Annotated in this window: 55 protein-coding genes and 2 pseudogenes; 20 read left to right on the forward strand and 37 right to left on the reverse strand. The window is 51.0% G+C overall.

What is annotated here, in order from left to right:
* The 4 genes and pseudogenes from AOY24_RS13665 to AOY24_RS13675 all read right to left on the reverse strand — a co-directional run.
* On the reverse strand, window positions 1-443 hold a 443-nt coding region (locus AOY24_RS13665; protein WP_054176817.1), incomplete at its 3' end, for a DUF1349 domain-containing protein.
* A 134-nt stretch (window positions 444-577) separates the two neighbouring features.
* The gene (locus tag AOY24_RS25655) at window positions 578-679 is read right to left on the reverse strand and encodes a hypothetical protein (RefSeq protein ID WP_333494260.1); all 102 of its coding nucleotides are present in this window, start codon (window positions 677-679) and stop codon (window positions 578-580) included.
* A 121-nt stretch (window positions 680-800) separates the two neighbouring features.
* Window positions 801-1,235, reverse strand: a complete 435-nt coding sequence (locus tag AOY24_RS13670; protein ID WP_042999400.1) for a VOC family protein — start codon at window positions 1,233-1,235, stop codon at window positions 801-803.
* Window positions 1,236-2,039: 804 nt separating this feature from the next.
* Window positions 2,040-2,261, reverse strand: a pseudogene (locus AOY24_RS13675) (DDE-type integrase/transposase/recombinase); the annotation flags it as partial.
* A 143-nt stretch (window positions 2,262-2,404) separates the two neighbouring features.
* Between AOY24_RS13675 and AOY24_RS13680 the strand changes: the two are divergent.
* Entirely contained in the window at window positions 2,405-3,439 is a 1,035-nt protein-coding gene (locus AOY24_RS13680) for a LacI family DNA-binding transcriptional regulator (protein ID WP_042999402.1), read from the forward strand.
* Between the two features lie 40 nt (window positions 3,440-3,479).
* Here the strand turns inward: AOY24_RS13680 and AOY24_RS13685 are convergent, their stop codons facing one another.
* The 4 genes from AOY24_RS13685 to AOY24_RS13700 all read right to left on the reverse strand — a co-directional run bounded on the left by AOY24_RS13685 (window position 3,480) and on the right by AOY24_RS13700 (window position 7,819).
* Window positions 3,480-3,899: an RbsD/FucU family protein gene (locus AOY24_RS13685; RefSeq protein WP_044254078.1), complete on the reverse strand. Its 420-nt coding sequence runs from the start codon at window positions 3,897-3,899 to the stop codon at window positions 3,480-3,482.
* 46 nt (window positions 3,900-3,945) lie between these two features.
* Window positions 3,946-4,710 carry an SDR family NAD(P)-dependent oxidoreductase gene (locus tag AOY24_RS13690; RefSeq protein WP_054176822.1) on the reverse strand — a complete coding sequence of 255 codons (765 nt, stop codon included), beginning with the start codon at window positions 4,708-4,710 and terminating at the stop codon, window positions 3,946-3,948.
* Between the two features lie 117 nt (window positions 4,711-4,827).
* The gene (locus AOY24_RS13695) at window positions 4,828-6,702 is read right to left on the reverse strand and encodes a TRAP transporter large permease subunit (RefSeq protein ID WP_052443876.1); all 1,875 of its coding nucleotides are present in this window, start codon (window positions 6,700-6,702) and stop codon (window positions 4,828-4,830) included.
* 73 nt (window positions 6,703-6,775) lie between these two features.
* Window positions 6,776-7,819 (reverse strand): TRAP transporter substrate-binding protein, encoded by a 1,044-nt coding sequence (locus tag AOY24_RS13700; protein WP_051642301.1) that lies wholly within the window; start codon window positions 7,817-7,819, stop codon window positions 6,776-6,778.
* Between the two features lie 450 nt (window positions 7,820-8,269).
* On the opposite strand from AOY24_RS13700, the gene AOY24_RS13705 reads away from it, so the two are divergent.
* The gene (locus AOY24_RS13705; RefSeq protein ID WP_042999407.1) at window positions 8,270-9,004 is read left to right on the forward strand and encodes an aspartate/glutamate racemase family protein; all 735 of its coding nucleotides are present in this window, start codon (window positions 8,270-8,272) and stop codon (window positions 9,002-9,004) included.
* 7 nt (window positions 9,005-9,011) lie between these two features.
* Here the strand turns inward: AOY24_RS13705 and hypT are convergent, their stop codons facing one another.
* The 6 genes from hypT to AOY24_RS13735 all read right to left on the reverse strand — a co-directional run bounded on the left by hypT (window position 9,012) and on the right by AOY24_RS13735 (window position 15,536).
* Window positions 9,012-9,920: a hypochlorite stress DNA-binding transcriptional regulator HypT gene (gene hypT / locus AOY24_RS13710; RefSeq protein ID WP_042999408.1), complete on the reverse strand. Its 909-nt coding sequence runs from the start codon at window positions 9,918-9,920 to the stop codon at window positions 9,012-9,014.
* 70 nt (window positions 9,921-9,990) lie between these two features.
* Window positions 9,991-11,157, reverse strand: coding sequence for a beta-aspartyl-peptidase (iadA, locus tag AOY24_RS13715; RefSeq protein ID WP_054176823.1), 1,167 nt, complete (start codon window positions 11,155-11,157; stop codon window positions 9,991-9,993).
* A 13-nt stretch (window positions 11,158-11,170) separates the two neighbouring features.
* Complete coding sequence (locus AOY24_RS13720) at window positions 11,171-11,632, reverse strand: YjiG family protein (protein ID WP_042999410.1); 462 nt, start codon at window positions 11,630-11,632, stop codon at window positions 11,171-11,173.
* The gene (locus tag AOY24_RS13725) at window positions 11,629-12,315 is read right to left on the reverse strand and encodes a nucleoside recognition domain-containing protein (RefSeq protein WP_042999411.1); all 687 of its coding nucleotides are present in this window, start codon (window positions 12,313-12,315) and stop codon (window positions 11,629-11,631) included. Before AOY24_RS13725 ends, AOY24_RS13720 begins: the two co-directional genes overlap by 4 nt.
* A 380-nt stretch (window positions 12,316-12,695) precedes the next feature.
* A complete protein-coding gene (locus tag AOY24_RS13730) occupies window positions 12,696-13,994 on the reverse strand; it encodes an anaerobic C4-dicarboxylate transporter (RefSeq protein ID WP_054176824.1) in 1,299 nt (432 codons plus the stop codon).
* A gap of 111 nt (window positions 13,995-14,105) precedes the next feature.
* Window positions 14,106-15,536: an aspartate ammonia-lyase gene (locus AOY24_RS13735; RefSeq protein ID WP_054176825.1), complete on the reverse strand. Its 1,431-nt coding sequence runs from the start codon at window positions 15,534-15,536 to the stop codon at window positions 14,106-14,108.
* 138 nt (window positions 15,537-15,674) lie between these two features.
* Here AOY24_RS13735 and AOY24_RS13740 point away from each other — a divergent pair, with 138 nt between their 5' ends.
* From AOY24_RS13740 to AOY24_RS13750, 3 genes are all read left to right on the forward strand, one after another.
* Entirely contained in the window at window positions 15,675-16,610 is a 936-nt protein-coding gene (locus tag AOY24_RS13740) for a LysR family transcriptional regulator (protein ID WP_054176826.1), read from the forward strand.
* 88 nt (window positions 16,611-16,698) lie between these two features.
* On the forward strand, window positions 16,699-17,004 hold the full coding sequence (locus tag AOY24_RS13745) for an antibiotic biosynthesis monooxygenase (RefSeq protein ID WP_042999419.1): 306 nt from the start codon (window positions 16,699-16,701) through the stop codon (window positions 17,002-17,004).
* A 489-nt stretch (window positions 17,005-17,493) separates the two neighbouring features.
* A complete protein-coding gene (locus AOY24_RS13750; RefSeq protein ID WP_042999420.1) occupies window positions 17,494-18,129 on the forward strand; it encodes an acyl-homoserine-lactone synthase in 636 nt (211 codons plus the stop codon).
* Between the two features lie 13 nt (window positions 18,130-18,142).
* Here the strand turns inward: AOY24_RS13750 and AOY24_RS13755 are convergent, their stop codons facing one another.
* Entirely contained in the window at window positions 18,143-18,913 is a 771-nt protein-coding gene (locus AOY24_RS13755; protein ID WP_229745304.1) for a LuxR family transcriptional regulator, read from the reverse strand.
* Window positions 18,914-19,342: 429 nt separating this feature from the next.
* Between AOY24_RS13755 and AOY24_RS13760 the strand changes: the two genes are divergently transcribed.
* From AOY24_RS13760 to AOY24_RS13770, 3 genes are all read left to right on the forward strand, one after another.
* Window positions 19,343-20,761, forward strand: a complete 1,419-nt coding sequence (locus AOY24_RS13760) for an MFS transporter (RefSeq protein ID WP_054176827.1) — start codon at window positions 19,343-19,345, stop codon at window positions 20,759-20,761.
* A 1-nt stretch (window position 20,762) separates the two neighbouring features.
* Entirely contained in the window at window positions 20,763-22,526 is a 1,764-nt protein-coding gene (locus AOY24_RS13765; RefSeq protein WP_044327021.1) for a sulfatase, read from the forward strand.
* Between the two features lie 109 nt (window positions 22,527-22,635).
* On the forward strand, window positions 22,636-23,547 hold the full coding sequence (locus tag AOY24_RS13770; RefSeq protein ID WP_044327020.1) for a LysR family transcriptional regulator: 912 nt from the start codon (window positions 22,636-22,638) through the stop codon (window positions 23,545-23,547).
* On the opposite strand, the gene AOY24_RS13775 is transcribed toward AOY24_RS13770, so the two are convergent.
* The 10 genes and pseudogenes from AOY24_RS13775 to AOY24_RS13820 all read right to left on the reverse strand — a co-directional run bounded on the left by AOY24_RS13775 (window position 23,532) and on the right by AOY24_RS13820 (window position 33,708).
* Window positions 23,532-24,953 carry an EAL domain-containing protein gene (locus AOY24_RS13775; protein WP_054176828.1) on the reverse strand — a complete coding sequence of 474 codons (1,422 nt, stop codon included), beginning with the start codon at window positions 24,951-24,953 and terminating at the stop codon, window positions 23,532-23,534. The two genes, AOY24_RS13770 and AOY24_RS13775, sit on opposite strands and share 16 nt — an antisense overlap.
* Before the next feature lie 16 nt (window positions 24,954-24,969).
* Window positions 24,970-25,875, reverse strand: coding sequence for a fimbrial protein (locus AOY24_RS13780; RefSeq protein WP_054176871.1), 906 nt, complete (start codon window positions 25,873-25,875; stop codon window positions 24,970-24,972).
* 16 nt (window positions 25,876-25,891) lie between these two features.
* Window positions 25,892-26,392, reverse strand: a complete 501-nt coding sequence (locus AOY24_RS13785) for a fimbrial protein (RefSeq protein ID WP_044254116.1) — start codon at window positions 26,390-26,392, stop codon at window positions 25,892-25,894.
* A gap of 12 nt (window positions 26,393-26,404) precedes the next feature.
* Window positions 26,405-26,932: a fimbrial protein gene (locus AOY24_RS13790; RefSeq protein ID WP_054176829.1), complete on the reverse strand. Its 528-nt coding sequence runs from the start codon at window positions 26,930-26,932 to the stop codon at window positions 26,405-26,407.
* 10 nt (window positions 26,933-26,942) lie between these two features.
* Window positions 26,943-29,564, reverse strand: a complete 2,622-nt coding sequence (locus tag AOY24_RS13795) for a fimbrial biogenesis usher protein (RefSeq protein WP_054176830.1) — start codon at window positions 29,562-29,564, stop codon at window positions 26,943-26,945.
* Window positions 29,565-29,636: 72 nt separating this feature from the next.
* Complete coding sequence (locus AOY24_RS13800; RefSeq protein ID WP_042999431.1) at window positions 29,637-30,341, reverse strand: fimbria/pilus periplasmic chaperone; 705 nt, start codon at window positions 30,339-30,341, stop codon at window positions 29,637-29,639.
* 56 nt (window positions 30,342-30,397) lie between these two features.
* Entirely contained in the window at window positions 30,398-30,937 is a 540-nt protein-coding gene (locus AOY24_RS13805) for a fimbrial protein (RefSeq protein ID WP_042999432.1), read from the reverse strand.
* Window positions 30,938-31,005: 68 nt separating this feature from the next.
* A complete protein-coding gene (gene fimA, locus AOY24_RS13810) occupies window positions 31,006-31,554 on the reverse strand; it encodes a type 1 fimbrial major subunit FimA (RefSeq protein WP_042999433.1) in 549 nt (182 codons plus the stop codon).
* A gap of 481 nt (window positions 31,555-32,035) precedes the next feature.
* Window positions 32,036-32,645, reverse strand: a pseudogene (locus AOY24_RS13815) (tyrosine-type DNA invertase).
* Between the two features lie 457 nt (window positions 32,646-33,102).
* The gene (locus AOY24_RS13820) at window positions 33,103-33,708 is read right to left on the reverse strand and encodes a tyrosine-type DNA invertase (RefSeq protein WP_042999435.1); all 606 of its coding nucleotides are present in this window, start codon (window positions 33,706-33,708) and stop codon (window positions 33,103-33,105) included.
* Between the two features lie 788 nt (window positions 33,709-34,496).
* Between AOY24_RS13820 and AOY24_RS13825 the strand changes: the two genes are divergently transcribed.
* The 6 genes from AOY24_RS13825 (at window position 34,497) to AOY24_RS13850 (ending at window position 41,195) form a co-directional block, all read left to right on the forward strand.
* On the forward strand, window positions 34,497-35,072 hold the full coding sequence (locus AOY24_RS13825; RefSeq protein WP_044254122.1) for a TIGR00730 family Rossman fold protein: 576 nt from the start codon (window positions 34,497-34,499) through the stop codon (window positions 35,070-35,072).
* A gap of 571 nt (window positions 35,073-35,643) precedes the next feature.
* Window positions 35,644-36,186, forward strand: a complete 543-nt coding sequence (locus AOY24_RS13830) for a fimbrial protein (RefSeq protein WP_042999437.1) — start codon at window positions 35,644-35,646, stop codon at window positions 36,184-36,186.
* A 67-nt stretch (window positions 36,187-36,253) separates the two neighbouring features.
* Window positions 36,254-36,919, forward strand: coding sequence for a molecular chaperone (locus AOY24_RS13835; protein ID WP_044254128.1), 666 nt, complete (start codon window positions 36,254-36,256; stop codon window positions 36,917-36,919).
* 59 nt (window positions 36,920-36,978) lie between these two features.
* Window positions 36,979-39,438, forward strand: coding sequence for a fimbria/pilus outer membrane usher protein (locus tag AOY24_RS13840; protein WP_235507530.1), 2,460 nt, complete (start codon window positions 36,979-36,981; stop codon window positions 39,436-39,438).
* A 17-nt stretch (window positions 39,439-39,455) separates the two neighbouring features.
* Window positions 39,456-40,547: a fimbrial protein gene (locus AOY24_RS13845; protein ID WP_043001827.1), complete on the forward strand. Its 1,092-nt coding sequence runs from the start codon at window positions 39,456-39,458 to the stop codon at window positions 40,545-40,547.
* Window positions 40,548-40,670: 123 nt separating this feature from the next.
* The gene (locus AOY24_RS13850) at window positions 40,671-41,195 is read left to right on the forward strand and encodes a hypothetical protein (protein WP_054176832.1); all 525 of its coding nucleotides are present in this window, start codon (window positions 40,671-40,673) and stop codon (window positions 41,193-41,195) included.
* Here AOY24_RS13850 and AOY24_RS13855 read toward each other — a convergent pair.
* Entirely contained in the window at window positions 41,192-41,815 is a 624-nt protein-coding gene (locus AOY24_RS13855) for a hypothetical protein (RefSeq protein WP_042999441.1), read from the reverse strand. The genes AOY24_RS13850 and AOY24_RS13855 overlap by 4 nt on opposite strands.
* Window positions 41,816-42,092: 277 nt before the next feature.
* Between AOY24_RS13855 and AOY24_RS13860 the strand changes: the two genes are divergently transcribed.
* Window positions 42,093-42,644: a hypothetical protein gene (locus AOY24_RS13860; RefSeq protein WP_044264319.1), complete on the forward strand. Its 552-nt coding sequence runs from the start codon at window positions 42,093-42,095 to the stop codon at window positions 42,642-42,644.
* Between the two features lie 45 nt (window positions 42,645-42,689).
* On the opposite strand, the gene AOY24_RS13865 is transcribed toward AOY24_RS13860, so the two are convergent.
* Complete coding sequence (locus AOY24_RS13865; RefSeq protein ID WP_224267557.1) at window positions 42,690-43,058, reverse strand: hypothetical protein; 369 nt, start codon at window positions 43,056-43,058, stop codon at window positions 42,690-42,692.
* A gap of 106 nt (window positions 43,059-43,164) precedes the next feature.
* Window positions 43,165-44,013, reverse strand: a complete 849-nt coding sequence (locus tag AOY24_RS13870) for a transcriptional regulator (protein ID WP_054176833.1) — start codon at window positions 44,011-44,013, stop codon at window positions 43,165-43,167.
* Between the two features lie 616 nt (window positions 44,014-44,629).
* Here AOY24_RS13870 and yjdI point away from each other — a divergent pair.
* Both yjdI and AOY24_RS13880 read left to right on the forward strand, forming a co-directional pair.
* Window positions 44,630-44,860, forward strand: coding sequence for a 4Fe-4S mono-cluster protein YjdI (yjdI, locus tag AOY24_RS13875; RefSeq protein WP_042999445.1), 231 nt, complete (start codon window positions 44,630-44,632; stop codon window positions 44,858-44,860).
* Between the two features lie 11 nt (window positions 44,861-44,871).
* The gene (locus AOY24_RS13880) at window positions 44,872-45,144 is read left to right on the forward strand and encodes a GNAT family N-acetyltransferase (protein WP_042999446.1); all 273 of its coding nucleotides are present in this window, start codon (window positions 44,872-44,874) and stop codon (window positions 45,142-45,144) included.
* Window positions 45,145-45,175: 31 nt separating this feature from the next.
* Here AOY24_RS13880 and AOY24_RS13885 read toward each other — a convergent pair whose 3' ends face one another.
* The 6 genes from AOY24_RS13885 to AOY24_RS13910 all read right to left on the reverse strand — a co-directional run bounded on the left by AOY24_RS13885 (window position 45,176) and on the right by AOY24_RS13910 (window position 52,807).
* On the reverse strand, window positions 45,176-45,901 hold the full coding sequence (locus tag AOY24_RS13885) for a fimbria/pilus periplasmic chaperone (RefSeq protein WP_054176834.1): 726 nt from the start codon (window positions 45,899-45,901) through the stop codon (window positions 45,176-45,178).
* A complete protein-coding gene (stbD, locus tag AOY24_RS13890) occupies window positions 45,867-47,207 on the reverse strand; it encodes a fimbrial usher protein StbD (RefSeq protein ID WP_042999447.1) in 1,341 nt (446 codons plus the stop codon). Before stbD ends, AOY24_RS13885 begins: the two co-directional genes overlap by 35 nt.
* Before the next feature lie 6 nt (window positions 47,208-47,213).
* The gene (locus AOY24_RS13895) at window positions 47,214-49,769 is read right to left on the reverse strand and encodes a fimbrial outer membrane usher protein (protein WP_054176835.1); all 2,556 of its coding nucleotides are present in this window, start codon (window positions 49,767-49,769) and stop codon (window positions 47,214-47,216) included.
* Complete coding sequence (locus tag AOY24_RS13900) at window positions 49,750-50,502, reverse strand: fimbria/pilus periplasmic chaperone (RefSeq protein WP_054176836.1); 753 nt, start codon at window positions 50,500-50,502, stop codon at window positions 49,750-49,752. Before AOY24_RS13900 ends, AOY24_RS13895 begins: the two co-directional genes overlap by 20 nt.
* A 52-nt stretch (window positions 50,503-50,554) precedes the next feature.
* Entirely contained in the window at window positions 50,555-51,088 is a 534-nt protein-coding gene (locus AOY24_RS13905; protein ID WP_043001829.1) for a fimbrial protein, read from the reverse strand.
* 834 nt (window positions 51,089-51,922) lie between these two features.
* Window positions 51,923-52,807 carry a nickel/cobalt efflux protein RcnA gene (locus AOY24_RS13910; RefSeq protein ID WP_042999450.1) on the reverse strand — a complete coding sequence of 295 codons (885 nt, stop codon included), beginning with the start codon at window positions 52,805-52,807 and terminating at the stop codon, window positions 51,923-51,925.
* 120 nt (window positions 52,808-52,927) lie between these two features.
* Here AOY24_RS13910 and rcnR point away from each other — a divergent pair, with 120 nt between their 5' ends.
* The gene (rcnR, locus tag AOY24_RS13915; protein WP_042999451.1) at window positions 52,928-53,200 is read left to right on the forward strand and encodes a Ni(II)/Co(II)-binding transcriptional repressor RcnR; all 273 of its coding nucleotides are present in this window, start codon (window positions 52,928-52,930) and stop codon (window positions 53,198-53,200) included.
* 27 nt (window positions 53,201-53,227) lie between these two features.
* Here the strand turns inward: rcnR and AOY24_RS13920 are convergent, their stop codons facing one another.
* Complete coding sequence (locus AOY24_RS13920; protein WP_042999452.1) at window positions 53,228-53,539, reverse strand: hypothetical protein; 312 nt, start codon at window positions 53,537-53,539, stop codon at window positions 53,228-53,230.
* 20 nt (window positions 53,540-53,559) lie between these two features.
* Window positions 53,560-54,261 (reverse strand): hypothetical protein, encoded by a 702-nt coding sequence (locus AOY24_RS13925; RefSeq protein ID WP_043001830.1) that lies wholly within the window; start codon window positions 54,259-54,261, stop codon window positions 53,560-53,562.
* Between the two features lie 602 nt (window positions 54,262-54,863).
* Here AOY24_RS13925 and AOY24_RS13930 point away from each other — a divergent pair.
* Entirely contained in the window at window positions 54,864-55,658 is a 795-nt protein-coding gene (locus AOY24_RS13930) for a winged helix-turn-helix domain-containing protein (protein WP_054176837.1), read from the forward strand.
* Window positions 55,645-56,115, forward strand: coding sequence for a hypothetical protein (locus tag AOY24_RS13935; protein WP_044254160.1), 471 nt, complete (start codon window positions 55,645-55,647; stop codon window positions 56,113-56,115). Before AOY24_RS13930 ends, AOY24_RS13935 begins: the two co-directional genes overlap by 14 nt.
* A gap of 29 nt (window positions 56,116-56,144) precedes the next feature.
* Here AOY24_RS13935 and AOY24_RS13940 read toward each other — a convergent pair whose 3' ends face one another.
* Complete coding sequence (locus AOY24_RS13940) at window positions 56,145-57,374, reverse strand: amino acid permease (protein ID WP_042999455.1); 1,230 nt, start codon at window positions 57,372-57,374, stop codon at window positions 56,145-56,147.
* Window positions 57,375-57,481 lie beyond the last annotated feature (107 nt).

The following is a 57,481-nucleotide window of genomic DNA, read 5'->3' on the forward strand; positions in this document are numbered from 1 at the left end:
CATAAGCGAAGTAATGGCCAGTGCTGTCCATCTGAGGAGTACTGCAATCGTAACGCATCTTTCTTACGGGTCAGACGCAGCCAGAACTCCTTCGGATCCCCTGGAAAGAGTCCTGTAGCCCAGTCGGAATTTCCCAGCGTGAGTACACTCCCGATTGCAGGTGCTCCATCGTTAAATTCGATGCCAGCTTTGAGCCAGTGCTGTTCGTCAGAGAGCATCATAATTCCGGCCTGGTCATAAAGTGTGGTGAAGTCTGCGCGGATCCTGACCTGAAAAGTAAAATCTCCTGTTACGTCAGTAGCGTAGATGTGACCGGTAAAACGCTCAAACCCGTACCAGGTACGACGCCAGAAATCGGTATGATCATCTGTGATTACCGACAGGGCGTTATTTTCGTAGCGCCATATGGCGGGCTCATTGATCCATTCAAACTTGCAACTCATCATTATTCTCCTGTCATCCGGAATGCAGCATAACGATAGTTTAAAATGTCAGTTCCATCTCAAACTGGCATAACGGTTCAGCCTGATAACCCGCCGCAGTAAATAATGGTGCCAGCATTTCTGGCATAGATACATCAGCATTGTTTTGCCAGTCCCTGGCTCCGGTACTCGGGCAGCACACCAAATTCGGTCAGATGCGCTTTGTCCATTCTGTGGGTTACGATGGCTATTGCCACCGGGTTATCATTGATCAGTCAGACAAACGAGTCTTTAGCTGATACCGGAATAACGGTCATAGATAAAGCTCTACATTGCGGTTTTCGGGAGCTACAGGGGGAAAATATGCTCCCTGTTTTCTCAGACAGTGAAGCTGATTTCTACAGAGCGGGCACTGCGATCGCCCTCACCATGGTAAACAGCTTCAATATTGTTACCGTCCGGATCCAGAACAAAAGCGGCATAGTATCCGGGATGGTAGGTTCGTTCGGCGGGGGCGCCGTTATCACGTCCGCCATGATTTAGCGCTGCGCGGTAAAATGCGTCCACCGATTCACGGTCTGTGGCCTGAAAGGCCAGATGGTGCCGTCCTGTAGGCACCCCTCCAGCCCCCGAACTTTTTACCGATGAAATGACCAGTTCGTCAGCCCAGATATAATCGTCATCTGTGATAACCAGGGGGATCTTAAGTTCCGCCAGCACAGCAGTGTAAAATGCTTTGCTTGCGTCAAAGTTGTTTACCACGAGCTGGATATGGTCGATAAGTCTGCCACGATGAAGCGTATAGTTTTCCACGGCTCATTTCCTTATTCACACTCTGTCAGTCAGGCCTGTATCTGTGAAATTGAACAAAGGTACAACCCTACGTATAACTTATATTGCTGAAAAAATACGTTAATATTTGTGCTCTGTACCCGACAGGTATCAGAAAATCATTCCAGATTGAGTCTTTGGACAGGAATTACTATTCTGCTATTCGCTTAAGAGCAGGCTCTCAATTGCCAGTTGTAAAATAAATAGCAGAGATGAGATGAGAGCAAGCCATTTTAGGGGGCGCAGTTTACGTTCAGGTATAGAGAGCGTATGGAGTATGGCATGACGCTTCATTTTATTGAGTGGCATGCTACCTCCTTGAAAAAGAGCCGCCTGCGCAGGCGGCTAAGCAATGAAAACAAGAGTTATTCCACAAACCAGGTCACTGTGAGCAAGGCCAGTTGTCATGGGGCTAACATAACGGTTGGGACGGTAGGAAAAAAGGCCACGGGTGGCCAAAAGTTTTCCATTTCGAGTCGACAGCTTCCTCCAGGAGTGCTGTTCGTTTGTTAGCCAGAACAGCTTAACGGATAAAAGCAGTATCTCCATGTTAAATGAGTGGTTGTTTAGCGTTTATTTAAACAATGCCGATCAAATAATACGTACTCAAATAATAAACCGAGCAGGACTATCCAGTCCTGCTAATTGATATGCGTTCATGAGAACTGGAGAAATAATTCCTTCTGATGTGCCACAATGCAATCACACCCCGGTCAGGAGATTCCCGGGTTTAAGTAGCGTGATTAACCGGCACTGTATCTGAAAGTTATCACTTAACGAATAACGGCGTTCTTTTTTCAGCGAACTGAAGAACGATTTGACCACCGCAGTATCCCAGCAGTTACTACGTCGGCTCATACTGGAGGCCAGGTTATTGGTCCAACAGAACCGCCGCCAGTCGCCACTGTCGTACTGGCTGCCCTGGTCTGAGTGCACGATAACCTCGTCGTCAGGTTTATGTCGCCAGACTGCAATCAGCAGCGCATCCAGTGCTAGCGAGTGGTTCACTTGCTTAATTATGCCTGATACATTGCATTGACAGCTCCGTCTGTAACGTTACACTAAACCGTTGTAGTTCATAATTCCTGAGAAGATGGCGATGCCGGGTATGTGTGTCTTCCGCCATTCATCGATTGCCGCAAAGGAGATGTATGGCGAATATTCGTGATGTCGCAAAGCATGCTGGCGTTTCCGTCAGTACGGTATCCAATGTGCTCAACGGTCGGACCGATCAAATGCGGGCTGAAACCCTGGCGCGTATCCAGCAGAGCATGCAGACGCTGAATTACTTTCCAAACCGGGTGGCGCAACAGCTCAAGACCGGTCAGGCCAAAATGATTGGTTTGCTGGTGCCGTCCATTGTGAATCCCAGCTTTGCTGCCCTGGCCCGTGAAGTCGATCTGGCCGCCAAAAAGCGCCAACTGCGGGTGCTGATTGGAAATACCTACCGACAAATTGAAGAAGAAGAAGCCTTTCTGGACGACATGTTTTCCCACGGCGTCCGCGGGATTATCGTTGCCGCCTGCGATATTGAAAAAGCGCATTTTGCGCAAGCGGCCGAGCAGGGCATGGTGATGGTGAACTATGATGGCCGTATGCCTGTGCGTGCTCAGTCGGGTCATTTTGCGCTGGACAGTGTATCAATGGATAACATTGAGGCCGGGCGAATGGCAGCAGAACACCTGATTGCACAGGGGTGCCGTCGCCTCGCGTTTGCCACGGTGGAAGGGATGACCCCCAGCCGTGCGCACAAAATTGAGGGCTTTCTCCGCGCGGTGCAAGACCACGGGCTTTATCGGGAAGGAATGATCGTTGAAGGCCAGGCCATGGCGGCCTATGGCGACACAGAAATGACAGAACTCGGGCGGGCGCTGGCGTTAAAAATCAGCCAGCAGCCGGTGTTCCCGGATGGTATTGTCGCGATCAACGATGCGTTGGGCATTGGGCTGATGGCTGGTCTGCATCAGGCCGGGATCCATGTGCCGGAACAGATCTCTATTGTGGGCATCGACAATATTCCGCTCTCCGGACTGGTTTTCCCTGGCCTGACGTCCATCATGCCGCCGCTTCGGGAGATGGCAGAAGTGATGGTGGAGCGGTTGATCGAGCGGACTGAAAATCCGGCCATTCCGCCAGAGGAGTTTCTGTTCCCTCCGTCGCTGGTTTCCCGACAATCGGTACAGTAGCGGCGAGGCACGAGAAGAACGATACGTTCTTCTCGCTCTGTCATACCAGCGTTGGGGCTACGGTCAGCAGAATATTGGCGAAGCGGCGGGTTTCGCCGGAGGCGATGACCAGGAGCGTGTCAGACGATTTGGCCAGCGAATAAAACGCGTTACGTTCAACATGTTCAACTTCGATCGCCTCAGAAAGCATGCCACGGTATTCACGCTCGACCGTATTATCAAAATCCGCCGGGCTTGCCATTAACGTGGCTTTTTCCACATTAATATAGCCAAGGATTTTCTCCAGAATGACGACGCTCCCGATCATCCCTGGAGTGAAATTAAGCCAGATAATCCGTGCCTGCGCAGAAGTATTGGTTAGAAAAGAGTAATTGGCATCGGTGATTAAAATATTCGCCTTGTGTCCGCACTGTGCCAGCGCCTGTAATAAATCAGGATGAATAATATCTGACTTGATCATATGTCATACCTTTTAAAACTGGCGGGCATTATCGCCCGCCGCATTTTTATGCCCGGTAAATACCGCCGTTAATATCGATGGTGGCACCGGAAACGAAGCCATCATATTCAGAAGCGAGGAAACAGATGACCCTTGCCACATCTTCCGGGGTGCCCGCGCGTCCCAGAGGAATGGCCTGGATTGTCTGCTCGGCAGAGGCCTGCGTAGTATGCTGATTATGAAAACGCGTGCCGAGAATCAGTCCCGGCGCAACGGCATTGACGCGGATGCCGTGTTCACCGAGCTCCGCGGCAAGCGAGCGAGTCCAGGTCAGCACCGCGCCTTTGGTGGTGGAGTAGACCAGAGAACCCGCATGGCCGCCAGAGCGCCCGGCCAGGGAGGCCAGGTTAACAATACTGGCGCCGTCTGGCGCGGCCTTCAGCCACGGTAATGCCTGCTGAGTGACATTCAGCATCGTCGTCATATTGACGTCGATCACCGTGCGCCAGAAATGTGGCTCAATCTCACCCAGCCATTTGCGGGCAATAATGCCGCCAACGTTATTGATCAGAATATCGATACCGCCGAGGAATTCCGCTGCCTGTGCCACACAGCGGGCTGCATCTTCTTCATCGGTTAAATCGGCGAAACCACAGGCCGCGCGACAGCCTTGCTGTTCGGCGAGCGCCATTAATTCCCGTGGGCCTTCTTCGCCACTGAAATAATGAATATAAATATCGCATCCCGCCTCAATCAGTTTTTTCGCGCTCTCTTTACCAATGCCTTGTTCTGCACCTGTAATAAACGCTTTTTTACCCGTTAATAATCCCATTTCATACTCCCATTATTCATATTTAAACGGCATCAGGTAATGACGTGACATCGTTTTACCGTTTTTTGTGCGTGGATATCCCTGCCACCTGAGCGTGGCAAATACAGGACTTCATTATCAGTAGCCGGCCAGTCCGGGCAGCCAGGTGGTTAATGGTGGCGCCATGGCGACAATAATGATGCCGACAAAAACCACCGCCAGATATTTCGCCATCGGTTTGATGACGTGCTTCATCTCCACGCCACAAATGGCGCAGGTGGTATAGAGACCCAGGCCGATCGGCGGTGAGAACAGACCAAAGCCCATCGCCATGATCATCACAATGCCAAAGTGCAGCGGGTTAAAGCCAAGCTGAATGGCTATTGGCACCAGAATCGGGGCGAAAATGATCAGCGCAGGCGCACCTTCAAGAACCGCGCCAAAGATGATCAGAATAACAATGGTCAATATCAGGAACAGCCAGGCCCCTTGCTCCATGCCAATGCCAACCAGCAGTTCAGCGATCTGTTGTGGGATCATTTGAATGGTCAGGGCATAAGAAAGGCTGGTCGCACAGGCCACGATGAACAGCAAGACGCCGGACATTGCCGCAATATCAACGAACATTTTCACTGTGGCTTTCAGCGTCAGCTCACCAAACGCCAGGCGACCCACCACAATGGCGTAGATCACTGCGAAGGCGGAAATTTCCGTGGAGGTGGCGATCCCCATCATGACCCCGCGGCCAATCATGAAGATCATGACCAGACCGACAGCGGCACCGAGGTAAAGCTGAGTCCGCGGGCGTAATACCGGATAGGCTTCGCTGACGTTAATTTTCCCGCCGAAACGGTTGGCGGCGACCATTAACAGCACCAACAGGCAAGCTGCAGGGATGAGGCCTGCGATAAACAACGCGCCGATGGAAATATTGGCGACAAAGCCCATCACGATCAGGTTCACGCAGGGTGGAATGGTTTCCGCCATTACCGCGGAGGCGGCAAATACCCCGGCGGCTTCTTCGCTGTCCTGCTTCGCGCGACGTACCGCAGGCATTAACACTCCGCCGACGGCGGCCACATCCGCCAGTTTGGAACCGGAGATGCCTGAGAAAAAGGCCATCGACAGTACGGTGGTCATGTTCAGACCGCCGCGAAAGCGTCCCATACCACGCACAATCAGTTCGACCAGACGCGTGGACATGCCGTTGATTTCCATTGCCGCTCCGGCGAGCAAGAAGAACGGAATCGCCAACAGAACAAAGTGGTCAACGCCCGCCGCTACCTGCTGGGAGAAAAAGACAAACGGCAGGGAAGGGTCGCAGATAAAAAAGACCATTGCCGACATGCCGAGTGTGAAGGCGATTGGCACACCGGCCAGAATGCCAAGCACGAAGCAAATCAGCATCAGGCCCGCCGCCGCGCTGGCCGGATCGGCCATCAGCGACAGTTTCAGATAACCCAGCGCCGCCAGCACAATGATCCCTGCGCCGCTAAGCAACACCACTTTTGTGCGTTCATGCAGCGCATGTTCCAGCGCAGCCACCATCATCACCACGGAACCGATTAATACCGGAATCACGTAAATGGTCTGCGGCAGGCCCGTCTCGGTGGTTTGCAGTCGCGCGGCCTGCACCAGATCGTAACTGGAAACGACCAGTCCAACGGAGACCAGAAACAGGATCCAGCGGCTGGCATGAACAACGTAAGGGCGAACGCTTTCAGGCAGGAAGCGTAAGAACAGATCGACGCCAATGTGTCCGCCTCGGCCGGTTGAGGTGGCGACGCCAAAAAAGACCAGCGCAATCATCAACGCTCGCGCCACCTCTTCCGCCCAGTGGATCGGTGAATGCAGGGCGTAGCGCCAGATCACCGAAGCAAATACCACCAGCACGTTGATAAACAACACCAGCGCTCCGGCCCAGGACGTTAACGTGGTCAGAAATCGACTCAGCCGCCCCAACAGCGTCAACAAAGACTTTTCATCCTTTGTTTTCATCGGGATATCAGCCATGATGAACTCCTTTCATGGTTTGTGTGGGCAACATCGCCGACCCGCTAAACGCCACAGGCCGACGATGCTCGGCTTATGGTTTGTCGCTCGGCGCGGCGGCGCTGATCTCGTCCACCATCGGTTTCAGATCCGGGTATTTATCCAGGAAGGCTTTCCAGACAGGCTGTACGGCCTGTGCGAAGAACGCGCGATCGGTTTCCCGGAAAGTGACGCCTTTCGCCTCCAGGTTTTTAATCGCTTCCAGTTCTTTCTGGCTGGCCTGCTGGCGTTCGTATTCCGTGGCCTCTTTCGCTGCGGCCAGCACGTCGGCACGTAATGACTCTGGGATCTGCTCGAAGCTCTTCTTGTTCATGGCAATCATCAGCGGGTTATAGCTATGGCGGGTCAGCGTGCCATTTTTGATGATTTCATAATATTTGCTGGCATAGATGGTGGGCGCATCATGCTCGACGCCATCGATCACGCCCATTTGCAGGCTGGAATAGACTTCTCCGCCCGGCATGGGAATGGCCACCGCCCCCATGTGATTCAGCGTGGCGATAAAGTTAGGCACCGGCAGTACGCGGATTTTCAGATTCTTTAAATCCTCCGGCTTTTCAATTGCCTTTTTGGTGTACACGTTGCGCGCGCCAAGGTTATAGCCATAGCCCAGCACCATTACGTTTGCTTTATCCATCATCAGTTTAGAAAGCTGCTCACCGGCTTTGCCGTCCAGCGCTTTCCCGACCTGGTCATAGTCTTTAAACAGATATCCCAGATCCAGCACACCGACTTCCGGCACCAGCGTGGCCCAGATTGAGGTCCCTGAAATCATCATGTTAATGGCGCCGATACGGACCTGCTGTGTTGCATCGGCTTCTTTTCCCAGCATGGCGTTGGCAAAGTAATTAAGCTTAATCTGTCCTTTTAACTTCTCGTTTTTATTAAGGTTTTCCTGGAAGCGGTTGAACCAAATATAGTGCGCAGAGGAGTCATCTCCTGGCAGAGACGAGTAAACACGAAAATTGATTGCTGCCTGTGCTGAAGTGCTCAGCACACTGCCTGCAATCAGGGCGCTACTGAGGCAAGCGAGTGCCAGAAAACGTCTGGCTGAACGAAACGGGGTTGTTTTCATCATGATTATCCTTTCTCACAGTGTAGAGGTCGTGATAACGCCATCTGGCAAGGTGGACGCAGCCAGCTGGTTTAACGAAAAAGTCGCTGATTCTGTTTTCTGTAACGTTTTAGTGTAACGTTACAGACGCTATCCGACTCACTGTGCAAATGCAATATGCTTCCTTTCATCAAGATGAGTGATATGTGAATTTTGTGGCGGGTATCGCTAATTTCCGGGCGCGTGTTACAAAACCGAAACGGGGTGTTCGCTGTTTAGTCACTGTTTAGTGAGACAGGCTACAGAAACCGGTACGTCGTTGGTGCCCGGGAGCGCAGACAGCAGTCTGTGTAAACCGATTCGCGTCTGTCAGGTGATAACTTTTACGCATAGCTGCTTAGAAAATGGCATTTTTTACATAAGCATCAAGGTGATAGTGTCAATTGAAATGACAGAGAAAGCACGGTGCAGATGATGAAACATACCATTGGGATTCTGGGCGGCATGGGGCCCGCAGCAACGGCGGACATGCTGGAAAAATTTGTTGAATTGCGCAGCGCCAACTGCGATCAGCAACATATCCCGCTCATCGTTAGCTCAATCCCGGACATTCCCGATCGTACAGCCTGTCTGCTTTCTGGCGGCCCCTCTCCCTTGCACTATCTGGAGCGTTATCTGCATATGCTGGAAGATGCAGGGGCTGAGTGTATCGTCATACCCTGTAACACCGCACACTACTGGTTTGATGATTTACGGGCAGTGGCAAAGGCGGAAATGATCAGCATTCTGGATGCCACGCTGAGTGAAATTCCTCCCGGCGTGACTCGCGTCGGCCTGCTGGCAACAAACGCCACGCTTGCGACAGGGTTATACCAGAAAAAAATGACTGCGCAGGGGCTCTCACTGATTCAGCCGGAAGAGGCGGGGCAGGCGCAGGTGATGCAGGCAATTTACGCATTGAAAAGCGGAGATAAAGCCACCGCGCAAAGGTTGCTGTTTCCACAAATTGAGCGACTGATTTCCCATGGTGCGCAGATCATTATTATGGGCTGCACCGAGATCCCGTTAATTGTGGCCGGGCATGAGAGCAATTTTGGGTGCCGGTTTATTGACTCAACCGCGTCTCTGGTACACGCCGCCATTCGCTGGTATGAGTCATGGCCAGATACGCAGATGGATGAGCCTGTGCAGCAGGTTGCCTGCGTTTGAATTGCGCTCAGGGGACAGTATGCAGATGGTGCAGTTCTTTCCAGAACCGCTCCGCCAGGGGCGTCATCCGCGTATCCATCCGGTAAGCATAAGCCTGAATAGGAATAATCAGCTCGTCCTGGTTCAGCACAATGAGCTGTCGATTACGAATCTCCTGACGAATCGCATACTCCGGGAGCCAGGCGATTCCACAACCGTCCAGCGCAACCTGCTTAAGCAATTCACTCATCGAAGAGACAAAAAATGTACTGAAACTCAGCTCGGTATAGCGGGTTAACGTTCGGTTGATAAGCCGCCCCATATAGGAGTTCTGGCTATAGTTGAGCAACGGGAACGCGGGTTGGTCGAGTGTGTATCGCGGTTTTCCGTTTTCATCGCTTGCACAGACGGGAAACAGTTGTGACTCAAACAAGTGAATATTGGCAAACGGTGGCTGGAGCAGGTTTTCGTCATAATAAGAGAAGATAAAGTCGCTTTGCCCCTCCCGCAACATATCGACCGCCTGATCGACATCGATCGCCTCAACCGACCAGGTAAACTGGGTTGGCATCTGGCTGACGATACCGGGTAACAGCCCCAGTGAAAGGGAGTGCGCAGCGGCAATCTTAATTTTACGCAGTGTGAAATCGCTGCCGCCACGGAGTTCAGCCAGGTTACTTTCCAGCTGTTGTAGCAGATGACGTATCTGAGAGTGAAAGATTTTGCCCTGTTCGGAGAGTTGCAGTGGCGAGACCTGACGATTGAACAATTCAACCCCGACCGCGTTTTCCAGGGCGCGAATACGACGGCTGAAGGCGGGTTGCGAGACATTACGAATAATCGCGGCCTGGGAGAAGTTTCGGCACTTTTCCAGCGTCAGAAAGTCATAAAGCCATTTCGTTTCAATGTTATACAAACCTGCACCACTCACATCCATTTATCATCACCTGTCAGCCGTCTGTCTGCGCCATTTTACGGGCATTCACACGGCTGACAACCGATTGCGCTTACTCGAAAGACCCCTTCACGCAGGCTTTCCCGTCAACCACCATGCGTTTGCCGTGAGCATAAACCTGCTCAATACACAATTCCGGCGTCATCACCAGCAGGTCGGCATCCTTACCGGGGGCGATTTCGCCTTTAGTGGACAGGTTAAGAAAGGTAGCCACACTGGTCGTCAACGGACGCAGTGCGTCGGTCAGAGTAAATCCGTAATCGTTGATTAGCGATTGCACGGTTTCAAGCAAGCTCTCGAAGCCCGCCACGCCAATTCCGGTGAGTTTTCCGGCATCATCAAACAACGGCTGACTACCATTACCATCAGAACTGACCGTTATCCGGGCAAGCGGTACACCGGCTTTGACTGCGCGAGCAACCCCCTCAGCCGGTGCAACCGGATCGGGGATACCGCTGGTGATGTCGATGGTGCCGCCCTTGAGCGCAAAGGCCAGTGCTTCTTCGAACAACGCCTCATTGCGGTTTACGTGGGTGGGAAGCAGCTTACTCATCGGCACATCGCTATTTTCGAGAATGTCGTACAGCGGTTTGAGCCCCTTTTTACTGTCGCCCATATGGAACACGCTGACACCCGGTTTGCCGCCCAGCAGGCCACCCACACGAGATTCTGCTGCCATGTTTGCCAGTTGATAATCGCCAGGCGCGGCAGAGCGGTGGTCAGAGACGGCGCATTTTACGCCGATAACGCGATCGATCAGCGCCACATCTTTTTCGACGGAACCGGTGATCGTCGGTGAAGGGACATGATAAGCGCCGGTTAGCATCCAGGCGGTGATCCCTTCTTCATTCAGCGCTCGGGTTTTCGCCAGCAGTGATTCCGGATGACGGGTTACGGAGTCGGTGCCGAGCAAACCAATGACGGTCGTGACCCCGGCTTCGGTCAGTCTGCTCAGTCTGACTTCTGGTGTTCGGGTCGTGGGGCCCGCTTCACCACCGCCGCCAATCAGGTGTACATGCTGATCGATAAAGCCAGGACACAGGATCCGTCCCTGGAGATTGATAACCTTACAATCCGGCACAATGTGAGGCGAGATATCGCGTGCAACGGCAATAATCTTGCCGTTGGCGAGAAACACGTCGCAAATCCCCTGATCTTCAGGGGTATAAAGGTGCGCACCTTGCAGTAACGTAAATTCTGCGAAGGATAAATCAGGCATGATAATTCCCTTTTTAAACAATAAGCTGCATAACCCAGATCGACAGTAATGCGTTGATGGCACATACCGCAATGATGTGGGGGTAATATTTGGCGTTCACTTCGGCGGTACCGAGGCAGCGACCCACGTTTTGTACCGGGTTACCCATCAGGTATATCGCCGGGAGCAGAACCGTGACGTCGTGACCATTTAATGCTCCTGCAGTGAGCAAACTGGCGGAAACGCCTACCGCGCCGCCCATACTCATCAGCGACGCTAACAGCACGGTGGCGGCTTCACCAGGAAGTCCCCAAAGTGCCATGACGGGCTGACAAATGTGTCCAACCCAGTCAAGTAAACCGGTGATTTTCAGCGCCTGAATAATGACGAACGCCATCACCACGTTTGGCAGCAGGTTAGTGGTGGCAATTGTAAAGCCGCGGCGGGCACCGTCGATAAACATGTCCATGACATTTTTGCGTACCTGAGTGGTCATGCTTGTGCTCCTTGCGTTGGGTTACGGCGTTCTTCAAAGTTGATCCAGATACGTAGCAGGTTGGCGCCGACAAATTTAAACACCAGAATCACGGCCAGCGGGACGATAACAGACGTTCCCAGAAACGCGAAGACGGCAACGCCAGAGGAAAAATAGTTGGTAATAATCGCGCTGCCGCTGGTCTGGTATGCGGCAAAAATGACTTTATCGCGCTCGGTGATTTCACCATCCTGCGCCAGTTCTTTCGTCATACCTGCAGCCGCATCGGTATTTTGTAAGTTAGCGATAAGCGCCAGCGAGCAGATGCCCGGAATGCCCAACAGCGGCTTCAGGATCGGCGTCATCAGTTGTTGCGCCGCACGCAATCCGCCAAGACCGTCGGTGATAGAAATAATGCCCAGTGACAAAATGACTGACGGCGCAAGTTCCAGCGCGAAAAGAAAACCATCTTTTGCGCCCGTACCGCCCGCGCCCCGGAAGGTGACGGTCGTTTGTGCCGCGCCATTCGCGATCTGGCCAAACGAACCGTTCAGCACGCTAAAATCAAAAACACGCCACCAACCTTCCGTTCCGGAAAATACGCCGGAAAAGAAAATGATGGTCAGAAAAAATGCCAGATATCCCTTAAGTCCGACCTTTTCTGTTGCAAGCGGCAGCGCCGCCTGTTCCCCTTGTTGCGCCATAGCGAACCCCGTTTTTTTTTTGATAATGTGTGTTTGTTGCGACAGGCCAGAAGTGGCCCGAACTCAATGACCTTACCAGCCATAGGGATATGGGGAAAATGCCAGAATGTTTCGCGCTATGCGTTTCTTGCATAGGGTGTATAAAGCATCACGTTCTTTGGTTGAGGGAATTATAAATGGAATGCATTCCTGCACTAAACGATCGTTTCTCTGGCAAGCGCTGCGCACAGGCGGGGGCGAACGCGTTTATCAGTAAAAAGCAGAACAGATTAACCTCAACCTGTTCTGCTGTTCATCACGACATATTTAATACGGTTACGTTGGTGATGTCGTGGGGGATAGAGAAAGCCGCCAACGGCAGGTCTGTTCTGTCTTCGCCATTACAAAATCATCTGTGCCAGTAAAAAGCCAAATGGTACCGAGAAGATAATCGATAAACATCCCGGCAGGAAGAAGGGGTGATTAACGATCTTTGAGCCATTCCAGCGCGAACTGAGAAATGAACCCGTATCATCAGTGGCTATCGCAAACGCGGTTGTCGGGTAAATATTCGTGATATAAAGTGCGCTGACCGCGACAAAGCTGGCTAATATTGCCTCCGGGCTAATTCCGATGGAGGCGGCGATAGGCATCAGCAATGCGCTGGTTGCCCCCTGGCTAAACAGCATGGCGCTGGTACAGAAAAATACCGCCGCCAGTAAGAACGGCCAGGCGCGTAATATGTCGCTGGCTTCCATTTTGATCTCATCGATATGGGCACCGATCAGCGTGCTGCTCAGCCAGACAATCCCTAATACAACCACCAGTGATTCAGCGCCGGATTTAAATATCGGTGAGTTCTTCAGCTCTTTCATGTCCAGCTTGCAGGTGAAAATAATGATCGTGGACACGACAAACATCGTAATAATGATTAAGTCGCGGGAATTAATGGTATGCCCAATCAGGGATTTAAACAGCAGCATACAGACCACGAAGACCACTCCCACCAGGAATATGGCGACTGAGGATTTTGCTCCGGCGGGAATAGGGCGGCTGGCCTGTTTATTCAGCACAATTTTATTTTCCTGCATGATTTTTTGACACACAGGATCGTCGGCCAGTTTGGCACCTTGTCTGCTGGCAATGTACGCCGCGATCAGCATGGCAAATAACGCGGTGGGCAGGATAATCAGCATTGCGTCGCCGAAGCTCACGCCCATCACCTCAACGGTGCCGTACATAATCGCCGTGGCGGCAGAGATCGGGGAGGCGGTAATCCCGAGTTGCGAAGCCACAACCGCAGAGCTTAACGGCTGGCTGGGTCGGATACCGTTGTCTTTCGCCACTTCCTGAATCACGTTCATCACCGACATGGCGGTATAACCAGTACCGGACAGTACCGTCAGAATAAACGTTACGGTGGGGGCAAGAATATTAAGATAGCCGGGATTATGGCGCAGTAATTTTTCGGTCAGGGTGACGAGATAATCCATTCCGCCGGCCTGTTGCATGGCTGAGAGCGCCACAATGGTAGACAGAATAATCAGCATTACGTCGACAGGTGGAGAACCTGCCGGAACGCCAAAAATAAATACCGAAATCGCTAATCCGATCCCGCCGGCAAACCCGACGCCAATTCCGCCCCAGCGGGCGGCAAGCATGATGGTTCCCAGTAATAAAACGACATGTAATATCACCATATAATTAACCTGCTCTTTGTTATATTTTATTTATCGGCAACGAGAGGGTGAGGTAATGAATAGGGAATATTCATTACCTACAGTTAACGCTTATTTCTCGATAACAGATTATTACGACATATTCATTTCTGTTTGATAACGTTTAATCGCTGCCGTACTCTTTTGCGGATCGGTCATATTCATCGGATCAAGCAGATAATCCGCCTGTTCCGGTGTCAGCAGTTTTTCTGCCAGCACGACCTGCTTTACGCTGCACTGCTGTTGATACGCGGTTTTTGCAATTCGCGATCCCATCTGATAGCCAAACAGGGTTGCCACGACGGTGGCCAGCGCCGTACTCTCCTCTGCGTAGCGAGCACTCACTTCTTCATTTATCGCGATATCTTTCAGACATTTATCGATGAACAGCGGTATCCCCCGGCTCAGTAACGAGCAGGATTCGAAGAGCGCCTTTAGCAACACCGGTTCCCACACGTTCAGGTCAAGCTCGCCGCCCTCAACCGCCATGGTTACCGTGACGTCATTACCGATAACCTGATACGCAATTTGATTCATCAGTTCGGGCATGACCGGGTTAATTTTGCCCGGCATGATGGACGAACCCGGTTGCACGGCAGGGACAATAATTTCATTAAAACCGGCGCGCGGCCCTGAACCCTGAATACGAAAATCGGTCGCCATTTTAGAGAGAAAGGCGGCGATTTTCTTGAGCTGTGCGGAGAATTCAATATAGAAGTCACCGTGTTGCAGACCATCGAAAAAATCCGCTTCCGGGCGATACTGCTCGCCAGTGAGGGTCTCCAGCCATTGATACACCGCCGGAAGATATCCCTCATGGGTGGACAACCCCGTACCAATCGCCGTCGCTCCCAGGGGTAAATACAGCGCCTCCTCGTTGACCTCGGCCAGTTTTTCCCTAAGCCGGTTGACCTGTGTGCGATAGGCGCCAAACTGTTGGCCAAACGTCATTGGCACCGCATCCTGTAAGCAGGTGCGGCCTAATTTCACTTTGTCGGCAAACTCACGGCTTTTAGCCGCCAGTACGGCTTCCAGTTTTTCCAATTGCACCAGCAAATGCCTGATATTCGTGCGACTGGTCATTTTCATCGCCGCAGGAATGACGTCGTTGGTCGACTGTCCCATATTAACGTGCGTATTTGGGTGAATCGCATCATATCCCCGTACGCCGGTGAGCAGTTCATTCGCGCGGTTAGCCACCACTTCATTCATGTTCATATTGGTCGAGGTGCCGCCGCCGCCCTGAAAAATATCAATCGGGAAATGGGCGTCAAAATCGCCGTTCATCACCTCCTGCGACGCCGTCACGATGACGGCGGCTTTCTGCTGATCCAACGCGCCAATTTGCGCGTTGGCCTGAGCAGCCGCCTGTTTTATCGCGGCGATTGACCACAGGAAATGCGGAATGTCCCCGGCCGTTTTCCCCGAAACTGAAAAATTCAGTACCGCCCGTTGCGTTTGAATACCGTAGTAGGCTTCCTCCGGCACCATTAACGTTCCTAATAGATCCTTTTCTTCACGCATCGTTATGTCTCTTCCTGTATTAAGGTGTATCGCTACCTTAATTGGCTGGCAGTACAGATAATTTGAAGTGGTTCAAAGAAAAAAAAGCATTGAAAAGATAAATACTCATTATTAAAAAATGTAATAGTAGAGGCGGTAATGAAGGATATTAACTTCGATTTTAAGCAGTTACAGGCGTTTTTAGCAGTCATTGAGACGGGGTCATTTACCGCTGCGGCAAAGAAACTCAACCTGACTCAATCCTCGATTTCTCAGCAGATCGCGAATCTGGAAAATGGCTTAAAGACTGAAGTGATTAACCGTTCACAGCGACCCATTCAGATGACGATAGCCGGGCAGGCGCTGTACCCGCTGGGAAAAAAGATTATCGATAGCGGTGTTTATCTGCAGGAACATATCAACGCGATCAGTCACGGGCATATTTCACATTTGAAAATCGGCTTTGTGGATTCGATCGGTAAATCTATCGGCCTGGATATCCTGACCTTCCTGCAACCGCAGGTGAAACATATTTTCCAGGTTACCGGTACAGCATCGGGGCTGCTTTCTGCGCTGAATACGGGCAGAATTAACCTGGCCATCACGATGCTGCATACCGAGATGCCGCCTAATGTCAGAATGTACCCGCTGATTGAAGAGGAGTTTCTGTGCGTTTGTCCCAAAGCCTGGCCGGAAACGCGGCTGGAAGAGTTGTGTAAAAACAGGGACTACATCGCCTATACCCGCAATACGCCGACCGGCATCCAGACGCTCAACTGGCTGAAATGGAATAACCTGTCTCCGTCTATCCAGTTTGAAATGGATAATGCTGATGACATTCTGAAATTAATTTCCTGCGGCTACGGATGGACGCTGACCACGCCGCTGTTTATTACCACACTTCCCGCCTTTACTGACTCGCTGAAGATCATCCGGATCAACAATCGCAAAGAACGCCGCAAAATTGTCCTGCTCTGTAAGGATGATGAACTGTCTGAGTTCTATAAAAACCTGGCGATTGAGGTCCAGTCAATACTGGAAACGAAACTGGAACAGGGGTTCTACAGTAAGCTCAATGCGGATGTGCCGTCATGATCCCTAACCAGGCATGATTCGGTCTTCAGCGAAGTATTGCCCGGTACTTACCGCTAAAGTAGCGGAAATGCTAACCCAGGAGATTGTTATGATAGCGGTGATTTTTGAAGCGGATGCAGTACCGACTCAGCAGGAGCGATATTTACAGCTTGCCGCTGAACTCAGGAACGAACTTGTTAATATTGAGGGCTTCATTTCGATTGAGCGTTTCAAAAGCCTGAGTACGGAAGGGAAGATTTTATCGCTTTCCTGGTGGGAGAGTGAAGACGCCGTCGCGGTGTGGAAGAGCAACATGAAACACCGGGCAGCGCAAAGGGAAGGCCGGGAGTCGATATTCTCTTTTTACCGCATCCGCGTTGCGCACGTTCTGCGAGATTATTCATCGGAAGGATAAAATTCGACCATCTTACGGAAGCGTAACTTCCGCTGATCTCACGCAATCTTTGCAAACAGGACTATTTTCTTACAAGAGAGAAATAAGGATGGAGGTAGAGGGACAGAAAGAGAAAATGGCGCGTGATGTAAAAGGATGTGATCGAGCGAGGAACAGCATTGAGCTTAATAGTTAACTCAACCTTAAATATTACCCCTTGAAAATACAAGGGGCAATATAATAAGGTAAAATATTTGATATTTGTCGTGTTTTAATAGTTTTTTATTGATTAAGTGCTTATTGCATTCTGTACCCGGGAGTCTAAATGTTAGATAATCTCGGGTGGATTTATCCCTGGTGTTACGTTGGTCTTTGACCGCCTGACTAGTATGTGCCGCGAGCGCTATTAGTCAGGTATTTTTTAAGTATAAGGAAGACCCGACCTGAAAAAAAGCTGTCCTAAAAGACAGGGGATAATAATTTCGGAATGTTATTATCAGGAATGAATAAATGAACTCTTTTGTTGAGTTTTTTTTGCTTGATCGCGATGAGTTGCCGTCAGGTTTTGCCACTGAACTCTACCGCCTGAGAAACCGAACATTTCGTGAGCGGCTCAACTGGAAAGTAGAATGTACTGATGGCCTGGAAAAGGATCAATTTGATAACGAAAACACGACTTACCTGTTAGGGATGCATGAGGGAGAAATCCTGTGCGGCGCCCGATTTATCGATGCCACGCAACCGACGATGATCAGCGAAATATTCCATGAGTACTTCGATAATATTACGCTCCCTACGGATATTCCCTGCTGTGAAGTGAGCCGCCTGTTTTTAGATAAAGAGAGACGTGATTGCGGAAACCTTCGCGGGATGCCCGCCAGTAAGGCACTGTTTCTGGCAATGATCGTCTATTGCATGAAGAAACAGTATCGGGGCATGTTCGCCGTTGCCAGTCGCGGTATGTATGCCATTTTCCGTCATGCGAACTGGAAAATTGACGTGATTCAGAAAGGACTTTCTGAGAAAGGTGAAACTATCTACTATATTTTTATGCCGGCGAGTGAAAGCGCAATTGAGAGCATCATCAGCAAAGATAAGGCCAGCCACTGGCTCCGCGAGATACTTCAACAACTTCGCCGTCTGTAATCCCGCACGGAGTTCAGTTATCCAGTAATCTGAGCTCCATTCCAAGTTTTACCGCATGCCTGGCGTTGTTTACGCCCAGCTTTTTCATTGCATTGCTCATATGAAATTTCACGGTTCGCTCTGCAATTGACAATATAACCGAGACTTCGGCATAGGTTTTACCCGCACTGACCCACTTCAAAATTTGTCGTTCGCGCGGTGACAAAAAAACGTTCTTTTTCTGATGCACTTTACTGTAGAGATTAAGGGTCTTTTGATGTAACTGAATGAGAAAATGCATGAAGTGCGCGCGGCAGGCTTCCATCTCTATCCCCGAATCCTTCTGGCTGATGATGGATAATACGACAAGATTATTCAGATAGTCATGCAGGGGAAACGTCTGACCCTGATAAATATTGTGTTCAGAACTTTCACTGAAAATGCGCGTCAGGTTATAACCGTTCGCCAGCAGCACCTTGTTCTCCCAGAAAAAATCTTCAACACTGCTTAAAGCCCTAATAATAACAGGGTCAATAAACTGGTATTTTCTTTCAAGATAGATGTTAAACCACTCAGGATTATTATTGATAATCTGCATTTGCGAGGGATCTTTCTTGTTCATAATCGCATATGCGTAGATCGTATTTTTGTAGTCCTTAATGAACGCATTCAGTTCATTCTGGATTAACGCATTGATCCCTTCATCGTTGTAATACATATCCTTCACGCCAGTTGCTGCCTCTGAGATGAGTGTTGAAAGAGTATAGCCTGCCTCGTTACCTGACAAAATGGACTTACCCCACAACAGTCGATATTTCCTGTCCTTATGTCAAATTGTGTATAAAAACGCCAGGACTGAGGTTCATGGCATGACCGTCAAGTTGGCCCCGAAGGTTTGTTGAGCCGGGCGGCACAATCGGATGCCAGACATCACGAACAGAGGAGCGTAAAGACAGAGTGTGGGCCAATGTCAGGCCATTGCGCCACCCGTACTGTCGGTGGCGGAAATTGAACCAGGGTCACAAATATGAATATTGTCCAGCGGCGCGTTTAATCAATGCCGGTTACGGCTGAGGAATAAAAACTGAATAATTACAAAATATTATTTACCCACGCGATGCGCAGGCGCGGGGGATTATAGGTTTTTACTATAGGTTCAGGATGCAAACAATTGTCGTCCCGAGTCTCTCTTTTTTAACAATAAGGAGGCCATACAAAATACAAGGACAATAAAATGGAACGTCTGACGGTCTCTGACAAACTCTGCTACGCGATGGGGGGAGGATTTGCCTCCAACCTCAGTTTTTACGCGATGCTGGTTTTCTTTATTACCTATGCTTCTGATGTCTATGGTGTGAATCCGGCCACGGTGGGCGCCATCACGCTTGCCGCACGGGGGATTGATGCGTTTATCGATCCGGTGATGGGCGCGATGGGTGACAGAACCCGGACGCGACTAGGTAAATACCGCTTCTGGATAATCACATCGGCGCCGGTACTGGGTTTTACAACCTGGATGGTTTTCGCCTCCCCGGATTTCTCCACGACGGGCAGAATAGTTTATATCGCCTGCGTTTATATGCTCTACTCCCTTGTCTCTACCGTGTCGAATATCCCGTACCACTCATTAACGGCCTACATTACAGACAAGGTCAATGAACGCAGTAATATTGTGTTATTCAAGCAATTTACCGGGATTATCGCCCAGTTTATCGTCAGCGCGGGCGGCATTTATATTTTATCTGCATTCAGCCAGACCCGGGATGCGACGGGCAATGTGGTGGTTGATTTTCATAGCTATCACTACCTCGGCATTTTATTTGGGGTCGTGACCACGCTGGGATTCTGGATTTGCGCTTACGGCGCCCGTAGACAGGATAACTGGCAACGTATTGTGCACGATGAAAAGGGATTACAGACCGACCCGGCGGGTGAACAGCAGAATATTGTGGTGGCCGTTTTCAAACAGCTGTCGCTGGCTTTTCGTAGTCGTTCACTGGGATGCCTGGCGTTGGCCTCTTCGGCGAACACGCTGTCCTTAGCGATTACCGCCGGGGTGACCGTTCAGTTTTATACGTGGGTTCTCCACAATACAAAGCTGGTTGCGACGGGAGCATTACTGAATATGCTGTTTGGCGCATCAATATATCTGCTGGTTAAGTGGTTAGTATCTCGCTATGGAAATAAAACGGCATTTGTGATCATCTGTTTTATTGCCATGGTTCCCTCGCTGATACTCTGGCTCACCTTCTCGCCTGAAAATGTCACCTTTACTTTGATACTTCTCGCCTGCGTGATGGCGTTTTGTCAGGGCGGGTCGCTGATTACCTGGATGATGGTCACTGATTGCGCGGATGAATTACGCTGGAAAACGAAAAAGAATGCCGCCGGAATTGCCTCCTCCACATTAACGTTCTCCAACAAATTTGGTTCTGCGCTGGGTGCCTTTGTGCTGGGCGGCGTCCTTGATCTTATTGGTTATCTACCCGGCGCGCAGGCGCAAACGGCGGGAACATTACATGGATTGCTTATTTTGATGGTCCTGACGCCGGTTTGCGGGCAACTCCTGTCACTGTTTTCGATGATTTTTTATACCCTGAACAAAAAAAAACATCAGGCGATCTGCATGAAACTGCTCGGGGATGGAGAGTAATATGAAAGTTGTTATGCTGATGTTTGATACCCTGCGTCGTAATAAGCTCCCGGCTTATCAGGCCGACGCATTTCCTCTGCCTAATTTTAAACGACTGGAGGGGAAAACCGTTCGTTTTGATAATTTCTATGTTGGCTCAATGCCCTGCATGCCAGCCCGACGCGATTTGCATACCGGACGGCTGAATTTCCTGCATCGCAGTTGGGGGCCGCTGGAACCCTTTGATGACTCTATTTTTGAAATCATTAAAAAGCACGGCGTATATTGCCATTTAATTACCGACCATCAGCACTACTGGGAAGATGGCGGGGCGACCTACCATAATCGCTACAGCAGTTATGAGTTTATGCGCGGGCAGGAGGGGGATCTCTGGAAAGCGAAGATTGGCTTCGACGGCGCCCGTGAACTGGATTCATGGAAAAACGCCGAACCGCTGCGCCGTAATATGATCGAGCACGATCAGATTAACCGCAGTTATATGCGTGAAGAGAAAGATTTCCCGCAGGCGCGCTGTTATCAGGCCGGGCTGGCTTTCCTGGCGGAAAACTATCAGCAGGATAACTGGTTATTGCAAATAGAGAGTTTTGATCCGCATGAGCCCTTTTATGTGCCGGATCGCTTCAAGCGCATGGTCGATCCTGAACTGGTCAATAACCCTGACGACTGGCCGGAATACAGTTCGACAGAGAGGATCAATAATCCGCAGAAAGTGGTGAACGGTGAAAAGCATTATCAGGCGCTGATGTTGATGTGCGATGAATATCTTGGCCAGGTGCTGGACTTTTTCGACGCACATCATCTGTGGCAGGACACAATGCTTATTGTGAATACCGACCACGGTTTTATGTTTGGTGAAAAAGAGTGGTCGGGGAAAAGCGTTATGCCGGTGTATAACGAGATTGCGCATGTCCCCTTCTTTATTTGGGATCCCAGAAGTCGACGGGCTGGCGAGTCGCGAACCCAACTGGCGCAGATGCACGATCTGGCGGTGACGTTGCTGGAGGCGTTTGGCATTGAGAAAACGCACAACATGACAGGCAAGGCATTGTCTCCGGTCATAGCGCGACAAATGCCGATTAAATCAGAGGCTATTTTTGGCTATTTCGGCGCGCATGTGTCGATCACCGATGGTCGCTATGTCTATATGAGAGGGAGCCAGTCGCCGGAAAATACCCCGCTATACGAGTACACGCTGATGCCGATGCGCATGCGCAGGATGTTTAATCTCGCTGAATTGCAGGAAGCCACTCTGCATCCTGGTTTTGTCTTCACCCACCAGACGCCGGTGCTGAAAATCCCGGGTTCCGCCGGTTTTTACAGTTCTTATGCGCACGGCAATTTGCTGTTCGATTTAGCTCACGATGCGAAGCAGGAGCATCCGCTCTGCGATCCTGAACGTGAAGCGCTGTTTATCCGCAAACTGTCGCAGGCAATGCGTGAGGCGCAGGCTCCGGAAGATGAATGGCGGCGTCTGGGGATCCCCGTCGACGACGCGCGTATTGACGCGGAGTTCGTGCGACAGGAACATGAAATGCGCAAACGGGTGATGCAGCAGTATTTAGGCTCTCTTGCCTGCCTTGATATGCATCCGGATACCCGGGCATTGCTCCTTGAGATAGCGGCCTGCCCCGGAGGGGATAAATTCCTTCAGGATCTGGCAACGATCTCCGGGCAGCGCAGCATCACCAAGCAGGCGGTGAAAGCGCTGTATGACAGCGGTGATTATGAGTCGGCACTTTACGGACTGTTCAATAAACCCTACTGAGTCTGCATGCCTCACTCATCCGGGAGCCCGATTTTGCCGGAGCTCCCGTCTATCTTCATCGCTACGCATCAGGCAGGCATCATCAATCCCGGAAACCGTGGTGAGGCGAATGTATTTACACAAATTAATTTTTCAGTTCAAAGTGCTGGTAGATAAAAAGACCTTTACCTCGGCGGCGGAAAGTCTGTTTATCTCTCAACCGACCCTAACCCAAAATATGCAACGACTCGAGTCGGAGCTTGGGATCCCTTTGTTGTTCCGTGAGGGGAAAAAGATTTCCTTAACGGTTTATGGCGAAAGCCTGTATCAGCATGCCTGCCTGCTGGATCGCAATTACCAGCAGGCTTTACTCAGTATTGATGCGATAAAGCATAGCCACAGACAGCAACTGGTGATCGAGTGCGGGCACGCGTGGAGTCATGGCGTCTTATTTCATCTGATGAAGGACTATGTGAGGCTGTATCCGCAAATCCGGATGGTGATCAAAAACAGTAATACAGCACTGGGGCAACAGCATTTACTGAAAGGCGAATGCGATCTTGCGTTAGGGGCGATACCCGCTGCGGAAAACAGAATTGCGGCAATAAATTACCTTCCGATCTTCACGACCCGGTTTGTCCTGTATTGCGCGAGCGATCATCCGCTTGCGTATGTGCCGCAGATTACCGAAGCGCAGCTTAATCACTGTGAGTGGGTCATTCTTAAGCATGAATCGGAAAACGAAGAGTTTAACGATCCTTTGCTTTGTCCTATTTCGCCAGAAAAGGTCAGATTTGAAGTCTGTTCGGTATCGAATGCTATTGCGCTGGCGAAACAGACGCAATGCATTCTGGCGCTTTCCATACATCTGGAAGCCGAAGCGCGTCACCGTGGTCTGCGTCGCCTCAATCTGGCGAAGAACATTCCCTCTTTTGATACCGGCATCATGTACATAGACGATGTGCTGAAGTATGACCATAAGAAAAAATTTATTGAGACCATCATTTCGTCAAAAAGCATGTTTGATCAGAATGATATGTAGCGGTCCACAAACCGTTCAAGCATATTCCCGCCTACCGGCGGGGAGATGAGATATCCCTGAAAGCGATCGATACCTAATGCTTTCAATATCGTAAATTTCTCTTCACTGTCGACCCCTTCGGCAACGCAGCGACTACCGGTCAGCATACAGTAATAGTTCAGGCTTTTTATCAGCGCCAGCGCGTGTGGATCGCGTTGCATCTCATTGATAATACACATATCCAGCTTATATTCGTTAAACTGGATCTGCCTGACCGGAAACATCACGCTACCTTGTGAGAAACAGTCATCGAGCATAATCCGAAAGCCGAGCCGTTTTAATTTGTCGATGTTCGCGGCGGTTTTTCCCCTTTGACTGAACTCGATGGTCTCAGCAAATTCCAGCACCAGTCTGTCCGTTTGCTGTGGCGACACCAGTTGCTGTTTCGCCGCTTCCAGCATTCGTGGAAGGCATTCATGGCTGGCGAGGGCGGCAGGGATATTAAGTGAGAAATAAAACTCCCCGGGATGCTGGTTGATTTTCTGTATCGCTTCCTGCAAAACAAATGCGGTCAGCACCTGCCAGGCGTATTCAGCACGTATTTGTGGCAAAAATGCGCCGGGTTGCAGGACCGTACCCTCGCGCCGCCAGCGTGAGAGTATTTCCATCCCTTGTAAACGGTGGTGGCTATCCACAATCGGTTGAAACACCGGAAAGAGTTGCCGGCAACGGATGGCATGGACGAATTCACGTTCGAAGGCGGATAACGCATCGCTACCGCTTCTGTTCAGCCGCGTTTCTGGGTTGCCGGGAAAGTGTGTCGCCAGTTGCGGGAAATGTTCCGCCATTTTTTTAAGTCCTGAAGTTCTCTGATTATAAAGGGTTTTTTGGCTTATGCCTCGCTGTTGCGCCCGTTCAGGGATGTTGTATCCGTGCAGCAAATCCACAATGGCGTTGAGCTCTGGTTTGCTGAGGCCGATTGTCGGCTTGCCATAAATCAACGTCTGGTTATCTGCGCATTGGCCCAAAGGAGGGACATCCTGCAACCCGTGCCCGCGCAATAGCGCGGCAATGCAGCGTGTCGGTAAATCCGAGGCGACGGCCCGGATTTCCGTCAGCAGACGGCGACGCGTCACAAGATGCTCCAGCGTGTGCCACAACCAACGGTCAGGACAGCGGCTGAGGATAAGCATCGGCAGGGGGACAGCGGCCTGTTCCAGCAGAAGCGCCGCCTGCTGCAACGTGGTGAGCAGCCAAAGGGGATCGTCAGGAAGAAACACCACGATCCGGCGTGCTGACGCCAGTGCAGGAAGCGTTGAGATATCCAGCGACAGCGAATTAAGCAGCACCAGACGCTGGCGGTCTGGCGTCATCATCCTCGCGAGACCTTCGGCGGCACAGGGGCAGGGGGACAAAATGTAGTCCATCCCCGGCTTTCCCACATCACTGATAAACAAACGTCACCCCAATGATTGACTGAACATTGCCTGCCGTCACTTGTCCGCTGGTTCGCGCGTAGTTAGCCGTTAAGCCGAGGCTCATGGCAGAGGTGCCGACCGTGCCTAATGACACGGTGCTGTTAGCGGGGACGATGGTACCGTTGCGCGTGAGCTGAACACCGATGCCCTTCGCGGGCGAAGACGACGCGGTATTGGTAAAGATCGAATTGGCGGAATCTGCGGTGGTGCCGGAGAGGTAATACGTCAGATTTTGGCTCTGCGCGCAGTAGACCGTCAGCGGAACGGGGGCGGAGCCCGGATAGTCCGGCAGCGTAACCGTGACGTTGCGGGAGGAGACATCGCAGCCGCCAGTCGGAATGACCACACTATTGTTCGCATAAATGCTCCAGACGAACTGAAAGTCATCGCTGTTTTTGTTGTTGGTCTGGCGGAGAATGAGTTTAGCAATAAGCGTTCCTGCACTGATTGCGACGCCGCCCGCAGAACTGATTGGCGTCAGATACAGGACGGTCGGCCACGGCTTATCGACTCTCGAGTCATAGATCATCCGTGCGGTTTCGCTGGTGGTCGGAAACGGGTAGCTGGAGCCGTTGTATCTTACGGAGCCGGAAAAACTCGATAACACGCCGCCGTAAGCGGACCCCTGCTGAAGGGTGACATAGTCAGTGATGGTTTCGGGATAATCGTTATGACAAAAAATCTGCGTTGAGAGGTCGACCACCAGGTTTTGCCCGACGTTAACCGCAGGCGAGAGATCAACGTAGACGTTCGCGCTACCACCGCCAATGGGAATAGTCGCGCCGCTGGCGGTTTTGCACGCAAAGGACCAGGCATTGATTGACCAGCCCATCAGCAACAGTGTCGTCAACAGGGTTACGACTCTTTTCATCAACATACTCTCCTGGTCATGCATAGGTATAGGTCACGTTAATCACCGCCTGGATCGTTCCCTGGGTTGCGCCGCCGTTGACCGACAACGCCCTGACCTGCAAAGGAAAACGGGCGGATTGCGAGGCGTCATCCACCACCACTGATTTTGTCGCGCCGGTGTTCAGTCTGTTACCGCTGTCATCCTGGAGTTCAAGCTGGATATTTCCGGCAGTCCCCTGGTTTTTGTAGTAGCCCGTGCTGTCGGCGGTACCGCTGAAGCTGGCGGTGACGCGCGAGGTGCCCACCGGACAATTGCTTAGCTCAAGCGCCACGCTGTGCCACGCGGAGGAGGAACCGGCATTGACCAGACTGAAGGTGTAGAGATCGCCCAGTTCGACGGTGGCAGTGGTGGTCGACACCGTGCACGGTTTGGCGACCACTTTCCCGTTCACGGTAATGGTCACGTCAGCCGCCTGCACAACAGCAGAAGCGGCAAGGATGACTGTCAGTAGCCACCGGGGTTGAAACCATTTCATCAAAGCCTCCGCTTACTGAAATTCAAGAGTGAATGTCGCTGTTGCATTGACGTGTCCCGGCGTGACAGGGAGCTGCGTTGCCATCAGGCGGGCATAAAAGTTAAGCGTATTGGTCTGACCGGGCGTCAGGGTCGTCCACGAAAGGGTGGCGGACCCGGCATTCAGCGGCAGTGTCGTTTGCTGGCCGTTGAGGATCTCGATTCCCATCCCTGCCGCCGCCGATGTTCCGCTGTCGAGTTTCAATAAGCGGGTGTTATCGTTGTCGGCAATACCGATAAAACCGACTTTTACCGCCGTGACCGACGTGCCGCAGGGAGAAAGCACAATACGAAACGGGACGACAGGCGTGGTGGCGCCGATATGGCTGAACTGTTTAGCGGCGTTATCCAGCAAATCGACGGTAAAATCTTTCGATTCGCCCGCCACGGCGCAGGCGTTATCCCTGACGTATCCGCTGATCGTGATTGTGCTGTCGGCGGCGAACGCACTGGCGCTGACTAGCGAGAAGACGGCACCCAGCAGATAAAGACGTTTGTTCATCATCTTGTCCTTAGCGGCATTGCGCCGTGAGCTGGCTGAGCAACTGTTGTTGGTTTTCTGCGGATAAGCGGTAATCCGCCACACAGCTGGCGTTTGCGCCGTCACCCCATTTCACCCGAACCTTGCCTGCCAGCGGCATACCGCTCAGATAAACCTGACCGTTATCGGCGACGATGCTGCTGTTTTGGCTGCTGTCGGCGGTTACCATTGCGCCGAATGGCACCGGCTTGCCGTTATGGATGAGCGTCATCAGCAGTTTCATCCCGACGTGGGCGTTAAATTCCGCCCGGACGATCGCGCCGTGCGTGGGGACGACGTTGACCACTGCCTCATCCAGATCAACGTTATCGGCGAGCGTATTGGTATCCAGCGCCACCCGGTTTTCCCGGTACTCGGTGGCGTAAGGCAGCACCGCATAGCCACGCCAGTCAGTGCGTACTCCGGTCTGGTTTTCCACTTTCGCGCCCTCAGCGCCGGGAGCCTTAATCAGCACAACCGTGTCATTGAGTGGTTGACTCAGCGTGACGCCATTAGCATGTGCCAGCACGCCGCCGCTCATCCCGTAATAGAACTGTTTGAGTCCGTCGCTACGGCTGTAACCGACGTTGGCATTGCCAGAACCGCCGCGATAGTTCAGCGTGGCATAGCCAGTGCTGCTGCTGTTACCTTCACCACCGCCCGCATAGCCGGTTTGCACGCTGTAGCTGAGGTTATTGTCTTCCAGCACGGTGCCATACAGCCCCGCCAGGTTGGTCATTCGACCGTTGAGGTCATTCGACATGCTGTAGCTGGCGCTGGCGTGTCGCCAGACGGACTGACTGTCCGAGCGCAGCCAGTGGCTGAAAGGAATATTGACGTTAATAGCCAGCATCTGGTCGCGACCATCCTGCCAGGCGTTTTTGGTCAGGCTGTAGCTCAGCGTCCAGTTGATATCGCCGATGGCGGTATTCAGACCGGCCTGCAATTGTTCATCAGCGCTGTCGGTGCCCCAGTAAGTCTGGTGACTTCCGCTCAGATAGAGCGTGGCGGTGCGGCCTAACTGCTGGGTCAGGCTCACCTGCACTTTGCCGCGCTTGTTATAGGCGAGGTTGTAGTAGTCCGTGAATTTCGGCTGAACCTGAATCACGCCATCCTGCGTTTCGACGTCATGGCCGCTCATCCGACGGTAAGTGGTATCGGCAAAGCTAAAATATCCGCGTGTGGAGTAGCGATAGCCCACCAGTTGGATATTCGTGCCAACGTCGCTGAGTGATTTGTTATAGAGGAAACGCACCGATTGTCCCTGATGTTTGCTGTCATCGGGCAGAGTGGCATTGGCCTGAGTGATGTCCACCGACAGCGCCCCCAGCACCCCCATGTTTTTCCCCACCCCCAGATTGAAGGCGCGGTAGCGGTCTGCCAGTTGTGTACCGCCGTACAAGGTCCAGCCAGCCGGGAGGCCGTGGAGTATGGTGCTCTGAAAAAAGGTCGGTTCTTCCTGCTGATCGTTACCGCTACGGTACTCTCCGGCGGTGACGGCATAGCGGGTATGGCCTTCACGTTGCAATACCGGGACTGAGGAGTAAGGAACGGTGAAGTTCTGGCTGCTCCCGTCGGCTTCCTTGATGGTAACCTGCAGATCGCCGCCGTTACCCGCGGCATACAGGTCGCTAATGCTGAAGGGGCCAGGCGGTACCGTGCTGTGATAGATCTCATAGCCATTCTGTTTGATGGAGACCTGTGCCGTCCCGCGCGCAATCCCATGGATCACCGGGGCAAAGCCTTTCTGGCTGTCCGGCAGCATATTGTCATCAGATGCGAGCTGCGCGCCGCGGAAGTTAATACCGTCAAAGACATCGCCGTTGGTATAGCTGTCGCCGAGTGTCAGGCGTGAGCGCAACGGCGTGATGTCTCTTTCCAGCCAGGTATTAACGTGCTGCCATTTGTTTTCATTGCTCGAGGCACTCCCGCCGCTGCTGTAGCTCCAGGTGGTATTGTCGCGCAGACGCCACGCGCCCAGATTAAGGCCACTTTGCAGGTTTAAGTAGGCGTAGTTGCTGCTGCCGCCGACGTCGTTCTGGACATTGTTGCCGGTGAAGTTGTAATTCAGTAGCCCGGCGGTAATCCCATGATCCCAGCGTTCCGGCGGGATATAACCGCGAGCCTGATTTCCCATAAAGGCCTGAGGAATCGTCAAATGCAACCGCTGCTGACCCACATCTAAACGGGTGGTGGCGTCAGGGATCATTTCCGTTAACGGGACACAGGCATCCGCTGCCAACACGTTCATTCCACTGACGGCAGCGGTGTTCAGCCCCATTGCGGCGAGCTGTTCACGCGTCAGGCACGGGGTCAGTTCGCGGTGGTTGTCGCTGGCATGAAAAGTGACGTCGCGGGTGGTCATAAACCCCTCGTTCAGATAAATATCGACGCGATACGTGCCGGGGGGGAGCTCATGTCCCTTTTCAAAACCGGAAAGATCCGCGACGGCAGCCGGATCGTCCGCCAGAAAGCGCGGGTTAAAATAGAGTTCTGCCTGCGCGGAAAATGTGTGTGAGGCAAGCAAAAAGGCAAAGGGGATCTGCGCCATTGCGCCTGACAAAAGTGGTGCATAACGCCGCCTGTGGACGAGTCCAGGTTTCAGATATGACATAGTCCCTCCGGTTCAAAATCGCCCGGCTGTCAGTTCTTTTTTTATTCAGGGATCACGCGGATTCCCTGTTCGTTATCGCAGTGCGCCTTTCATGCGCGGCGTGAGTGCGCCATAGTCATTAATGGTTTTATAAGTAATCTCGCTGCCCGCATCGGCTGGCAACTTCACGCGGGCTTCGCCCAGGGGAGGCACAAGGGCATTTTCCAGTACCCGGGTGCCGGCATTGAGTTCGGTCACCGTCAGGTAGTACGGCGTTGGGTTGATCAATGTGAGCGTGCCTGCGCTGCGGCGGAAAGTGAGTTTTTCTGCGGCCTGATCTGGCGGCAGCGCGAGACCGGCTGGACGGTAATACAGCTTGATACGGCTGATAATGGCCAGTTGCAGGGTGTTATCGCTGAGCCTGGATTTGTCCATCGACGGAATGGCTTTGACGTTCATCCAGAACAGACTCTCGCGGTCCTGTGGTAACTGATTGTTGGTTGCATCAAGGATGCGTAAGGTGTTCTCCTTTTTTCCCTGCATGGCAAACAGCGGTGGTGTGACCACAAAACGTCCGTCTTTGACGCCCTCGGCATTTTCTACCCAGGACTGGATCAGATACGTGCTGCTGTCATCATTATTGGTGACCGCCAGTTGCACCTGTTTTTGACCCGCCGGATAAATCACCCGTGTTGCCCCCAGCGCAACGCCAGCTTCAGCCGGTGTGAATAATCCCATGACGGCTATCATCAGCATCCCGCCCAGCAGGTTGCGCATCATGGTGCGTGTTTTTTTCATGTTTATCCTTGCTGTATTCACCGTCGTTTCCTGTATTTGCTATCTCTGCGGGGTTGTTACTGGTAGGTCAAAGAGAACCAGGCTTGTGCATTCGCGACCCCACCGGTGACCTGACGTCCGGTAGAACGGTATTTCGCAACGAAATGCAGTGTGGTTGGCCCGGAGTAAAGCCGTGCCCAGCTCGTCGGTGGGCCGTTAAGTGGGAGTTGGCTACCCTCTTTATCAAATAACGCTATCCCAATACCGCTGGCGATCCCCGGACCTTCTCCTACGGAGAGAACGTCAGGGTTTTTACCATCCGCGACGCCATGAAATGCCACGCCGACGCGTTGACTTACGGCGGTACTGCATTCCTGAAGGTGAATATCGAAAGAAACAGGGTTGATATCCTCCCCTGGCGCATGAAATCGATTGCTGCTGATCTGCCCCATTTGCACGGTCATCTGGCGATCGCCAGCTTCAACGCGGCAAGATTCGGCAATAATGACCCCCTGGAAACGCATGTTTCCGCCAGGTAACGTCACGTTCCACTTGTTGCCGGCCAGCGCGCAGGCGGGAAGTAAAAGCATCAGCAGACCTGATTTCATCCTTTGCATCGTTATCACCTCAGTCCCATTGCGGATAACAGGCCTTCCTGGCCCCAGGTGCATCCTTGCGTGATGAATTACTCGTATTGAACTTTGAAGGTGGCGTCTGCGTTAGCGGTACCGGCAGTTGCGGCGCCCGTGGCGTAGTAACGTGCCTGGAACGGGATGATATTCGTGCCATCGTTCAGGGTTGTTGCTGCGCTAAAGGTTGCGCCGTCCAGCGCCAGTGGGGTGCCTTTGTTGTCGAGGATCTGGACGCCAACGTTAGTGGCGCTACCGGCAGCAGAGCCCTGCAGTGCCAGTACGGTGTTGTTGGTGGTATCAACGGCCGTGCCAGAAAACGCGACAGAGGCTTTGGTTGACACGCTGGTATCACAATCATCAAGCTGAATGTTGAAACCGACCGCAGAACTGGTGCTGCCCGCAGTAGCCAGTTTTGCCGAACGAACCTGACCAAGCTGAACGGTTTGTTCGACTGAACCGGCGTCGACGGCGCAGGCTGCGTTAACGACTTCTCCTTTAAAATGCACTGTACCGCCGTTTACCGTGGTGGTATCGGCCAGAGCCGCCGCGGAGGTCAGGGACAGGGCTGACATAGCAACGATAGCCAGTGTTTTAATTTTCATGCTGTTTTCCTTTAAACAATGTCGATATCACGAACCGAAATGGCCAGTCGTTGTGCCTTCCAGGCATTCCATATTTCAGCCGAATGGGGCGACTGCCGGTTCTGCACAGTTTTTACCCAATGAATGAGTCAATTGGGGCCATTTTGACTCGTTGGTATAAACGGCTTTAAATGGCATATTATTTCTTTCTTATTGGTTTTTTGTTTTTTATGGTTACAATTTTTTGATATAAAAAACTGAAAAATAGTTTTATGTAGATGACTGAAATGGTGCAGGAGTCAGGTGGAGAAATGGTGAAAGCGCGTAAACGGCGGTGGTAAATGTGAAAAAATGTTGGAGGTAATACTATTCTAATCAATGAGATAAAGAGTGTTTATCGATAATTCCTAACTTGTTAGTTGCAAAGCTTTACTAATTCTTTTTATGATATAAACAGTTTGGCCCCAATTGACCTGTTCAGGTAAAGACTTTCCTTTTTATATCAATCAGTTAGCTTATTTCTTTTTCTCCTGCGAAATGACCTCTAACAGGCTGCTTCTCTCCCATAATCCGGCGAAACGTGCGGCGTTGCTGGCGGTATAACGGACGGTATGACGAATATTTCGATGGCCAAGATAATCCTGAATCAGTCGCGTATCGGCCCCCCGTTCGGCAAGTTCATAACCGCAGGCGTGACGGAGCATATGGGGGTGAGTATGGGTAACGGTTCCAGCATCAACCCCCGCAGCCCGAATAATGCGATATGCCTGCTGGCGAGAAAGCGGTGTCCCCCGGCGGGAGATAAACACGGCGTCAGTGCGGCCTGCGCCTCTCCAGCCTGCGCGTTCCTGACTCCAGCGTTCAACGGCCTCACGCTCATCAAAACGCAGTGGATGAATGGTGGAAAACCCGTTTTTCAGTCGACGGACATTGATTCGTCCCTCGTTGAGATCGAGGTCGCGATAATGCAAATCGAGGAGTTCACTGATGCGCATGCCGTGACGGAACGCCAGCAAAATAAGACAATAATCTCGCTCTCCGGTTGCGCCATGTCGGGCAGCCTGCATCATGGCTTGTACTTCTTTGCCAGTAAGATAACGACGTCGATTCACAATGCATTACTCCTGAAATATGTTTCTGTTAATGAACACCTGTAGAAAACATCATGCGATTAAAAAATAATCCACGATGTTAAAGGCATATTATATTTGAGGGATTAATCACCGTTGGTGATTACATCACTTTTACATACGTAGCTATTATTACCACGTGATAAGTCTTATTTTTATTGATTTTATCAGGTGCGACAATAGCGGCTGTTGTAGACAAAGTCAGGTGTATAAATTTAAACGAAAAATAGTTACAGAGGGTGAGAAGGTGGCGAAGGTTTGTTTGACGAAAAGGTCATGTTGAAAAAAGTATCCTGATTCATTACATGGATATAATAAAACTGTTTAATTCTGCTGCAAATAAGGATGGAAGTGAACAATAAGCATAATAAATATATGGTTAAATATTATTAATGCTTTGTTTATCGTGGTTTTAACACCATCCATGGTGTTGTATCTGTCACAGTGAAATAGCATTATGCTGTTTGAGTTTAGCGTCATCCCAGATACCGTAAAATCGACCAGCGTTACTGGCGGTGTACCAGACGGTATGGCGAATGTTACGGTGTCCCAGGTAATCCTGGATGAGACGGGTGTCGATCCCCATATTGGCTAATGCAAAACCGCATGAGTGACGAAGCATATGCGGATGAATTTCAAGCGGGAGCCCAGCGTGATCGCCCGAGGCTGAAATGATTTGATAAAACTGTTGGCGAGAAAGAGGGTTTCCTTTTCTTGATAAAAATAGCCACTCACTGTTGGCATGAGGATAGTCAGTTCGTATAGTCAGCCAGTTTTTTAACGCCTGAATTTCTTCTCTTAATAATGGATGTGTTGTCGAAAAACCTTTTTTCAGGCGGTGAATGTAAATACATCGAGATTTAATATCAATATCTGATATTTGCAGGCGACAGATTTCACTGGCACGAAATCCATGAATAAAACACAATAAGGTCAGACAGTAATTGCGGGCAGCGTGTGGTCCCGTGTTTGCTGCTTTGAGAAGTGACTCTATTTCATTTTGAGTCAGGAAATTCCTCTTCTTATTATCGGCGTTATTTTTCATTAGGTTCCCTTTTGATTGCAGGTGCGCAAGCGTTCTGCTGATTTCCATTAATCCAATGGTCTTATCCGGTTTTAACTCATGATTTATTTGTACTGCACGGTAGGCGCTAATCGTATGCAACGTTGCTTCGCTACAGAAGGACGTGAGCGGATAATGAAAATGGCTGTATGTTGTTTCGTCATAACGTCGTGACATTATCGACTGGGTGCCTCCTCTGGTCTTGTGTTTTTGCTTATCTTACTGAATCAATAAACGTTATTGCTGTTCTACGATCGAGCCCATTCTGGAATACCCCGAATGATGAGCAAAAGGCTTTGCTAAGGACGAAAAACGACATGGCAACCTCGCTAGCATTCACTGTAGAACTACAACAATGAGTAAACAATACTGCAAAAAACACGGTGAGAATAGCAATAATAAGTCATATAACCGCTTTAGAGGCGGGATCTGGTATTTAGCCGTTAGCAGATTGATTCCCGTTAACCCGCAGAAATTGCATTAGTACGGGTATATTTGGCGGATGAGGGCGTGTGGCTGAAATTAGCCTGTCTTTATGTGATGAAATGTTTTGCGACAAATAAAATGCGAGCGAGGGAATAATAACGCCTGAAACTACTCTTATTCATCTAAGGCGTTTATGCGTATCGTTCTGGTAATTACTGGAAATCGCCTGGTCAGTACTTTCATCTGGCCGATCTCACATAGTGTATTGAGCCCCGTTGCATTATGCTGTTTCGACATTGAGTGAATGAAGATTTACGGATTAAGTAATTCCCAAAGGAAATTATATGAAGTCTATCGGCATTTTTTGCGGTTCATCTGAAGGCCATTCTTCGGTTTATATGCAGGCCGCGCGCGAAGCCGGAACCTATCTGGCTCAGGCCGGGCTGGGCATTGTTTATGGCGGTGGCCGGGTCGGATTGATGGGGGCCGTGGCGGATTCCGCCCTGCAACACGGCGGGCACGTGACGGGGGTGATGCCCGTGTCTTTGGTTGAACGTGAAATTGCGCATACCGGGCTGACTGATTTGCAGGTCGTTGAGAACATGCACCAGCGTAAAGATCGCATGGCGGCATTGTCTTCTGCTTTCATCGCCTTACCCGGCGGGGCAGGCACGTTGGAAGAGATTTTTGAGCAGTGGACGTGGGGACAATTAGGCATCCACCACAAGCCCTGTGCGTTTTATAACATGAACAATTTTTATCAACCGCTGCAGGTCATGGTACAGAAAATGGCCGATGAAGGTTTTATGAAGCAGAGCTACGTGGATATGCTGTTTTTCTCCGATTCGTTGCCGGAAATTGTTGAATATTTTTCGACATATACGCCGCCGACCTCCAAGTGGACCGTGACCCAGAAATAAGACGACTCATTGTGCTCCTGAAGAGCAGAGGATGACACCTGTCACTAACATGCCCCCGCCCAGGCTATGGCCTTCCGGGGGCATTTTTACGCCGGATTCATATCGATGGTTAAAAGGGCACCTTCCCCCCCCCCAGGAATATTCTTAATTTCACTTAGGCCAGATGCCCGTCGGGCAAAAAAAAAGCCCAGAAAATGATCTCTTTTCTCTCTATATGTTGCCATTATGTTTATTTTAACCGTTGCACCAGGGGATGTTGATACAGTTAATAAAAAAATGGTTGCGAATATTAATGTAGACTTTTATCTTACGGTGTTGCAGAAAATTCAGTGGTATTGCAATTGGTAACATAGAAAAATATTATTTTAATCACGGCTAACATGGCAACGATGCAAGTTTTTATTAAAAGGCCATGTTTTGTCTTTGCCGCATTACCACAGCAAGTAAAGCCTCGTATTATCACGACGGGATTGTGAATATTATCAGCAGGAGCATGCGAAGGGAGAAACGCCAGAACAATTTTTGTATTGGCGAAAGTAAACATTAATAATACGTTTAAATGAGCGAAATAATGAAGAGTCAAATTCGTATAGCCGCGTTTCTGGTCAGCGCAATGGCGTCTGGTGTCGCGCTGTCAGCGGTTTCTGGGGTGCAGGGGACCGGTGGTACAGTGGAATTTTCCGGTGAGATTGTCGACAGTTCCTGTAATGTCACTACGGGGTCAAAACATCCCACCGTGGATTTAGGTCGATGGGCAAAAACCTTTTTTACCGGTACAGGGGTGGAAACCACGAAAACGCCTTTTACCATCAGCGTAGATAATTGTCCGGCGTCGGTGAAAACGGTGGCCGTGTTATTTACGGGGGTGACAGATGCGAATAATCCCGCACTGCTGGCATTGAATTCCAGCTCCATCGCAACAGGTGTCGGTATCAAATTATATAACGCCGGTAGCGCGCCTACGCCAATTACGCTGGGCTCAGTGTCTGCCGCTGCGAATGTGGTATCAAATAAAGCCGACCTGAAATTTATGGCCGATTATGTTTCCACGACCACGAATGTGACAGCGGGCAGCGCTAACGGCACTGCTGACTTCCTGATGGTATACAACTGATCGACACTCTGAGCAGGCTTCCGGTCTGCTCAACGCTTTTTTCTTCTTTTCCTGATGGTCACACTTCATGAAACAGTTTATCGCCGCAATGACGGCATCGTTAATTCTGCTGAGCGCTACCGCGCAGGCAGGCATTGTCATGGGTGGAACCCGTGTTGTTTATCAGGAAGGGAAGCGCGAAGCCACCATGACGGTGACGAATGCCGACACGCAGACGCCGTATCTGGTGCAATCATGGGTGGAAAACGCGAACGCAGAGGATAAGCGGGCAGTGCCGTTCGTGGTCACGCCGCCGCTGTTTCGTCTTGAGCCGGAACAGCAAAACGTCCTGCGTATTACGTTTACGGGGGGCGCATTGCCTGCCGATCGGGAGTCCATGTTCTGGCTGAACATTAAAAGTATCGCCCCGACGCAAAAAGAGGACGCCAATAAACTGCAGATTAACGTGAAGTCTCGCTTCAAACTTTTTTATCGCCCGCAGGGGCTGAAAGGCGAGGCAAAAGACGCCTGGACGCAGTTGACCTTTACCGTGCAGGGAAACCAACTGGTGGCGAACAACCCGACGCCGTATCACATCTCCTTGTTCTCCCTGACCGTGGGCGGCAAAGCGCTTGCCGAGCCGGGGATGATCGCCCCGCTGAGCACGCGTCGCTGGACGATCAACGGCAGCGGCCCGGTGACATGGCGGGCAATCAATGATTTTGGCGGCGTGACCGACTCCGCGCAACAGTGATGTCAGGCAACCTTCCCGTGAAAAAGAGAACCGTCCTGTTATCGGCGGACAGCGCGACGCTGCTGCTGACGATCATCCCTGGCGTTTTACTGCTGTTTTGCGATCAGCGTCAGGCGTGGGCGGATGACTATTTTGATCCTGCCGCGCTGGAATTACGCGATCCGCAACAGAAACTGGCGGACCTGCGCTATTTTGCCAAAGCGGGCGGACAGCAGCCCGGAACGTACCCGGTCAGTGTCTGGCTCAACGAACAGGAGGTCGCACAGCAGAATGTGACGTTTGTCGAGGAGAATGGGCAACTGAAACCGGTGCTCACCCCTTCGCAACTGGCGGAATACGGGGTTAACGTTAGCGCGTTTACCGCCTTCAGTCAGTTGCCTGATGGAGGCACTTTCACCGATATCGAACGCTACATTCCCGATGCCCGCAGCCAGTTTGATTTCTCCACTCAGCGTCTGAACCTGAGCATTCCACAGGCGGCGATGAACGTGCAAAGCCACGGTTATGTCGATCCCGCGCGTTGGGATGACGGCATTCCGGCCGCCTTCGTCGATTACACTTTTTCCGGCTCGCAGACCCGGCAGTCAACGGATGACGGGCGTTCCAGTTATCTGAACCTGCGCAGTGGCGTTAACCTCGGCGCATGGCGCCTGCGTAACATCTCGTCGATGCAGTACGATAAAACCCGACGCTGGGACTCGCAAAGTACTTACCTGCAGCGCGATATTGTCTCACTGAAAAGTCAGCTGCGGATGGGGGATACTTACACCCGTGGCGACGTCTTTGACAGCGTGCAATTTCGCGGTGTGCAGCTGATGTCTGATGACGAAATGCAACCGGACAGCATGAACGGCTTTGCTCCGATTGTGCGCGGCGTGGCGCACAGTAATGCGAAAGTAACCATCGCGCAGCACGGCTATGTGATTTATGAAACCTACGTGTCGCCGGGGGCATTTGCCATTCAGGATCTCTATCCCACCGCCCAGAGCGGCGACCTGGAGGTCACTGTTAAAGAGAGCGATGGTTCTGAGCGGCGCTGGACACAGCCGTTTGCTGCGGTTCCATTTATGCTGCGTGAAGGACGCGCCAGATTCAGCCTAAGCGCCGGGCGCTACCACTCGACCTCGCAACGCAGTCGTTCGCCGACGTTTATGCAGGGAACGCTTTTTTATGGTCTGCCCGCTGAGTTCACCTTCTATGGCGGTTCGCAGCTGGCTGAAGATTATCATGCCGTCGCGGCAGGGCTGGGGCGTGGTTTTGGCCTGCTGGGCGCGCTGGGGTTGGATACGACCTGGGCGGCGACCACGACGCCTTCAGGTAAGCGTTATACCGGTCATTCGCTGCGCGCGCAGTACCAGAAAAGCGTTGCGCAAACGGGGACCTCGTTCAGTCTGGCCAGCTATCGTTACTCTTCCAGCGGATATTACGATTTTAGCGAATCCGCGATGCTGGAAAGCCGCTACGGTCAGACATGGAGCAAACGCAGTCGCGAAGAGATTTCCGTTAATCAGGCGCTGGGAGGGGTGGGTACGCTTTCGCTGTCAGCGTATTCGCAGGACTACTGGCATAACGCGGATCGCGATCAAACCCTGCACGCCGGATTTTACAGTACCTGGAAGCGTGTTGCCTGGAGCGTCGGCTATTTCTACACCAAAACGACAGGACACAGCGCGCCGGATCGCTCATGGTCATTGAACGTCACGCTGCCGCTGGGCGGCGCGTGGTCAGACAGCACCGTAAGCTACAACACCTCTTCCGATAATCACGGCTACACCTCGCAACAGGTGGGGATATACGGTGCGCTGCCGCAGAACCAAAACCTCTACTATTCGGTACAGCAGGGGATTGCAAATCAGGGGCAGGGTAGCAACAGCAGCGCATCGCTGGACTATCACGGTGGATATGGGACGACGCAACTGGGGTATCGCCGCGATCGCGACAGCAGCCAGATGACCTGGGGGGCGTCTGGCGCTCTGGTGGTACATCCGCACGGCATCACGCTCGGACAGAACGTCGGTGACAGCTTCGCCATTGTTCGCGCGCCGGGCGCGGCAAACGTCGCGATTCAGAACGCAAACAATGTTCATACCGACTGGCGTGGTTATGCCGTGGTGCCCACGCTTACGCCCTATCACAAAAACGTGATCGCGCTGGATGCCCAAACGTTACCGGATGATGCGGATGTCGAGTTGCAGGGGGCGACGGTGATCCCTGGCGGCGGCGCAGTGGTGGAAGCACATTACCAGACGCATATCGGCAACCGCGTACTGTTCACGCTTCGCCGCAATCAGGATGTGGTGCCTTTTGGTGCCAGCGCCCGGCTGGTCGGTGATGGCGGTACCGCCAGCGCGATGGTGGCCGAACGCGGGCAGGTCTACCTGAGCGGGGTGCCGACGGCAGGCACTCTTGCGGTGAAATGGGACGACGCGGGCGTGAGCCGCCAGTGCGTACTGCATTTCCGGATAGCGGATGCACAGGACCGGAACCCGGTGAAAGAGGTGGCGGGACAATGTTTATGAATCATGAGGAACTGACGATGTCAGGGGTTTTTCGTCTTATTTGCGGGTTAATGCTGCTGGTAGCGAGCCTGTTTAGCCAGTACGTTCAGGCCGAAACCTGTCAGGGTAATACCGGACAAATGACCCTGAACTTTCAAAACATCAAATATCTGCCGACGCTGCGGGTCAATACTCAGATGAGCAGTATTATGCCGGTGAACGGTGGGGGGATTCGCTTTACCTGCGATCGGCAAGGGACGACATCGTCGTGGAAAAAAATCGTCTATCAGCAGTTGAATACCCAGGGTGGGCAGATAATTGACGGACATGCGGTGTTCAATTCGGCCTTGCCCGGGATCGGTTACTCACTCAGTTTCCAGTGCGACGGGGGGCCGATCCATTTCCTGGAGTCAGTGGGCAGTCGGTCGGTTACGGTTTGCGACAGCACAGAGAGCCCGTCGATGCTGACGCAACGGGAAGTGGAGGTGAAAGCGTGGGTGACCTTCTATAAAACCGCTGATATTCAACTGGTAAGTAATAACCATGCTTTCGCCAACACGCTGGCAAATGTCGGGAACCTGTCGATGACGTACCCGAATGCGGGGGGAAATGGCGATCAGGTCAGCAGGCCGGTGATTCTCGATCTTGCGGCGATGAACGTGGACATCGGCAGTCGCGGTAGCTGTAGCGTCACCCGCGCCAGTATTTTTGTCGATCTGGGCAAAGCGAACCGGAGCGATTTCAAAGGTCCGGGTACCTCTGGCGGTTCGGCAGTGCCGTTTAGCATCCCCGTGTATTGCGCTACGCCCACGGATATCCGTATTGGCTTCTTCGCGACCCCGGCGACGACCGGGGCGACGGATACGCTGGATATTACGCACTTTCCCGGTGGTGCGGACGGCGTCGGGATCCGGATCCGCTATGGCGATAATGGTGGTAACGGGCCGGTAAAGGGAACATCGGTGACGCTGAATGAGCCCGCAAATCTGCCAGTGGTACAGAAAGTTCCCGCTTCCAGCGCCGCAACGGCAGTGCCGGTCAATTTTATGGCACAGATGGTGCAGACAGGATCGACGGTCACCGCGGGACGGGCAAATGGCACTGCCACCTTTGTGCTGGAATATAACTAAGAAGCCATAAAAGCGTGCGGTAAGGGGTGAAAAATATTTACGTAGTGAATATAAAAACGTAGTTTCTTTATGGCTACCCAGGCGCCCGACGTGGGCAAGAACGGCAAGGAAGCAGGAGAACGGATGAAATTTATCGCCACCATTACCGGGCAACACATTGATTACGCTGATATTCGACCGGAGCATATTGTGATTGAAGATATCGCGGTCGCCCTTTCGCATCTCTGTCGCTTTGCCGGACATGTGCCTGAATTTTACAGTGTCGCCCAACACGGGGTTCTGTGCAGCCAGTTAACGCCACCTGAGTTCGCGCTTGAAGCGCTGCTGCACGATGCCGCTGAGGCCTATTGTCTGGATCTTCCCTCACCGTTAAAGCGCTTGCTTCCCGCGTACAAAGAGATTGAAGCACGGCTGGATAACGCCATTCGTCAGCGTTTCGATCTTCCTCTCACCCCGAGCAAGGTGATTAAACAGGTGGACCTGATGATGCTGGCAACCGAGCGGCGCGATCTCAATCTGGATCCCGGTAATGACTGGCCGATGCTGGCAGGGGTCTCGCCCACGACGCGGTTGACCGTCATCCCACTGATGCCACGAGAGGCGCGCGCGCTTTTTTTATCCCGCTTTCAGGAACTGACAACCGGTTAAAGATGGTATGCCGTCACGGTACGACGCGTGCCGGTCAGTGAATCGAACACCTCGACATCTGACGCCAGAATCGGCATGCCTGACGCGCGGAGTCGCTGAATATCGGCGGCAATACGCTGGATCCCCAGCCAGAACAGTCCATCCAGGGCGTTAACCTGCAAACCACTCTCCAGTGCCAGGCGAAGCCGTTCCTCGGGATGCTTTGTCTGACTGGCAACCTGCTGATAGGGCGCCGTGGTAATGGTTTCCTCATCCATACGGCGGATACGCGACGACAGACGATAGCGAAAGGCATCGGGGACGCGACTGAGATCGGCATTGATGCTGTAAACCTGGCCACGGCGTTTATCATTAATCAGCACATTTTTCTGGGTGAGGGCAAATTCTTTCCGCAGCTTGTCGATCAGTTGCGGAGTACGGGTGAGGAGCAAACGGAAGGGCAGTTCAAAGCTGGTTACGTAATCGACATTAAGCAGTGCAATACGCAGTCGTTCTTCAACACCGGCATTCTCTTGTTGGCACTCCGCCAGAACCTCTTTCCATTGGCTGGCAATGCGCGGCGACTCGTTGATTTCAGTGAAATGATATTTTTCAATCAGGTAATCGATACGCCTGGTCATTTTTTTCCATCCCATCCGCCCGTTCGCTAATGGCACAACATAACATAGAGAAAGAGACAGAATACAGAGACAAACGAATAATTGTCTACTTAAGAGTGTTTAAGAAATTTAATTAAAATGCACATTATCAATAAGTTATAAATGTCACACCAGTTAAGACTATTTAATTGTATTATTCGTAAGCTTATCAATATAATTTTTTACATGTCTCGCTAAAGCTGGATATAGAAGAACGGAAACGACCTGTGAGTTAAATTATTAATACGGAAATAAAGCGATGGCAATATATATTATAAGTAATGATAACTATTTGCAGGAGGGTATTGTCTTATTGGCAAAAGAGGCCAACTTGGAAATCGTGAAAGAAACCATGCCTCATTTACCTGTTGAAAGACTCACATTCGACGATACCGTGATTTTGCATCTTAATTTGTTCAACAAATGTTGTGCTAAAGAAATCTCCAGACTCAACAAAAAATGTAAGTTGCTGGTTATACTGGACTCAGAGCGGAGTGCATTGGTCCTGGATGCCGATGTGATTGTCAGCGCACAACAGTCTCTGCTATCGCTGATAATGATCATTACGCGTCTGGTCGGTATGGAAAAACGCCAGGCTATCAGGAATCATGTTCTCAATCGTGTTGAAAAAAGGATTATTTGTGAATCGCTGTTGGGTAAAGATATTAACCTGATTGCCGAATCATTGGCGCTACCGCCGAAACGGGTATACACCTATCGCAACCTTGCGTGTAAGAAATTAGGTGGGCACCGGGTTCACGATCTACTGCTGATCAAAGAGAATTTACTCGAAGAGAGTATGTTTCTTTAAAACGCGTCAGCCCTGTTGAGCACAGAGCTGACGGTTTTCTCCCGTTTATCGGGCGCAATAGAGCAGGGGACGTTTCCCGATGGTGAACAGGAACCCGTGAACGCCCTGATTGAGAATGGAGTAACTCACATCTTTATCGGGGTAGACGTAAAAATCAGGCAGAATATCGGCTAACAGATCATCCGGCAACGTTTCGATAATTTCGAACTTGTTGATTCTGCTTGAGTGTAAGTGATACGAATCCTGATTTTCTGTCCAGTTATAGGCCACATCTCGTCTGATGCGCCCTTTCAGTTTGTTATCTTCAATATAGGTTCCGCTGACGGCCACGATGCCGTTCTGGTTTTTCAGCGAATACATGTAGTTCAGCGTGATATTTGCGCGGGCGTTTTTATGAAACACCACCAGCGACATCGAACATTCCTGTTTATCGTAATGTTTTGACATTAAAAAATTGTATAACGCGCTGATGAGCACACCCGCGAGTAAAAATATGGCACTCATCGTTATGACTGTTCTTTTACTCACTTCCTACTCCACGAAAAGAGAGTGTAATACAACCTGGAATGGCTGATTTCAGGTAGTTCTGGCGGCAGACAAGAACCGCTAAGCCTGGCGACGTTTGTGATAGCGGGAAGTACACCCAGGGGTACTTTTCGCAATCGAGTCCAGAACCAAGAATCAGCGCCTTAAAGTGTGCAAAGCTGTTTTTGTTATCGTGGCTGTCATCTTTGGTATAGAAACGACAGCCTTTGTCTTGCTCGACGAAGGTGTAATCAGCGAAGAATGGCTTCGTATCGCTAAAGTGCCAGAAATAGTTCATGCCGATAGCGCCAATAAAAAATGCCGCTACCATGGCGAGAATGCCAACGAAGAGCGGCAATCTGCTGCTCTTACTTACCGTCATCTCACGGGCAGGAGGGGCGATTTCTTCTGGCGTAAGCGCGGGATCCGCCTCAGTGCGGTACTCCACATCCAGTTCATCTTCACCCTGCAGAGAATCAGGGGCCACTTCAGCCTCCTGAACCGCAGCAACGCGAGTAATTTTAACGCTTTTGTCGATTTGGAAACCTTTGCGCGGGACTGTGGCGACGAGGATCCGGTCAGTCTCGCCAACGGCGCGTAAGCCTCGACGGACAATAGAAATATTTTGGTAAAGGGTGTTGGCAGGCACCAGCATGCCTTCATCTTCCCATACCTTTTTAAAAAATTCCTGCTGAGTGACGACGTCCGGTGAAGCGTCAAGCAGCAAAAGCAGACAACGACTGGCAGGCGTTGTCAAAACCACGTTAATTTCTGGGTTAGTGACAGAAATTAACTTTTTACTGTCTGGTCTGAATTCAATATTATCGTTAATAATCCAGTACATATGGGTTCACGGTGTTCGAAAGTTATAAACAGTAGAGACTTAATTGTAGAAAATTCTGAACATACTATTACGTATAGTATAAATGAGTTCAGTAAGTCGTTTAATTTATGAAACTAATGTTTTTGTTCTGAAGTTTCACATAAGTGCATATAAAACAAAGCAATTTATTAACAAGGTCGGTGGATTCTGCCGCAATGAATAATCAGCTACTGTAATCATTTAAACATCCCAATGCCGCATTCCGGAGAAATTATGGCCTGATTATCAACAAAGTGGCGTTGAAATCTGTTTCAACGTCGTGATTTAAGATTCGGTATCAGACAGGTATACTTTTCTGTAACTCACTATTTTTAATGAGTATTCTTGAATAAAAACAGATTTTTTTAATGAGTCATTTGAAAGATTTATTATGCCGACCTGATGTTAAATAGTCAATTAGAGCGAATAACCTTAAATATCATTAAATGCATAATATAAAATCTTAAATGCCACTATAATTGGTTTTTTATGCTTAAACATAAGGAACAGATGAGTATTTACTCATCTAACATTAAAGTGGTGGCGGGTGATATTCACGCGCTATGCTTAAGGGATAAACAAAAAATGAGGCAATGTCATGGATAAGCAACTTGAGGATGCGGGTTATCGCGTCTATACCGGTGAGAAAATCGATGTCTACTTCAATACAGCAATTTGTCAGCACTCTGGGAATTGTGTACGCGGTAGCGCCAGACTTTTCAATCTGAAACGTAAGCCGTGGATTATGCCTGATGAAGTGGATGTCTCAACGGTGATCAACGTTATCGATACTTGCCCAAGCGGGGCGCTACAATATCGTCGTAAATAAGCGAGGGGAAAATGGAAATACTGGAAGGTCACAATAAATTCTATGTCAATAATGATCAGGGGAATCAGGTCGCTGAAATTGTTTTTGTTCCAACCGGTGAGCATTTAAGCATTATTGAGCATACCGATGTCGATGCCAGCCTGAAAGGTCAGGGGGTGGGAAAACAGCTGGTGGCGAAAGTCGTGGAGAAAATGCGCCGCGAAAAACGCAAAGTTATTCCTCTTTGCCCGTTTGCCAAACACGAGTTTGATAAAACTCGCGAGTATGACGATATTCGGGCCTGAAATATGCCGGGCAAGGTGCGTAAGCCGTCCGCTACGGGAGACGCGAGACGGCTTTATTGTAATGCCACATGGTACCCTGGTCGTTAATGATGTCATAGCGGACCGATGAACATGGTGCTCCTTGTCCCTGTAGCGGGACCGATACCGTCGTCAGCGGCGCAATCATGATGCCGCTTGCACTGCCGGACTCACAGCTTATTCCGGCCAGCGTGATATGCCACGGGGTGGGGTTGGTTAACTGCAACTGATTTTGCGCCCCGGCGTATATCACGTGCAACTTCTCCGCATCGCTTTCCTTAAGCGCACCGACGCCTTTCGGGCGAATGAACACCTTCATACGGATGCGTAACGGCAGAACCACTTTCTGCGCCACCTGGGCGTCGGTCTGCGTCATGGGCGGGATCTGATACACGTTCAGCCAGTAAAGCGCTTCGCGATCGCGCGGCAGTACCGAGGTGTCGGTCAGTTGCAGCGTAATGCTGCGCAGTTCGCCGGGCTGCATTTTAAATACCGGCGGTAGTACGATGACGGGCGTCGTCTCCTCATTGGGCTGGCTCGAGGGATTACCCGTATCGGTCCAGACCTGAACCAGGGCTGGCTGCTGCGGGGAATTGATCAGCGCCAGCGAAGCGCTTTTGTCACCAGCATTAAAAATTACCCGGGTCACTTCGCTATTCACCACCGCATGAGCGGAGAACGGCAGAACGTTCAACAGCAACGCGCTACTGAAAACTAACCACCACCTGAAGTTGTGCATAAACCGATCCTGCTGTTATGGCTTCGCCTGGAATGGCTTCCAGCGAGGCGGTGAATTCCCCGTTATACAATTCGGTCGAACCGCTTGTTGAAGTTTTACTGGTTAAATCGGCATAGCCGTACCATCCTCCAGCGTTGCCCGTGGCGGTTGACGTCAGATTTGGCAGCAGGTTGATAGCGCTACCGCCCAGTTTTTCGCTGTAGATGCGAATGCCCACGCCGGACGCCACGCCGCTGACGCCATAGTGGTTATCGAGCAGCCAGGTCCAGGCTCCCGATCCGGTCTTAAGCCCTAACTGATTTGCCGCATTCGCCGCCGTCTGATTATTCACCAGAAAACCCATCGCCACGTTCGCTTTGCTGGTTGTCGAGACCGCGGTGCCGGAAATCGCGCCGGTTTCGCATTCGACGGTAATATTAAACGGGGTCTGCGCTGTGCCGCCGCCGCTCAGCTCACCGACGCTGATCGGCGGCAGACGAACAATAGCGGGATAGTCATCGATTCGACAGGCGGCGCCGCGCACAAAGTAACTCTGGCTGGTGAGCGTCCAGCCGCCAGGCCACTGCATGGCGCCCCAGCCGTCGTAGTTGGTTCTGCTGTCAGCACCGTCAAACAGCCCGGAGCTCATGCCGCCGCCGTGGAAGGCGATATAGCCAGCCGGCCCGGCGTAGGTATAACCATAGCGGTTTGAACCGTTCACCCCTTTTGATGCGTCATCAACCCGAAACAGCTCAACGAAAACATCGCTGAAGGCGCTGCCCGGGATGTAAATGTAGGTCCCGTCATTGAACATCTCGCTTTCAGGGATGAGGCGTGTTTGCCAGTAGCGCGAATAGTATTGCCCGGTTTTCAGGTTCGTCAGTCTGAGCGCCACGTTTTTGACGTAGGTGTAGTAAGCGCCTTCAATCCCGGCAACCGCTTCTCTGCCGCCCCAGGCATCATCGCCGTTGGTGGCGTAATACTCATACACCTTGCCGATTTCGGCGACGTCGCAGCGAAAATAGATCTGATTGGCGTTGACGCCCTGGGTGCGACCATTAGGCACAAAGCTGGCCGTCGAACTGGCGAGCAGTGTGCCTTCCGTTTGAAATCCGGTGCCGCTGCTTAAGGTGATAACGCCAGGCAACCCCAGTTTGCCTTTTACTTCGCTATCGCCAACGCCTCCCCAGCTGGCGCCGATGTAACCGGCATCTTTCGCTGTCTGAGACAGATCGTTGGCAGAGGTTACCCTTTTACAGGCAGACCATGCCGGCTGTGCCAGTACGACGCCAACTAACAGCAGCGGGAAAAAAGAGGATAATTTCATCAGCCATCACTCCTGGCGACAAGGTAGCGTAAGTTGGTACAGCGGCGCGTCGCGCGTCGTTGGCAATTGATACCAGACCTGGCACTGCTGGGCGGCGGTTTTACCCCACTTAACGAACAGCACGCCGGACTGAGCGGCGAGTCGGGCGTAGATTTGCCCACCCTGGCCCATGATGCCCACGGCTTCGCCATTGCTGTCCGTGACGTCCGCGCCCATCGGTGGCTGGCTGCTATCGGGCAGAGTGGTGTTAATCAACGTTGCTTTCCCGTGAGTGGTCTTGAACGTTACGCGAGAAATTGCGCCCGCATAGGGGACCAGCCGCTTGCTGCCGCCCTGAAGTTCGACGTCATCGGCCATATTCTGGCTGTCGAGACTAATGGTGTTATAGCGGTAGGGCGTTAATGACGGGAGGATCGCGTAGCCGAAACGGTCCACCGTCGCGCCCTGTCCATTACGAATCTTGGCTCCGCGTGCACCGGGAGCCTCCACCAGTGCGAAGGTGTCGCTGGTATACGGACCGGCGGTAATCCCACCGCGATGGGCGACCAGCGTACCGGACATCCCCAGTCCATACTGCTGATAACTGTCGCCCCGGGAGGCATAAGCGCGGAAGGCGCCGACGGAGGTGCGATGTTCAATATTTCCGCCCCAGGTCGAGCTGTCGCCACTGTCGTTGTTGTGCTCAATGCCGCTGTAGAGCGCCCACGAGGTAGAACTCTTTTCACCCGTCGTCCCGCTCATCCCAACCGTGGCCGTCCGGCTGTCGCGACTGCGGTTCATGTCGAGGTTGATTTGCGAGCGGCTGGAACCAAAGTCGAATGGAATCGAAATCCCCAGCGATACGGTGTTTTCCGTGTATTTTCGCTGGTTTTCGTTATCAAAATCGCGATCGTTGACGCTGCTGAAGTAGCGGCTGGAGTAGGTACTCCGCTGGCGTGCGGCGCTGATATTGAAGCTGATGTCACGCCAGCTATTACTGTAACCGAGTTGCAACTGGGTGATGCGTGAGGCGTTGTTATAGTAATCCGAGGTGCTGCCGGTAAAGCTCAGCATGCCCCAGTCACCCATCGGCTGGCTGACGGTCGCCGAGAAGTTGTTCCGCTGATTGAGCGTATCAGAGTAGTAGAGGGTGCCGTTTTTCTCCTGGCGACGTACGCCGAGTACGTCCTGCAGATCGCGATAGCCGCTGGTGGAATAGCGATAGGCCGCGAGGACCAGGTTGGTGCCGGTGGTGAAGGTTTTACTGTAGCTTGCCTCGACGCGCCAGCCTTGTTGTTTTTCGTTATTTTCTACATGAGCGCTGGAAAAAACCGTGTTCAAACCGAATGCGCCGACGGAGGTTGCCAGCACGCCGCCGGCGAGGAAGGCCTGATAATTATCTGCCAGTCGTGAACCCATGTTGGCCGTCAGCACGTTGCTCATCCCGCGCTGCAGTACACCTTCAATAAACTTATTTTCTACGCTGTAGTACTGACGAACGTAGCCCATCGCCAGTTCGTAATTCCAGTTACCGGGACGAATCGAGTCCGGTACGGCGGAATAGGGGACGGTGAAGCGCGAAACTTGTCCGTTTGCTTCAACGACATCCACCGTCAGATCGCCCTGGCCGCGGGTGTTGTACAGATCGTTAATCACGAAGGCGCCGGGCGCGACGGTAGTTTCGTAAATCACTTTTCCCTGCTGGCGTACAACCACACGGGCCGTCGTGGTGGCGACGCCGCGCACTTCCGGGGCATAGCCTCGTTTACCCTGTGGCCACATGCGTTGGTCAGTGCTGAGCTTGACGCCATTGAATGAGAGATTGCCAAACAGACTGCTGTTGGTGTAGTTGTCGCCGAAGGCCATGATGCTGTCCAGTTGCGGCAAAGGCCGTTGTACCGAGGTGGCAACCGCATTGTATTTGTAGTGTCTTCCCGTCTGATTGTCATCGGCGTAGCGCAGGTTGCCCTGATGGCGAATCTGCCACAGGCCAAGGTTGAAGCCAGCATTGATATTGCTCCACAGATAGTCATAGCGCAGATGGCTGTCTGTGTTTTCGGTGTGGTAAAAGTTGGTATTGTGGCGCAGAAACAGCGCGGTTTCCCCGGCGTCCCATTCGGAGACCGGGATGAATCCTCGTGGCGAATGTAACAGCCCCGCCTGGGGAACCACCATGTTCAGGCGCAGCGAGCTTAAATCCACCTCCCAGCTGATTTTCGGGCCCAGAGCGTCGATCGGCAGACAGATGTTAGGGGTTACATTTTGCGTCGTACGTATGGCGCTGAGGGCAATCAGTTCCGGTGACAGGCAGGGTTGCACATCAGTTTTGTCGCCTTCGGGTTTGACCAGGGCGATCGATGCCTGGCGACGAATCAACTGGTTGTTAAGATATACGTCGAGCACATAGTCGCCTGTCGGAAGGGCGTTGTCCCGCTGATTAAAACGATCCAGATCCAGTGACTTACCAAAATCAGAACCCTGCAAAAGCGCCGGGTCAAAGTAGTATTCCGCACACGCCGTCGCCGGAACTAACGCCAGGCCGATCAGGGGCGCGACGACGGTGTTACAGCGGATAGTCGGCACTGATGCGTGCTCCCTGATCGTTGATCAAGGTAATGCGTACGCGCTGCGCGTCAGCGGTTCGCGGAAAGTGAAACGTTTCGCTGGCAAAAGGCGAGATCATGTCATTTTTAGGGTGCTGGATTTGCGACGACCCGCCAGGTTGCAGGGCCGCGACCGTAACGAAATAAGGCTGATTGTTCTTAATACTTATCGCCAGTTCTTTATTTCCGTTAATCCGTTTGACCTGCAGATTCTCCAGCATTTTTTGCGGATCGCCGACCAGTCCTGCCGGGCGATAAAAAAGTTTGACCCGATTGCGCAACATAATCAGCAGGCTATTTTGTTTTTCGGTTTGGCTCGCTGATTGTCCGGCATTGGCGGGAGGAATTTGCATGAAATTAAAATAGACCAGTGACTCCCGGTCCTGTGGTAATTTTTTCCCGTGAGTGTAAACAATACGAATGATTTGTCCTTCGCCTGGTTGAATGCGAAATGCCGGAGGCGTGGCAATAAACGGAACCTGCGCAGACTTTTCCGGGCCATCGGCCATATTACCGTTATCGAACCAGCTCTGGACAACATAAGGAATGGCATCTTTATTTTTTAGATGCACATCAGTCGATTTCGCCGCACCATCATAAATGATACGCGTTCCGGTCATCGTAATACTGGCATTGGCATGGCTACAGCATGCGACTAAAAAAAGAAACAGGCAGCCTGAAATAAGCGTGCGATGACGATGAGAGGTTCGCATAGTATTTTCCCTGAATGTGGATGGCGGGAGTACATTCCCGCCAGAACGACGTTTACTGATAAGAAACGGCGTATTGCAGTGAAGCCAGTACTGTACCGGTCGTGGCCGCGCCGGCGCTGTAATACTGGGCTTTATAGGTCGCGCTCGCTGAGGTCTGGTTAGCCGCGAGAGAGAGGTCGCCGGTGCCGGTAAAGGCGCTGCGGAAATCAATTTCGGCATCACTGGTATCGAGAATTTGGATCTCTACATTCGTCGCAGAACCTGTGCTGCCAAGGTTTCCGGTAGCAGAACTGATGTTGTTACCCACGAAGACCGTCGAGATCTGCACGCCAGAAGACGAGCCGGTACAGTTGCTCACACCGACATCAAATGTCGTTGCGCCAGCCACCTGATTGGCATTCAGTTCGGTAGCCGTCACGGTCGGCAGTAATACCACCGGAGAAGCATCAGAGCCGTTTACCGATATTGAACAGGTCTCATCACTCACTTCGCCCATAAACGTAATGGTATTGTCAGAGGCCAGTGCATTCGTGGAAAAAAGCGCAGAAGCCATCAGCGCCGAAAGGAAGGCACGATTTAAGGTCATAATATAAAACTCCATTTTTTATCAGTCGTGTTGATTTACCCTGTGAGTCAGGGTTCTTCCATGCGCAGGGACATTTATCGTGATGGCTCTGTGCGGGAATGAAGACAAAATAAAATTATTGGTAATTTTCTTAAAGGTGAGTTTTTTTGCGCTGAGAATATCTTCAACACCATGATTTTATTCTCGTGGCGAGATTCATTTCACCCGAATGAATAAATTAATTTGTCTGTGAGGATATTAGCCGGAAAATTCCTGGAGAGGAAAATCGTTTAAAACGAACAGATGGAATACTCGTGATAGGTTGGATCTATTGAAATCTGGAAATAGATCGGTTGTAACTTCTTTAGGAATTTTAGATTATTAGATGATTAATATTGAAGTGTTGAGCCGGACGTAAAACGTATTACGACTTAATTGATTGCCAGGTTAAGATAATTCACATTTAATGCATAAGGAAAAATGAATGATTAACCGTGCTAACCATTTTTATGATGCTATGCCGGGATAAGAATTTTATGTGATTACCTGTCTTCTTTTGGAAGCTAAGTAAGATGGGTTCCAATAATTGCGGGTTGTTTGACATCAAAAAATGGGAAAAAAATTTTTGCTCTGTAATTGATATTGAGATGCTTTCCTCATTTTCATCGCAATAAACAGGAAGAGCTAGCCCTGAAAATGGTCACTGACAATGGATTTTCAGCCCAACGTGGTGTGCATTATGGTGATGCAAGGAAATATTTATCGAGCAAATAGTTGCAACTCGCAACTAAATGGATGGTTTTTTGGAAAGGGAAGTGAGCACAGCGGCAGGCGCTGTGCGTCAGAAATATGTGTTCAGGAGGTGTGAACAATCCCCATGTAGCCATGAATTCCCATATACAGACCGACCAGACCGATCAGCAGGCTGGAAAAATAAGGCGCTTTTCTTGCCAGTGCATTGAATCCACTCCAGCGTTTAGCGACCTGATGGACGCTGACTGCTGCGCCCACGCCGACGGCCACCAGCGTAATCGCCAGCCCCAGGCTAAAGCCGAGCACCATTGTTGCGCCGAGCGTGAAGGCCTTTAACTGGATACAAATCAGCAGTACGGTAATCGCGGCTGGACAGGGGATCAGTCCGCCGGTCAGACCGAACAATAAGATTTGCCCATTGGTCACCTCTTTGTCGTGAAAGCGGCGTTGAATATCGCTGGCATGCGCGCGTTCATGGGCATCCTGATATGCTTTCGACCCCTCAGTCAGTCCCGCCAGATCGCAGTGGTCATGATGATGGTCGTGATCGTGGTGTTCGTGGTGTTCGTGGTGGTCATGATGATCGTGATGCGCATGATCATGGTGGTCATGGTGGTGATCATGCTGCGTGGCGGTGAGCCAGTTTCGCTCACCCTGCCATGTCCGCCAGAACATCCAGGTTGCGGTGCCCAGAATAATAAACGCGGAAATCAGTTGCAGCCAGGGCTCCACAGATTCTGCGGTAAACGCCCGACTGATGTACATGCCACCGAGGGCGATCAGCCAGACCACGGCGGTATGGGAGAGCGTTGCCGCCAGTCCCAGCATCACCGCCTGCTTAATGGTTCCTTTAATGGCGATGATAAATGCTGCCATCATCGTTTTCGAGTGACCGGGTTCCAGTCCATGCAGCACGCCGAGAAGAATCGCGCTGGGAATGAAAAACCACGCGTTACCTTGCTGAAGAAGTGTTGAAAATTCACCCATGATAATGATTCTTAGTTGCTTGTCTTTGTCCGATTCTACTCCCCCCCAGTACTAAATACTACCCCCCAGTAGATACGTAATGCTATAATTCACCACGTTTTATGTTAAGGAGGTGTTGCGGTGTCACACACAATCCGGGATAAACAGAAGCTTAAAGCCCGAACCAGCAAAATTCAGGGGCAGGTGGTTGCGCTGAAAAAAATGCTCGATGAACCCCATGAGTGCGCCGCTGTGTTGCAACAGATCGCCGCAATACGCGGAGCCGTGAATGGTTTAATGCGAGAAGTGATTAAAGGGCATCTGACCGAGCATATCGTCCATCAGAGTGATGAAGAGAAGCGGGAAGAAGATCTGGACGTGGTACTGAAAGTTCTGGACTCCTATATAAAATAGTCGGGAACGCTGTCCCGACTCGGTGTCTTAGCAATACACGACCGCCTGATTCCGTTGGGCAATATAGCGCTCAACGTGCTTATAGCCACTGATCGATTCCAGTGCATGCAGCAGGCAGCAAACCGCCCGGGCATTCGTCCGATCGGCTTCGTCTTCACTATGACTTTGCAACGCCTCTTCACACAACCTGCGAACAGCAGGCGGGAAGGCGAGTTTTTGCAGAGAGCACTCCAGCTCACCGAAAGCTATCTCAGCACGGGCCGTAAACAGTGATAACAGTACTGCACTCAGCGCGCGCGTTTCTTCTTCGTAGTATCCCACTTTATAATCCTTGTCCATTTCGTTCCCTGTTGTCGGACTCATCTGCGTCTTTGCAAATGCACTGCTGTACCATCCATCTCTTTGAGCAACAGCGGATAAGACGACTTATCGCCAGAAACCGCATGAGAGTGAATAAACAACGAATTGATTCGTCCACCCATTCTTTTTTCAATTCGTTGCTTGTAGGCGTAGATGCTGCGGATATCCATGTTCAACAGTTGAGCGATCTGGTGCGGATTACTGCCTGCAACCATGTGGCCCAGAATGGTGAACTCCATCTGCGTCAACGTATTCCCCTTGGTGAACGACAAATGCCGTCCGATAAACACCTGCCTGATCTTCTCATTGGCGACATCCAGTCCGTCATCATGGTAAATGATAGCGGAAACAGCAGGATGATTTTTGCGCCAGTAGTTGGCGAGCGACTGCATGTTGCGATCGCTGATCAAAATAATGCCCATGCGGGTACTTGCGAGATATTCTATCCACTCTTTATCCAAAAACAGGCGTAAAAAGCTAATAGAGAAATCCACAAAAATATAACCACTAAGTCTGGCGTTGTGATTGTGATTTAAAATACCTTCAATGACCCCTTTATTAAAATAAATGCTTTCTTCTGGCCACATGCAAAAACAGGCATTGGCGCAATACTGTAAGCGGGGTGATTTTTCGGGCATTATTTTACAATGCAAGGTACAACTGCTGCATGTCAAATTCTTTAATTTAACGTCCAGCCCCATATTGAGAGCCTCCCTATCCGTAGATGATTTCATAATTTCATCCGTTTTAAAACATGTCAATACTCTACAAAATGCAACTTTGATAGAGAGGAAATCCGAAATTTTATTTATTGCTATTATTCTTAATCACGAATTTTTTAAGGGGTTTACCTCTGTATCAATTCAGGTTTCTGGCGGGGTCATTGTTCCGTTGAGGAAGCATGAAAAAAAGCCTCCAGGAATTTTGTAACAACCACCAGGAAAATCTATATTGCAAAAATGTTTAAGTTTTATCGCTAAATGGCATTAATGGCAAAAAGTTGATCTTATGTTAAATTCTCTGAAAAAATTGTAACAATGCTATTGTCTTTTATTAAGTAATGCTATTTATCTGTTTGTCCGCTTTTTAAACGTGAAACTATAATAATGAGTGCTGAGTGATAACGCACCTAAAATGGTCTTAATTAAGAACACCTGATCTTTTTCAGATTGAAGTGTATTGATTTATAAGAATTTTTGTTTGTAGGTTATGAGCGTCCAAACATATCTATTATATATTTAGTGATCTCTGTATAAGATTTTTGTAGCATGACATTCATCATGTAAATGCGAGAACGCACACAGTGTTTGAGAAGTACACACACACTACAGTATACACAATTAATAACCTGGTTGACTTTCACCCGGGTGACAGAAGTCTGACGAATAAAAATACGCAAAAAACTGTCATTCTTCAAAACCCTGCGAGTTTCATCCTTTTATATCTCCTTACAAATTGTGGGGTTGTTATTCCGCAAGCCCAGCTCGTAAAGATTGGTTGGGGTGATAAAAACACTATTACCTCTGTCAATACGTTATATCAGACGGTGCTCATGCTCAGAAATGCATTATCGGAGGTTGGGTTGCCGCGCGACCTGATTAGAACCGTCGCCCGGCGGGGTATGATGATCACCGCAGAGATTCAACGTACGGAGACGGAATCGGTTGATAATGTGGAAGAGAGCGAGAGCACGGGGGAGCCTGTATGGCCTGCTCTGACAGCGGTAGCGCTTAAATTACGGCCTTCAAGAACAACACTAAAGATGGGGGCTATTTTACTGTCGGCATTGCTGATCGGTGTCAGCGTTTCTTTTGGCTTTTTATATCCGACGGCCGAATCGCTGTTCTCTTCCTATGCCATTGTTGACTCTGTCTCCTTTTCATCCTGTACCCTGTTAATGAAAAGCAAAAGTACCTTTAATACTCGCTATACGGTATTCCTGACGAGACACCCGGATATCTGTCAGAATCATAACTATGTCTATCTCTCAGGAATGAGCAGCGCGAAAAATATTGCGGCAATTGCTTGTCAGTTGGATATAAGGGAACATCCTCTAACAAAATGTACGACCTGGTATTCAATTAATGATAAAAACTAAAATAGTTATCTTCATTGTATTAGTGGTAATAGTAACCCTGGCCGGTGTGGGGTTCTGGTATGCACATAAAAGCAAAAATAATATTGATTGCGAGGGGCGTGTGGTATGGGAAATTAATAATGAGGAGTTTCGGGGGGATGTAGCCTATCAAATGCAAAATAATCAGGGGATCGTCACCATTACCGGTGATTTGCATACGCCGCAAAATAAAAAGTTTAAAATTAGCCGGATTGTGTATTTCACCTATTATAAGGTTCGTGACAACTATATTATCAGCACCAATAACCTCGTGCGGTTTCCGAGCGACAATTTAGAGGTGAACAAAGGATACCGTTCGTTGCCTGCGCTTTATCTCACTGAGCGCGCTTCTTTCTCGCTATCGATTAAACGCTATCGGGAAGGGTGGGCCTTTACGACGGTTGGCGCCCCTTCGTTATTATGCCGTAGTAGTGAGTAAACGGCCCGGACGAGCCGTTTACGCCAGTATTAGCCAAGGAACATCACGGACACGCACAGCAGGCCGACAATCAGGGTGACCAGATTGCCGAACGAGCGGTGCGGTTTTAACGCCGGGATCAGGTATGTCGACAGGGTCGGCATAATGAACAAAATCATGGCAATGAGCGGCCCGCTGATGGCGTAAATCATCGAGATCGCATTCGGATTGATGCAGCAGATAATAAAGGTGATGGTCGATACCATCATGATCGACAGGGCGCGGTTAAAGGCCCGGCTTTTCTTCACCCCAACCTGTTGCAGACCAGTTTTGACCACCTCGGTTGCCCCTTCGATGACGCCAAAGTAGGTGCCGAGAAAGGATTTCGACATCGCCACCACGGCGACGATGATACCTGAAATCGAGAGCCACGCCGGGGCGGCAGGCATCATGGATAAGGCCGAAAGAATGGTGACACCTTCATTTTTAGCGGCTTCGATGTACGATGGCGGAATCGACAGCAGGCAGCTAAAGACGAAGAACAGCACGCTTAAGCAGATGATAAGATACGCTACCTTCATGATTTTTTTGCATTTACCCATGGCCAGCTCACCATATTTCTCACGTCTGTCGATGGCAAACGTAGAGATAATAGGCGTATGGCTAAAAGCAAAAACCATCACCGGAATTGATATCCATACCTGATGCAGCGTGTGCTGATCGAACGCCATTTGTCCGGTAAGCAAAGAGGGTTGCCAACTGCCGGTCAGATATAGCGAGAGAAACAGGAAGTAAGCGATCAGCGGGAACACCAAAAAGCCCATCACTCGTATGGTCGCATGGCGGCCCATCAGGAAAATCAGGTTCAGGATCAATACCACGCCAAGGCTGACTCCCATGCGGATGCCGAGGCTAATCTCAAGATAGCGGGCGAGCTGTTCTGTCAGGGAGTTGGTAATGGCGACGGCATAAATCAGAACCACCACGAAAAAGGCAATAAAGTACAGCGTGGTAATCAGGCTGCCGATCTTCTTACCGTAATAGTGCGTCACTGCACCGGTGATCCCTTCTCCCGCAGAGGTTTTCGACGAGAGAATGAACTGACATAACGCTTTATGCGGCCAGTATGTGAGAGGCCAGGCGACCAGAGCGGTGACAAACAGGACAATCGCGCCCGCGGAGCCAAGCTGGATGGGGAGAAACAGGGTTCCTGCGCCCACGGCAGTTCCATATAACGCAAAGCTCCAGAGCGTCTCTTCTTTTGACCAAATTTTCGACATTTCTTGAACGTATCAACTATAAAATAAACAAAAAGAAGCGCAATTTACCATAAATGAGCGGGTGGGCGTGAGGACTGAACGGGAGAAGGGGGGCAACAGGTCTTGCC

It is taken from the genome of Citrobacter sp. CtB7.12, assembly GCF_001297795.1.
Taxonomy (GTDB): Bacteria; Pseudomonadota; Gammaproteobacteria; order Enterobacterales; family Enterobacteriaceae; genus Citrobacter_A; species Citrobacter_A amalonaticus.

What these genes read in the sequence shown, in the direction of transcription:
- AOY24_RS13680 (WP_042999402.1), top strand. Translation starts at nt 2,405, where the DNA reads ATGGCGAATATTCGTGATGTCGCAAAGCATGCTGGCGTTTCCGTCAGT.
- AOY24_RS13685 (WP_044254078.1), bottom strand. Translation starts at nt 3,899, where the DNA reads ATGATCAAGTCAGATATTATTCATCCTGATTTATTACAGGCGCTGGCA.
- AOY24_RS13690 (WP_054176822.1), bottom strand. Translation starts at nt 4,710, where the DNA reads ATGGGATTATTAACGGGTAAAAAAGCGTTTATTACAGGTGCAGAACAA.
- AOY24_RS13695 (WP_052443876.1), bottom strand. Translation starts at nt 6,702, where the DNA reads ATGGCTGATATCCCGATGAAAACAAAGGATGAAAAGTCTTTGTTGACG.
- AOY24_RS13700 (WP_051642301.1), bottom strand. Translation starts at nt 7,819, where the DNA reads ATGATGAAAACAACCCCGTTTCGTTCAGCCAGACGTTTTCTGGCACTC.
- AOY24_RS13705 (WP_042999407.1), top strand. Translation starts at nt 8,270, where the DNA reads ATGAAACATACCATTGGGATTCTGGGCGGCATGGGGCCCGCAGCAACG.
- hypT (WP_042999408.1), bottom strand. Translation starts at nt 9,920, where the DNA reads ATGGATGTGAGTGGTGCAGGTTTGTATAACATTGAAACGAAATGGCTT.
- iadA (WP_054176823.1), bottom strand. Translation starts at nt 11,157, where the DNA reads ATGCCTGATTTATCCTTCGCAGAATTTACGTTACTGCAAGGTGCGCAC.
- AOY24_RS13720 (WP_042999410.1), bottom strand. Translation starts at nt 11,632, where the DNA reads ATGACCACTCAGGTACGCAAAAATGTCATGGACATGTTTATCGACGGT.
- AOY24_RS13725 (WP_042999411.1), bottom strand. Translation starts at nt 12,315, where the DNA reads ATGGCGCAACAAGGGGAACAGGCGGCGCTGCCGCTTGCAACAGAAAAG.
- AOY24_RS13730 (WP_054176824.1), bottom strand. Translation starts at nt 13,994, where the DNA reads ATGGTGATATTACATGTCGTTTTATTACTGGGAACCATCATGCTTGCC.
- AOY24_RS13735 (WP_054176825.1), bottom strand. Translation starts at nt 15,536, where the DNA reads ATGCGTGAAGAAAAGGATCTATTAGGAACGTTAATGGTGCCGGAGGAA.
- AOY24_RS13740 (WP_054176826.1), top strand. Translation starts at nt 15,675, where the DNA reads ATGAAGGATATTAACTTCGATTTTAAGCAGTTACAGGCGTTTTTAGCA.
- AOY24_RS13745 (WP_042999419.1), top strand. Translation starts at nt 16,699, where the DNA reads ATGATAGCGGTGATTTTTGAAGCGGATGCAGTACCGACTCAGCAGGAG.
- AOY24_RS13750 (WP_042999420.1), top strand. Translation starts at nt 17,494, where the DNA reads ATGAACTCTTTTGTTGAGTTTTTTTTGCTTGATCGCGATGAGTTGCCG.
- AOY24_RS13760 (WP_054176827.1), top strand. Translation starts at nt 19,343, where the DNA reads ATGGAACGTCTGACGGTCTCTGACAAACTCTGCTACGCGATGGGGGGA.
- AOY24_RS13765 (WP_044327021.1), top strand. Translation starts at nt 20,763, where the DNA reads ATGAAAGTTGTTATGCTGATGTTTGATACCCTGCGTCGTAATAAGCTC.
- AOY24_RS13770 (WP_044327020.1), top strand. Translation starts at nt 22,636, where the DNA reads ATGTATTTACACAAATTAATTTTTCAGTTCAAAGTGCTGGTAGATAAA.
- AOY24_RS13775 (WP_054176828.1), bottom strand. Translation starts at nt 24,953, where the DNA reads ATGGACTACATTTTGTCCCCCTGCCCCTGTGCCGCCGAAGGTCTCGCG.
- AOY24_RS13780 (WP_054176871.1), bottom strand. Translation starts at nt 25,875, where the DNA reads ATGAAAAGAGTCGTAACCCTGTTGACGACACTGTTGCTGATGGGCTGG.
- AOY24_RS13785 (WP_044254116.1), bottom strand. Translation starts at nt 26,392, where the DNA reads ATGAAATGGTTTCAACCCCGGTGGCTACTGACAGTCATCCTTGCCGCT.
- AOY24_RS13790 (WP_054176829.1), bottom strand. Translation starts at nt 26,932, where the DNA reads ATGAACAAACGTCTTTATCTGCTGGGTGCCGTCTTCTCGCTAGTCAGC.
- AOY24_RS13795 (WP_054176830.1), bottom strand. Translation starts at nt 29,564, where the DNA reads ATGTCATATCTGAAACCTGGACTCGTCCACAGGCGGCGTTATGCACCA.
- AOY24_RS13800 (WP_042999431.1), bottom strand. Translation starts at nt 30,341, where the DNA reads ATGAAAAAAACACGCACCATGATGCGCAACCTGCTGGGCGGGATGCTG.
- AOY24_RS13805 (WP_042999432.1), bottom strand. Translation starts at nt 30,937, where the DNA reads ATGCAAAGGATGAAATCAGGTCTGCTGATGCTTTTACTTCCCGCCTGC.
- fimA (WP_042999433.1), bottom strand. Translation starts at nt 31,554, where the DNA reads ATGAAAATTAAAACACTGGCTATCGTTGCTATGTCAGCCCTGTCCCTG.
- AOY24_RS13820 (WP_042999435.1), bottom strand. Translation starts at nt 33,708, where the DNA reads ATGAAAAATAACGCCGATAATAAGAAGAGGAATTTCCTGACTCAAAAT.
- AOY24_RS13825 (WP_044254122.1), top strand. Translation starts at nt 34,497, where the DNA reads ATGAAGTCTATCGGCATTTTTTGCGGTTCATCTGAAGGCCATTCTTCG.
- AOY24_RS13830 (WP_042999437.1), top strand. Translation starts at nt 35,644, where the DNA reads ATGAAGAGTCAAATTCGTATAGCCGCGTTTCTGGTCAGCGCAATGGCG.
- AOY24_RS13835 (WP_044254128.1), top strand. Translation starts at nt 36,254, where the DNA reads ATGAAACAGTTTATCGCCGCAATGACGGCATCGTTAATTCTGCTGAGC.
- AOY24_RS13845 (WP_043001827.1), top strand. Translation starts at nt 39,456, where the DNA reads ATGTCAGGGGTTTTTCGTCTTATTTGCGGGTTAATGCTGCTGGTAGCG.
- AOY24_RS13850 (WP_054176832.1), top strand. Translation starts at nt 40,671, where the DNA reads ATGAAATTTATCGCCACCATTACCGGGCAACACATTGATTACGCTGAT.
- AOY24_RS13855 (WP_042999441.1), bottom strand. Translation starts at nt 41,815, where the DNA reads ATGACCAGGCGTATCGATTACCTGATTGAAAAATATCATTTCACTGAA.
- AOY24_RS13860 (WP_044264319.1), top strand. Translation starts at nt 42,093, where the DNA reads ATGGCAATATATATTATAAGTAATGATAACTATTTGCAGGAGGGTATT.
- AOY24_RS13865 (WP_224267557.1), bottom strand. Translation starts at nt 43,058, where the DNA reads ATGTCGCTGGTGGTGTTTCATAAAAACGCCCGCGCAAATATCACGCTG.
- AOY24_RS13870 (WP_054176833.1), bottom strand. Translation starts at nt 44,013, where the DNA reads ATGTACTGGATTATTAACGATAATATTGAATTCAGACCAGACAGTAAA.
- yjdI (WP_042999445.1), top strand. Translation starts at nt 44,630, where the DNA reads ATGGATAAGCAACTTGAGGATGCGGGTTATCGCGTCTATACCGGTGAG.
- AOY24_RS13880 (WP_042999446.1), top strand. Translation starts at nt 44,872, where the DNA reads ATGGAAATACTGGAAGGTCACAATAAATTCTATGTCAATAATGATCAG.
- AOY24_RS13885 (WP_054176834.1), bottom strand. Translation starts at nt 45,901, where the DNA reads ATGCACAACTTCAGGTGGTGGTTAGTTTTCAGTAGCGCGTTGCTGTTG.
- stbD (WP_042999447.1), bottom strand. Translation starts at nt 47,207, where the DNA reads ATGAAATTATCCTCTTTTTTCCCGCTGCTGTTAGTTGGCGTCGTACTG.
- AOY24_RS13900 (WP_054176836.1), bottom strand. Translation starts at nt 50,502, where the DNA reads ATGCGAACCTCTCATCGTCATCGCACGCTTATTTCAGGCTGCCTGTTT.
- AOY24_RS13905 (WP_043001829.1), bottom strand. Translation starts at nt 51,088, where the DNA reads ATGACCTTAAATCGTGCCTTCCTTTCGGCGCTGATGGCTTCTGCGCTT.
- AOY24_RS13910 (WP_042999450.1), bottom strand. Translation starts at nt 52,807, where the DNA reads ATGGGTGAATTTTCAACACTTCTTCAGCAAGGTAACGCGTGGTTTTTC.
- AOY24_RS13920 (WP_042999452.1), bottom strand. Translation starts at nt 53,539, where the DNA reads ATGGACAAGGATTATAAAGTGGGATACTACGAAGAAGAAACGCGCGCG.
- AOY24_RS13925 (WP_043001830.1), bottom strand. Translation starts at nt 54,261, where the DNA reads ATGGGGCTGGACGTTAAATTAAAGAATTTGACATGCAGCAGTTGTACC.
- AOY24_RS13935 (WP_044254160.1), top strand. Translation starts at nt 55,645, where the DNA reads ATGATAAAAACTAAAATAGTTATCTTCATTGTATTAGTGGTAATAGTA.
- AOY24_RS13940 (WP_042999455.1), bottom strand. Translation starts at nt 57,374, where the DNA reads ATGTCGAAAATTTGGTCAAAAGAAGAGACGCTCTGGAGCTTTGCGTTA.